The sequence below is a fragment of the Frankia sp. AgB1.9 genome, assembly GCF_016786355.1.
Lineage (GTDB): Bacteria > Actinomycetota > Actinomycetes > Frankiales > Frankiaceae > Pseudofrankia.
The window spans coordinates 57,672-115,342 of record NZ_JADWYX010000011.1 but is presented as its reverse complement, the minus strand read 5'-3'; the positions used below and the strand labels follow the sequence as shown (position 1 = coordinate 115,342).

The 57,671-nt window shown below is 68.5% G+C and carries 49 protein-coding genes and 2 CRISPR repeat arrays (1 of these 51 only partly in view); of the genes, 16 read left to right on the top strand and 33 right to left on the bottom strand.

The window, feature by feature from the left end; all coding sequences use genetic code 11:
• Window positions 1–659 carry the 3' portion of a restriction endonuclease gene (locus I6A60_RS06275; protein WP_203013863.1) on the top strand. Its footprint begins 235 nt before the window's first position, so 659 of the gene's 894 nt are visible here — the last part of the coding sequence; its start codon lies off the left edge, out of view; the stop codon is at window positions 657–659.
• Window positions 660–791: 132 nt separating this feature from the next.
• Here the strand turns inward: I6A60_RS06275 and I6A60_RS06270 are convergent, their stop codons facing one another.
• A complete protein-coding gene (locus tag I6A60_RS06270) occupies window positions 792–1,691 on the bottom strand; it encodes a carbohydrate kinase family protein (protein ID WP_238434867.1) in 900 nt (299 codons plus the stop codon).
• On the opposite strand from I6A60_RS06270, the gene I6A60_RS42690 reads away from it, so the two are divergent.
• Complete coding sequence (locus I6A60_RS42690; protein WP_255544979.1) at window positions 1,690–1,812, top strand: hypothetical protein; 123 nt, start codon at window positions 1,690–1,692, stop codon at window positions 1,810–1,812. The genes I6A60_RS06270 and I6A60_RS42690 overlap by 2 nt on opposite strands.
• Here the strand turns inward: I6A60_RS42690 and I6A60_RS06265 are convergent.
• From I6A60_RS06265 to I6A60_RS06245, 5 genes are all read right to left on the bottom strand, one after another.
• The gene (locus tag I6A60_RS06265) at window positions 1,788–2,648 is read right to left on the bottom strand and encodes a class I SAM-dependent methyltransferase (RefSeq protein ID WP_203013859.1); all 861 of its coding nucleotides are present in this window, start codon (window positions 2,646–2,648) and stop codon (window positions 1,788–1,790) included. The genes I6A60_RS42690 and I6A60_RS06265 overlap by 25 nt on opposite strands.
• A gap of 150 nt (window positions 2,649–2,798) precedes the next feature.
• Entirely contained in the window at window positions 2,799–3,452 is a 654-nt protein-coding gene (locus I6A60_RS06260) for a hypothetical protein (RefSeq protein ID WP_203013856.1), read from the bottom strand.
• A gap of 119 nt (window positions 3,453–3,571) precedes the next feature.
• Entirely contained in the window at window positions 3,572–4,231 is a 660-nt protein-coding gene (locus I6A60_RS06255; RefSeq protein ID WP_203055573.1) for a nucleoside deaminase, read from the bottom strand.
• 40 nt (window positions 4,232–4,271) lie between these two features.
• On the bottom strand, window positions 4,272–4,826 hold the full coding sequence (locus I6A60_RS06250) for a DinB family protein (RefSeq protein ID WP_238434885.1): 555 nt from the start codon (window positions 4,824–4,826) through the stop codon (window positions 4,272–4,274).
• A 174-nt stretch (window positions 4,827–5,000) separates the two neighbouring features.
• On the bottom strand, window positions 5,001–5,369 hold the full coding sequence (locus tag I6A60_RS06245; protein WP_013423304.1) for a VOC family protein: 369 nt from the start codon (window positions 5,367–5,369) through the stop codon (window positions 5,001–5,003).
• A gap of 64 nt (window positions 5,370–5,433) precedes the next feature.
• Between I6A60_RS06245 and I6A60_RS06240 the strand changes: the two genes are divergently transcribed.
• Window positions 5,434–5,895: a MarR family winged helix-turn-helix transcriptional regulator gene (locus I6A60_RS06240; RefSeq protein ID WP_203055572.1), complete on the top strand. Its 462-nt coding sequence runs from the start codon at window positions 5,434–5,436 to the stop codon at window positions 5,893–5,895.
• Window positions 5,896–5,973: 78 nt separating this feature from the next.
• Here I6A60_RS06240 and I6A60_RS06235 read toward each other — a convergent pair whose 3' ends face one another.
• Window positions 5,974–6,588 (bottom strand): TetR/AcrR family transcriptional regulator, encoded by a 615-nt coding sequence (locus tag I6A60_RS06235; RefSeq protein ID WP_203013847.1) that lies wholly within the window; start codon window positions 6,586–6,588, stop codon window positions 5,974–5,976.
• A 106-nt stretch (window positions 6,589–6,694) separates the two neighbouring features.
• Between I6A60_RS06235 and I6A60_RS41320 the strand changes: the two genes are divergently transcribed.
• Both I6A60_RS41320 and I6A60_RS06220 read left to right on the top strand, forming a co-directional pair.
• Window positions 6,695–7,531 (top strand): nuclear transport factor 2 family protein, encoded by an 837-nt coding sequence (locus tag I6A60_RS41320; RefSeq protein ID WP_238434865.1) that lies wholly within the window; start codon window positions 6,695–6,697, stop codon window positions 7,529–7,531.
• 210 nt (window positions 7,532–7,741) lie between these two features.
• Entirely contained in the window at window positions 7,742–8,863 is a 1,122-nt protein-coding gene (locus I6A60_RS06220; protein ID WP_203013844.1) for an NERD domain-containing protein, read from the top strand.
• 91 nt (window positions 8,864–8,954) lie between these two features.
• Here the strand turns inward: I6A60_RS06220 and I6A60_RS06215 are convergent, their stop codons facing one another.
• Window positions 8,955–9,812 (bottom strand): NAD(P)H-binding protein, encoded by an 858-nt coding sequence (locus tag I6A60_RS06215; RefSeq protein ID WP_203013841.1) that lies wholly within the window; start codon window positions 9,810–9,812, stop codon window positions 8,955–8,957.
• An 86-nt stretch (window positions 9,813–9,898) separates the two neighbouring features.
• On the opposite strand from I6A60_RS06215, the gene I6A60_RS06210 reads away from it, so the two are divergent.
• Both I6A60_RS06210 and I6A60_RS06205 read left to right on the top strand, forming a co-directional pair.
• Window positions 9,899–10,615, top strand: a complete 717-nt coding sequence (locus tag I6A60_RS06210) for a TetR/AcrR family transcriptional regulator (protein ID WP_203013816.1) — start codon at window positions 9,899–9,901, stop codon at window positions 10,613–10,615.
• Between the two features lie 273 nt (window positions 10,616–10,888).
• Window positions 10,889–12,085 carry a diacylglycerol kinase family protein gene (locus I6A60_RS06205; protein ID WP_307873547.1) on the top strand — a complete coding sequence of 399 codons (1,197 nt, stop codon included), beginning with the start codon at window positions 10,889–10,891 and terminating at the stop codon, window positions 12,083–12,085.
• A gap of 35 nt (window positions 12,086–12,120) precedes the next feature.
• On the opposite strand, the gene I6A60_RS06200 is transcribed toward I6A60_RS06205, so the two are convergent.
• Both I6A60_RS06200 and I6A60_RS06195 read right to left on the bottom strand, forming a co-directional pair.
• On the bottom strand, window positions 12,121–12,921 hold the full coding sequence (locus tag I6A60_RS06200) for a metallophosphoesterase (protein WP_203013804.1): 801 nt from the start codon (window positions 12,919–12,921) through the stop codon (window positions 12,121–12,123).
• Window positions 12,922–13,132: 211 nt separating this feature from the next.
• The gene (locus I6A60_RS06195; RefSeq protein ID WP_203013801.1) at window positions 13,133–13,501 is read right to left on the bottom strand and encodes a TraR/DksA family transcriptional regulator; all 369 of its coding nucleotides are present in this window, start codon (window positions 13,499–13,501) and stop codon (window positions 13,133–13,135) included.
• A 260-nt stretch (window positions 13,502–13,761) separates the two neighbouring features.
• Here I6A60_RS06195 and I6A60_RS06190 point away from each other — a divergent pair, with 260 nt between their 5' ends.
• Window positions 13,762–14,721, top strand: coding sequence for a phosphotransferase family protein (locus tag I6A60_RS06190; RefSeq protein ID WP_203013798.1), 960 nt, complete (start codon window positions 13,762–13,764; stop codon window positions 14,719–14,721).
• Window positions 14,722–14,909: 188 nt separating this feature from the next.
• Entirely contained in the window at window positions 14,910–15,059 is a 150-nt protein-coding gene (locus I6A60_RS06185) for a hypothetical protein (RefSeq protein WP_203013796.1), read from the top strand.
• 78 nt (window positions 15,060–15,137) lie between these two features.
• On the opposite strand, the gene I6A60_RS06180 is transcribed toward I6A60_RS06185, so the two are convergent.
• The 4 genes from I6A60_RS06180 to I6A60_RS06165 form a co-directional block, all read right to left on the bottom strand.
• Entirely contained in the window at window positions 15,138–18,524 is a 3,387-nt protein-coding gene (locus tag I6A60_RS06180) for a Swt1 family HEPN domain-containing protein (RefSeq protein WP_203013794.1), read from the bottom strand.
• 1 nt (window position 18,525) lies between these two features.
• A complete protein-coding gene (locus I6A60_RS06175; RefSeq protein WP_203013793.1) occupies window positions 18,526–21,279 on the bottom strand; it encodes a DUF1156 domain-containing protein in 2,754 nt (917 codons plus the stop codon).
• Between the two features lie 91 nt (window positions 21,280–21,370).
• Window positions 21,371–21,853, bottom strand: a complete 483-nt coding sequence (locus I6A60_RS06170; protein WP_203013791.1) for a hypothetical protein — start codon at window positions 21,851–21,853, stop codon at window positions 21,371–21,373.
• Complete coding sequence (locus I6A60_RS06165) at window positions 21,853–25,278, bottom strand: helicase-related protein (RefSeq protein WP_203013789.1); 3,426 nt, start codon at window positions 25,276–25,278, stop codon at window positions 21,853–21,855. Before I6A60_RS06165 ends, I6A60_RS06170 begins: the two co-directional genes overlap by 1 nt.
• Window positions 25,279–25,420: 142 nt before the next feature.
• On the opposite strand from I6A60_RS06165, the gene I6A60_RS06160 reads away from it, so the two are divergent.
• Window positions 25,421–28,087 (top strand): DEAD/DEAH box helicase, encoded by a 2,667-nt coding sequence (locus I6A60_RS06160; protein WP_203013773.1) that lies wholly within the window; start codon window positions 25,421–25,423, stop codon window positions 28,085–28,087.
• A gap of 227 nt (window positions 28,088–28,314) precedes the next feature.
• On the opposite strand, the gene I6A60_RS06155 is transcribed toward I6A60_RS06160, so the two are convergent.
• The 9 genes from I6A60_RS06155 to I6A60_RS06115 all read right to left on the bottom strand — a co-directional run bounded on the left by I6A60_RS06155 (window position 28,315) and on the right by I6A60_RS06115 (window position 37,964).
• The gene (locus I6A60_RS06155) at window positions 28,315–28,914 is read right to left on the bottom strand and encodes a hypothetical protein (protein ID WP_203013770.1); all 600 of its coding nucleotides are present in this window, start codon (window positions 28,912–28,914) and stop codon (window positions 28,315–28,317) included.
• 102 nt (window positions 28,915–29,016) lie between these two features.
• On the bottom strand, window positions 29,017–29,493 hold the full coding sequence (locus tag I6A60_RS06150; protein ID WP_203013767.1) for a hypothetical protein: 477 nt from the start codon (window positions 29,491–29,493) through the stop codon (window positions 29,017–29,019).
• A 452-nt stretch (window positions 29,494–29,945) separates the two neighbouring features.
• The gene (locus tag I6A60_RS06145) at window positions 29,946–30,812 is read right to left on the bottom strand and encodes a glycosyltransferase family 2 protein (protein WP_238434863.1); all 867 of its coding nucleotides are present in this window, start codon (window positions 30,810–30,812) and stop codon (window positions 29,946–29,948) included.
• A 70-nt stretch (window positions 30,813–30,882) separates the two neighbouring features.
• Window positions 30,883–31,449 (bottom strand): hypothetical protein, encoded by a 567-nt coding sequence (locus tag I6A60_RS06140; protein WP_238434862.1) that lies wholly within the window; start codon window positions 31,447–31,449, stop codon window positions 30,883–30,885.
• Entirely contained in the window at window positions 31,446–33,290 is a 1,845-nt protein-coding gene (locus I6A60_RS06135) for a hypothetical protein (protein WP_307873546.1), read from the bottom strand. Before I6A60_RS06135 ends, I6A60_RS06140 begins: the two co-directional genes overlap by 4 nt.
• Window positions 33,291–33,437: 147 nt before the next feature.
• Window positions 33,438–34,571, bottom strand: a complete 1,134-nt coding sequence (locus I6A60_RS06130) for a pentapeptide repeat-containing protein (protein ID WP_203013761.1) — start codon at window positions 34,569–34,571, stop codon at window positions 33,438–33,440.
• An 85-nt stretch (window positions 34,572–34,656) separates the two neighbouring features.
• A complete protein-coding gene (locus tag I6A60_RS06125) occupies window positions 34,657–35,502 on the bottom strand; it encodes a phosphatase PAP2 family protein (RefSeq protein WP_203013758.1) in 846 nt (281 codons plus the stop codon).
• Window positions 35,503–35,815: 313 nt separating this feature from the next.
• On the bottom strand, window positions 35,816–36,958 hold the full coding sequence (locus tag I6A60_RS06120) for a trans-acting enoyl reductase family protein (protein WP_238434861.1): 1,143 nt from the start codon (window positions 36,956–36,958) through the stop codon (window positions 35,816–35,818).
• Window positions 36,959–37,229: 271 nt separating this feature from the next.
• On the bottom strand, window positions 37,230–37,964 hold the full coding sequence (locus I6A60_RS06115) for an SDR family NAD(P)-dependent oxidoreductase (RefSeq protein ID WP_203013756.1): 735 nt from the start codon (window positions 37,962–37,964) through the stop codon (window positions 37,230–37,232).
• A gap of 109 nt (window positions 37,965–38,073) precedes the next feature.
• On the opposite strand from I6A60_RS06115, the gene I6A60_RS06110 reads away from it, so the two are divergent.
• Window positions 38,074–38,697: a TetR/AcrR family transcriptional regulator gene (locus I6A60_RS06110; RefSeq protein ID WP_203013753.1), complete on the top strand. Its 624-nt coding sequence runs from the start codon at window positions 38,074–38,076 to the stop codon at window positions 38,695–38,697.
• A gap of 81 nt (window positions 38,698–38,778) precedes the next feature.
• Here I6A60_RS06110 and I6A60_RS06105 read toward each other — a convergent pair whose 3' ends face one another.
• The 4 genes from I6A60_RS06105 to I6A60_RS06090 form a co-directional block, all read right to left on the bottom strand.
• Window positions 38,779–40,101: an MFS transporter gene (locus tag I6A60_RS06105; protein WP_238434860.1), complete on the bottom strand. Its 1,323-nt coding sequence runs from the start codon at window positions 40,099–40,101 to the stop codon at window positions 38,779–38,781.
• Window positions 40,102–40,355: 254 nt separating this feature from the next.
• Entirely contained in the window at window positions 40,356–40,619 is a 264-nt protein-coding gene (locus I6A60_RS06100) for an anti-sigma factor (protein ID WP_203013750.1), read from the bottom strand.
• 98 nt (window positions 40,620–40,717) lie between these two features.
• Window positions 40,718–40,951 carry a hypothetical protein gene (locus I6A60_RS06095; RefSeq protein ID WP_203013748.1) on the bottom strand — a complete coding sequence of 78 codons (234 nt, stop codon included), beginning with the start codon at window positions 40,949–40,951 and terminating at the stop codon, window positions 40,718–40,720.
• 288 nt (window positions 40,952–41,239) lie between these two features.
• Entirely contained in the window at window positions 41,240–42,175 is a 936-nt protein-coding gene (locus I6A60_RS06090) for an AraC family transcriptional regulator (RefSeq protein ID WP_203013745.1), read from the bottom strand.
• A 139-nt stretch (window positions 42,176–42,314) separates the two neighbouring features.
• Between I6A60_RS06090 and I6A60_RS06085 the strand changes: the two genes are divergently transcribed.
• Window positions 42,315–43,034: an SDR family NAD(P)-dependent oxidoreductase gene (locus tag I6A60_RS06085; protein ID WP_203013743.1), complete on the top strand. Its 720-nt coding sequence runs from the start codon at window positions 42,315–42,317 to the stop codon at window positions 43,032–43,034.
• Window positions 43,035–43,088: 54 nt separating this feature from the next.
• Here I6A60_RS06085 and I6A60_RS06080 read toward each other — a convergent pair whose 3' ends face one another.
• From I6A60_RS06080 to I6A60_RS06070, 3 genes are all read right to left on the bottom strand, one after another.
• Window positions 43,089–43,802, bottom strand: a complete 714-nt coding sequence (locus I6A60_RS06080; RefSeq protein ID WP_203013721.1) for a hypothetical protein — start codon at window positions 43,800–43,802, stop codon at window positions 43,089–43,091.
• Window positions 43,803–43,851: 49 nt separating this feature from the next.
• The gene (locus I6A60_RS06075) at window positions 43,852–45,831 is read right to left on the bottom strand and encodes a thiamine pyrophosphate-binding protein (RefSeq protein ID WP_203013719.1); all 1,980 of its coding nucleotides are present in this window, start codon (window positions 45,829–45,831) and stop codon (window positions 43,852–43,854) included.
• Window positions 45,832–45,920: 89 nt separating this feature from the next.
• A complete protein-coding gene (locus I6A60_RS06070) occupies window positions 45,921–47,675 on the bottom strand; it encodes a glutamate synthase-related protein (RefSeq protein WP_203013677.1) in 1,755 nt (584 codons plus the stop codon).
• Window positions 47,676–47,881: 206 nt separating this feature from the next.
• On the opposite strand from I6A60_RS06070, the gene I6A60_RS06065 reads away from it, so the two are divergent.
• Complete coding sequence (locus I6A60_RS06065) at window positions 47,882–48,547, top strand: RNA polymerase sigma factor (RefSeq protein ID WP_203013674.1); 666 nt, start codon at window positions 47,882–47,884, stop codon at window positions 48,545–48,547.
• Window positions 48,544–48,822 carry an anti-sigma factor gene (locus I6A60_RS06060; protein WP_203013672.1) on the top strand — a complete coding sequence of 93 codons (279 nt, stop codon included), beginning with the start codon at window positions 48,544–48,546 and terminating at the stop codon, window positions 48,820–48,822. Before I6A60_RS06065 ends, I6A60_RS06060 begins: the two co-directional genes overlap by 4 nt.
• A 34-nt stretch (window positions 48,823–48,856) precedes the next feature.
• Here I6A60_RS06060 and I6A60_RS43910 read toward each other — a convergent pair whose 3' ends face one another.
• Window positions 48,857–49,978, bottom strand: coding sequence for a hypothetical protein (locus I6A60_RS43910; RefSeq protein ID WP_203013670.1), 1,122 nt, complete (start codon window positions 49,976–49,978; stop codon window positions 48,857–48,859).
• A gap of 216 nt (window positions 49,979–50,194) precedes the next feature.
• Window positions 50,195–51,631 (bottom strand): FAD-binding oxidoreductase, encoded by a 1,437-nt coding sequence (locus tag I6A60_RS06050; RefSeq protein WP_203013668.1) that lies wholly within the window; start codon window positions 51,629–51,631, stop codon window positions 50,195–50,197.
• 460 nt (window positions 51,632–52,091) lie between these two features.
• Here I6A60_RS06050 and I6A60_RS06045 point away from each other — a divergent pair, with 460 nt between their 5' ends.
• Together I6A60_RS06045 and I6A60_RS06040 are read left to right on the top strand one after the other, a co-directional pair.
• On the top strand, window positions 52,092–53,804 hold the full coding sequence (locus I6A60_RS06045; protein ID WP_203013665.1) for a hypothetical protein: 1,713 nt from the start codon (window positions 52,092–52,094) through the stop codon (window positions 53,802–53,804).
• A gap of 202 nt (window positions 53,805–54,006) precedes the next feature.
• A CRISPR array of direct repeats spans window positions 54,007–54,256; the repeat unit is 30 nt; unit sequence GTTTCAATCCGACTCGGATTTGGTGATCTC.
• A 379-nt stretch (window positions 54,257–54,635) separates the two neighbouring features.
• On the top strand, window positions 54,636–55,169 hold the full coding sequence (locus tag I6A60_RS06040) for a hypothetical protein (protein WP_203013652.1): 534 nt from the start codon (window positions 54,636–54,638) through the stop codon (window positions 55,167–55,169).
• 273 nt (window positions 55,170–55,442) lie between these two features.
• On the opposite strand, the gene I6A60_RS06035 is transcribed toward I6A60_RS06040, so the two are convergent.
• Window positions 55,443–56,075: a hypothetical protein gene (locus I6A60_RS06035; RefSeq protein WP_203013649.1), complete on the bottom strand. Its 633-nt coding sequence runs from the start codon at window positions 56,073–56,075 to the stop codon at window positions 55,443–55,445.
• A gap of 269 nt (window positions 56,076–56,344) precedes the next feature.
• Window positions 56,345–56,891: a CRISPR direct-repeat array (repeat unit 36 nt; unit sequence GTTTCAATCCGACTCGGATTTGGTGATCTCTGGGAC).
• Between the last annotated feature and the right edge of the window lie 780 nt (window positions 56,892–57,671).

Genomic DNA, 57,671 nt, shown 5'->3' with positions numbered 1-57,671 from the left:
CCAACAGCTCCCGGGGTGTGTGGACGCTTACCGATCTCGGCCGCAGCGTCACCGCAGCGCAGATCCCAGGGCTTCACCAGACGGCAAGGATCAACGCCGCTTCATCGAGGGCTGCCAAGGCCGTTAAGCGGGTGCGGGCCGGCGTCACGACCAGTCAGCGCGCCGACGCGGGCGAGGCCGAGATCGTTGGTGACGCGTCAAGCAACTGGAAGGAAGTCCTCCTCGATGCACTGCTCGACATGAAGCCGGACGCGTTCGAACGACTTGCGCAGCTACTCCTCCGGGAGGCAGGGTTCTTGGACATCAGCGTCACCGGAAAATCCGGTGACGGTGGCATCGACGGTGTCGGCGTGTACCGGCTGGCGCTGGTCAGCTTCCCGGTCTTCTTCCAGTGCAAGCGGTACAGGAGCAGCGTTGGTGCCCCAGCCGTCCGCGACTTCCGGGGCGCGATGGCTGGCCAAGGCGATAAGGGCCTTCTGATCACGACTGGCACCTTCACGTCGGATGCGAAGAAGGAGGCCACAAAGCCCGGCGCCCCTGTCATCGACCTGATCGACGGCGACACGCTCTGCGATCTCCTCAAAGAATACAAACTCGGCCTCGACGTCGAGATGGTCGAACAGGTCACTGTCAACCCCGGGTTCTTCGCCGACATCTGACCCGATATCAATCGGGCGCCGCGATCAGGACATCGCGCCAAAGTGAGTCTGCTCTGACGGACGTTTCCCTCGCGCGGCCGGCACCATCAACCGGTGCTCGTACTCTGACGAGACGCCCGCCCGTGGCAGCTGTCAGGGATGGCGTCGGAGCAGGTCGGTGACACGTTGGTCGGTCAGCTGGACCGCGGTGCCGGGGGTTCCGACCGCGCAACCGGCGACGAGGACGGCTCGTTCGGCCGCGGTGTCCGGGTCTCGCCCCGCCAGCAGCGAGTGCAGGAATGCCGCGAACAGCGCGTCGCCCGCGCCGGTCGTGTCGACGACCCCGAAGGGAGCGACGGCGGGCACCCGCCGGGCCGGGCGATCCCGGACGGCCAGCAGAGCACCGGCGGCACCGAGTCCGACGACGACGATCCTCGCCGGGAACCGCGCGAGGGCAGCCGCCGCGAAGGGTGCGGGATCGGTTTCGAGGCGTTCGGCGGAGCAGAAGAGGATCTCTGCCGCGTTCAGCCAGGGCTGGCTATAGGCGTCCTCGACCCCAGTCACGGTCTGGACGTCGACAGCGATGGGGACCCTGGCGTCTTTCGCGATCGTGAGTAGTGGCCGGTTGAAACCAACCGTGGAAAGCACCGCGAGACGGGCGCCGCGCAGGAGCCACGCGAACAACTCCGGCGGATAGACAGCGTCCGGTACATCCTTGAGATCGGTGTGGATCTGCCGGGCACCAGCCTTGTCGACGAGGACGGCCGACGTAGGGGTGTGGCCTGTGCCTACTACCCCGTCGCCCAGCAGTCCGAGACGATCCAGCTCCGCGCGGACCAGAGCGCCCGCGGGGTCGGCACCCGCCATCGTGGCCAGCACGACCGAAGACCCCAGCGCCCGCAACGTTCGGGCCACGTTGAGGCCGACCCCGGACGCCTCCACACGCAGCTGGTGCGGCAGATAGCGCACCGGCGAGTACGGGACCGGGAAATCGTCGACCGGGATGGTCTGCTGCACGTTCACGACACCCGCGACGACGACCGGCCCTGTCATGGGAACCAAGTTAGCCCGCAGCATCGATCCGGCCGCGGCCGACGAGCCACTGGTCACCTTCACCAGCCAGCACCGGACGACCTCGGACCGGAAGGCCTATGCCTTCTTGGTGGCCGTGTAGATGTTGTAACGCCACGCCTCCTGGTGCTTCCACATCTCCACACCGCTCATCGCGTTGACGGCCTTCTCCGTCTTGCCCAACCGCCGAGCGAGGGCATAGGGAACGCGGCCGAGGACCGCGAACGCGCGCAGCATCGGCAGCATGCGGACCGTCACGTCCTCCACGGACTCGACCTTGAATGACGCCGATTCGAGCAGGTTTTCGAGGTCGCCGTGGTTGAGGCGGTGCCAGGCCGGCATGGCACCCAGCGCGCACACGGCATCGAACGCCGCCCGCGCGGCCGGCGCCAGCCGCTCTGCAGGCGTCCGCGAGTACTCGAACATCACGAGCCGCCCGCCTGTGCGCAGAACCCGATGGAACTCGGCCAGCACCCGCTCAGGATCGGCGGCGTGTACGAACGTCTCCATCGTGTAAGCCCCGTCGAACGTTCCGTCCTCGAACCGGGAGAGATCGTGGTAGTCCCATTCGACGAACCGGGTGTGGCCAGCGAGTCTGGTTCTCTCGCTTCGGCGCCCGGCCCCATCGAGGTTGAAACCGAGAATGTCTATTCCGGTGACATCCAAGCCGAAGGCGACCGCCAGCGTGCGCGCGACCTCCCCCATGCCGCAGCCGGCATCAAGTACCAGCGAACCGGCGTCCAGACCGAGCCGGTCGCCGAGCTGATGCTCCATCCGGCGCATCGCAGGCGAGAATCGCCATCCGGAGTCCCCGGCCTCGTACCAGCCGAAGTGTTTCGTCCCACGCAGCAGGTACAGGTAACCCAGACGTGACTCCGTGCGGTCGTAGTACCGAAGCACCGCTTCGAGGTTCGTGTCGCCCTCCGGGACCCTGCGCACTATGTCCCGGGAGGCTACCGACTCAGACAGTCCGCCTGACCAGACATCGTGATGACTCCGACAGATGACCGGGTCGCAGTGCGGGCCGTCGGCGCCTACGAGCGGCTACAGCGGGGCGATCACGGTTCGACGGTACAGAGTTGATCCTGGTCAGCGGCGCAGAGCGGGCCGTTCCTGCAACGCGGTAAGGAGCGAGGCGAGCCCGGTGACAATCGCGCCGCCGACCTCGATGGCCCGGCCTGGCTTCACCTGCCACGCGCTGGCGAGGTCCTCGACCGCGCCGCCGGAAGCAGGCCTGGTGAGCCCGAGGCAGATCCCGTCGCGGTCGACCGCGTTGACCACGAACAGGTCACGACGCTCCGGCGAGGTGGCGACGTCGCCCTGCTGGTAGTAGCCGTCGGTCAGGTTCGCGAGCACCGCCTGGCCGGCGGCGGTTGTGCTGTCCACCGACCAGGCGCGGTAGGCGAGGGCGAGGCCATTCAGTCGGTATCGGGGGTCGGGTTCGACGCGGAACATCGCCAGCGGCGCGGGCTTCGAACCGGGCGGTGTGCGGATGGCGCCAAACCGCGTCACCCTCGCCAGCAGGTCGAGCGCATCGGAGGCGGACGGTGCGGAGTCCCACATCTCCGGGTCAGTCGGCGCCGGCGCGTAGGCGGGCGGTCCAGGCGAATCCGCCATCAGGTTGTAGAGAAATCCCAGGAGCGGCCAGGGCTCGGCGAGATCGAGGTCCGTCAGCAGGCCGTCCGCCGCCTGGCCGAGCCGCCCCTGGCCATGATCGGGCCGTTGCGAAACGTCGATCACCATCTGCCCTCCCCCGATGCCGGCGATGCGACTCAAGCCCTACCTGTCGACTTAGGCAGTGTCTAAGCCATCTCCGATGCAGGTGGACCCACTCGAGGTGGTCGGGCTCCCCCGAGGCTGCCTCAACAATCAGCAGGCCCGGTCAAGAGGCGGTTGGCGCCCGTTTCGAGCATTGGTCGCAGGTCGTCGATCAGCGATTCGATGCTCGCGTCGCGGGCGACAGCCCGGGAGATCGCGGAGGCTACGACCGGTTGTGCAACGGCCGTGACGAGGTCGGGCCTCTCCGCTCGCCAGGCGACGCTCTGCGCTCCTCGTCCTGGGCTGCGGTAGTAGTAGTGGGCGGTGGCCAGGAGCCCGGTCACCGCCTCCACGACGCCCTCGGCGGGGCCGACGACGGCGAAGCTGCGCCGGCTGAGCTCGGGATTGCTCACGACCATTGAGGTCGCCGCTCCGGCGTAAGGGTCCCGCCAGCCGTAGTGCAGAACACCGACACCGGTCTGGAGAGCGGCACCCATGCACAGGCAGCAGGGCTCCACATTCGTGTAAAGAGCATGCTGCTGGAACGAGCCGCGGCAGGGCAGCTGCGCGAGTGCGTTGACCTCAGCGTGCGCGATCCGCGTATTCGAAAGCTGGCCGGGCAGCGCGATGTCATCGTGACGGGTGCTGCGCCCCTGCCCGACCACCGAACCGGAACCGTCAAGGACGACCGCGCCGATCGGCAGGCTCCCCGCCCGATAGGCCTCCCAAGCCAACGACATCACCAACGGCCACGGAAACTCCACCACCTCAGGATCGCAGATCCTGTTACTAAAGGTGGTCGGGTCAGTGGCGGTCGGTCTGTCGCCACGCGTAAAGATCGCGCAGAGCGCCGATCTGAGTACCGTGATGACCTACCTCGTTGAGCGCGCCCGCGATGAAATGCGTGGCTGAGTGAGCGGGACCCGGCGGGCCGGCAACGCACACTCCACCCCTTGGCGGCTCCGGGGCATACGTGTACCCAGCAGTCGCCATTTCGAGCTGGTCGTCGTCGGCGCGCTCGATCGCCTCGCGGAGTCCTTGCCAGCCGTCACGCAACGCGGTAACGGCCTCGGCAGCGCTGGTGAAGATCGGATGATGGGAAAGGTACGGGGACGTCCAGCCGCTGGCCATAGTGCGCGTCCCGCCCAAAAAGTCGATGCCACACAGACGATCGGGCAGTGATCCTATGTGCCAGTACAGCCAGGCGATAGTGGTCATCGGGACCGGGGCTGGCTCAGGAATCGCGAAGTCCGCCACCCATTCTCCGTCTCCGAACGGGTTTGGCGTCAAGCACTGGCCTTGCCGGCGAATACTCCAGGTCGCCGTGAATGGCTCCCAGAAGAACTCGTCATCGGTCAGATCTTCCCAGGCGCGGGAGAGGGGTGAAACGCTCGATTGGGTTCATCACCTCGAGCAGCGTGCCGGCTCTTCTCCCGGTCATGAACCACATCGTACTCAGCGCCCTGCTCATGCCTGAGTTCGACCGAGGGCATGCTCGGAGGTGCTGCCGCGCCGAGGACGGGGACGGCCGGCTCAGCCGCGGTCGTGGAGGGTCACCTGGTAGCCGTCTGGGTCGGCGAACGTGAAAGTGCGGCCGAACGGCCCGTCGACAGGCGCTGAGACGATCGTCGCGCCGGCAGCGGCGAGGGCGTCGTGGATGTCCTGCGCGTCGGGGGCGTGCAGCCACAGCGCCATTCCCAGACCCGGCCGCGCGACCGCGTCCAGGTCGACGCCCGCGACGACGTCGCGGACGGCGAACGCGATCGGCTTGGTCTCGAACACGACGGCGTGCGGCGGTGCCGCGGCGGAGCGCTTCAGCCCCAGGTACCGCTCGTAGAAAGCGGCGGAACGCTCCAGGTCGCGCACCTGCAGTGAAACGAAGTCGGGTCCTGTGACGGCCACGATTCTTGCCTCCTCGTCCGATGTCAGTCTTCTGACATACGTCAAGGTATGTCAGACTACTGACATGAGTCAAGGCGGGCCGGGAATCGAGCTGGACACCTCGCTGGGGTACATGCTGAAGGCGGCCGCGAGCGCTCTGCACTCCGCGATGGAGGCCGTCCTGAGGCCGCTCGGCATGACGATCACCCATTACGCCTGCCTGGAGCTGCTCGCCCAGCGGCCGGGACTGTCGAACTCCGAACTCGCCCGCGGAACCTTCGTCACCCGGCAGTCGATGAACGTGCTCCTGCAGGCCCTCGAACGCCAGGGACTCGTCGTCCGCCCAGAACAGGCACCCGTCGGCAGGGCCCGGCCGACGGAGCTGACCGCCCGCGGGCGCCGCCAGCTCAAGGTGGCCAGCGCCGCGGTTCGCCGCGTCGAGCAGGACATGCTGGCCAATCTCGATATCAGCGAGCAAGATCAGATGCGGCGCCTGCTCACCGCATGCATCGCCTCTCTGACCGAACCGCCCGCATCGGCGACGTAACCGCTCCGGAATTCCCGACTTTGCCGTGCCCCTGCTCGGCGCTGGGCCGGCGTACCCGAGTCCGGGCGCCAGCCAAGGTCATCCTCGGGCTCGGAGTCCGTTCAGGAGGAGGGCGAGCAGGCGGTCGGCTTGGGCCGAGCTGTCGGGGCTGTCCTGGGCGGCCCAGGCGATGGCGCCTGTCAGCTTCATCAGGTCGGCGGCGTCCGCGTCGGCGACGACCGCACCGCAGCGCCGCGCCCGTGCGAGCAGCTCCGCCCCGACCTCGAACAGCTGCGCATGCCAGGTCGCGACCAGGCCGTGCTCGCGGTCGAGCGCCGAGTTCATCACCGCGGCCGAGAGTCCCCGGTAGGTCAGGGCGTGCAGGAGCGTGGCCCGCAGCCAGGTCGACAGCGCGTCCAGCTCGTCCTCGGCGCTCAGCAGTCCCCGACCGAGGGCGACCAGCTCGGCTATCTGCTCAGCGAGCACCGCCTCGACCAGGTCCAGCCGGGTGGGGAAATGCCGGTAGAGCGTTCCACTGGCCACCCCGGCGCGGCGGGCGATCTCGTCCAGCGAGGCATCCACGCCGAACTCGGCGAACGCGCGCCGCGCCTGCTCGACCAGCTGGTCGTAGTTGCGCTGGGCGTCCGCGCGCCTCGGCCGCACAGCTCTCGGCCGCCCAGCCCGCGGCCGGGAGTCGTCGCCTGCCAACGTCATCCTCACACCCTTGCTAACCGGGGACACAGTCCGCTACGGTCTCCGCTAACCGGACCATGCCTCACCTTACTGGCGCGGAGATTCCCGCACCCTGGAGGACATCCCGATGACGCTGTCGGAACAGGACCGAACCGACATCCACGACCTGATCAACCTGCACGGCCACCTCACCGACGCCGGCCGGCTGGACCAGGCCGGTGAGCTGTTCACGGAGGACGTCATCTACGACGTGGAGGACCTCGGCTACGGCTCGCTCCATGGGCCCGCGGCCATCCGCGAGGCCGCGCTCGCGGCGGGCGACGCCAACCCGGTCGGCCACCACGTCACCAACATCGTGATCACGCCGACTGGCGATCTCTCCGCGCGAGTCCAGTCCAAGGGAATCGGCATCACGGCGGGCGGCACGGCCGGAAGCGTCGTCTACGACGACATCGTCACCCGCCAGCCCGACGGCTGGAGGATCAGCCACCGCAAGGTGACCGCCAGGCGCACGCCTCTGAACGGGACCGCCGGGCGCACGGCTCCCGATGGGCAGGAACGTGGCCCGCGCACGGTTCTGGAACTCCTACGCCAGGCCGCCGTCAACCAGTCGGTCGAGGAGATGAGCGGCCTGTACGCCCTGGACGCCGTCCACGAGTTCCCGTTCACCGCACCTGGCGTACCGTCGCGCCTCGAAGGCCGGGACGCGATCGTGAGCTGGATCGCCGACGGGTGGAAGGCCAACCTGTTGAAGTACGAGCGCTATCGCAGCCTCGCCGTCCACGACACCAGCGACCCGGCGACGATCGTCGCCGAACAGGAAGCCGTCGGTACCAGCACAGCCACCGGCGAGTTCACCCTCCCCAACGTCATCGTGCTCACCGTGCAGAACGGGAAGATCACCCACCTGCGGGACTACGTGAACGTCCTGGCGGCGATGGCTGTCATGGGAAAGAACCCGTAGCGAGGCCCGCGGCGATTGCGCTGGTCAGCCGGCTGCACCCTTCCTGAACCAGTTGAACCGCCACATGTGTCACGCCGCTCGGGGACAATGTGAAGGAGTCGCGCCGCAGGAGCGTCCGCCCGTCAGAACGGCGACCACCATGCCGCACGACAGAGGCGATTGATCGGCCCTGATCCGTCAATCTTCGTCGACAGGAGCGAGCACGCGGGCATGAGCAAGCTGACGGTCACGCCGTGGCGGAGGTTTGGGCATGATCGGCTCTATGTCAATCTCCCGGATGGGAAGAGCGCCGCCTGGCTTGACCTGCAGACCAATCAGGTCAGCATTCTGCTCGACGTCGATCGGGACGCGGTACTCGACGCGCTCTCCCTCTACCTGGAGCAACGGCCGCCATCACCAGCTCGGCCGTCCCCGCCGCTGGCGCTGAATCCGGTCCCTCCACCGGTTCCTCCGCCCGGGCCGGCAGGCGCATCGTCGCCCGTCCCGACGCCAGATCTCCCGCAGGCAGCCCCGTCGACGCCGGAACTGCCGGACTTTCCAGCGCGAGCACCTCTGGTGGGATGGGTCCCGCAGCTCCCGGCGGCAGACGTGCTGCCGGCGACTTTCCAGCCCGGGCCGCCGCCCGCGGAGGCGTCCGATCCTGTCGGAACGCTCGCCCCGGGGGCTGACCTTTCGGCCGATCTCAATCCTGTGGACGATCTCGCGCGCAACCCGCCCGGAGCAGCACTTCGCACGAAGATCGAGGAGCTGACGCCAGGCTTCTGGCAGTCCTTGCGCAACTGGCTGCGCGGTCGGCCAGCGGAGGACCTCGAAAGTTGGCGTAAGGGTCTGGCTGGCGAGGAGACAGCGGCGAACGAGCTGGAACGGCTTTCCTCGCGGGGATGGCGGGTGCTGCATTCGATACCGCGCGCCGAAGAGGTCGACATCGACCACCTGCTCATCGGACCCGGCGGCGTCTTCACGGTCAACACCAAGTACCACCCCGGCGCCAACATCTGGGTTGGCGACCGAGTGGTGAAAGTCAGAGGCCAATCCACGGAGTACGTGCCACGAGCGTGGGGCGAGGCCAGGACGGTCTCAACGATACTGAGCCAGGCCTGCGGATTCACGGTGCGGGCCGAGCCGGTACTGGCATTCGTCGCCGTGAGAAGCCTGGTCGTGGCGCCCCCTCGCGACAACGTTCCGTCCAGGCGGGTCCGCGCGATCAGATCCGCTGAGTTCATCACCTTCACCGGCCTTCCAGAGGTGTGGTCGCCGACGCACGTGGAGCGGATCTACACCGCGGCGCGAGACCGCCGCAACTGGTCGCAGGCCGGACTGGCTGGCGGGTAGCCCGCGCCGCCGACTGGTCCCGGAAGCCGCGGCCGTCGGGCTCCGTCCTGGACTCGGCGGATGCCGGGCGTTGTGCGCGCGAGGAGCACGTCTAATACGCGGTCGGCTGAGCGAGGAGGTCGCGCACGCTCCGGGGTTCGTGGCCGACGAGTGTCCCGAGCAACGGGTCTACTCCGGCGAAGAAGCCTCCGTGGGCGGCCTCGTACATGCCGAGCGTGAAACGCGCAAGAAACTCTTTCTGCCCTGCGGCGATCTGGGTGGTAACCCACTCTTCCTGATCCATCACCGCGAATCCGATCTTGCGGCCGGTCAGCTCGGACACGATCGCGGCGATGTCCTCGAACGTCGGCGCAGCGCCTGCGGTCAGGGTCGTCGGGCCGTTGTAGGCGCCGTCCGAGGCGAGGATGACGGCCGCGGCCTCGGCGGCGTCTTCGCGAGCGGTCCACGACACCGGTCCGTCGGCCGGCACGGTGATGGTTCCGGTCTCCCGCCATGGGCCCATCAGCCAGTTAAGGCTGTGTGCATAGAAGCCGTTCCGTAGCGAGGTCCAGGCGATCCCGGACGCGGCGAGCAGTTGCTCGGTCGCGGCGTGATCGCGGCCCGGACCGAACGGGGAGTCAGGCGCCGCTCCCTGGTGGCTCGTGTAGAGGATGCGGCCGACTCCCGCGATGACCGCCGCGTCGATGGCCGTGCGGTGGAGGCTCACCGCGTTGGCGCCCGGGTCGCTCGACGACACCAGAAGCAGCTGGTCGGCACCTTCGAACGCGCTGGGCAGGGAGTCCGGGTCGGCATAGTCGCCGCGCCGCACGGCTACGCCGCGATCCGCGAAGCGCTGGGCCTTGGCCGCGTCGCGGACGGCGACAACAACCTCTTCCGCGGGAACTCGCTCCAGGAGGTGGTCCACGGTCGCACCGTTGAGGGCACCCGTCGCTCCGGTAATGACGATCATGATTGATCCTCCGTGCTATCGATGGAATCAGATTGACCGTATCAACGGAAACATCTTGATAGCAAGCCTGAGTTATCATCGGAAACATGATCGATGCGACCAGCAACCGGAGCGAGGTACGGTCCAAGATCGTCGATGTCGCCGCTCGGCTGCTCCGGGAACAGGGGCCAGGCGCGGTCACCACGCGTGGCGTCGCGGAGGCAGCCGGCGTGCAGGCGCCGACGATCTACCGCCTCTTCGGCGACAAGGACGGTCTGCTGGATGCCGTCGCCGAACACGTGATGGCCACCTACGTATCGGCCAAGGCCGCGATCGTCGCCGCTGAGCCGGCAGATGACGTCGACCCGTTCGACGACCTGCGTGCCGGGTGGCAGACGTACATCGACTTCGGCCTCGCCAACCCGACGCTCTACACACTTCTGAGCGACCCCGACCGCGCGCTGCGCTCGCCCGCGGCGCAGTCGGGCAAGCGGGTTCTGGAGTCACGGGTTCACCGCGTCGCGCTGAGCGGGCGCCTGCGGGTCAGCGAACCGCGCGCGGTTGATCTCATCCACGCGGCCGGCACGGGCGCTGTACTGACGCTGCTGTCAACACCGCCCGAGCAACGCGATCCCACCTTGGCGGACGATCTGTTCGACGCCGTCCTTCATCGCATCGCCACCGACAGTCCCGAACTTCCCGAGAGCGGCGCCGCGGCCTCGGCAGTCGCCCTGCGCGCCATCACGCCCCGACTCGACATGCTCAGCGGCGCCGAACGCCAACTCCTGGCCGAATGGCTCGACCGCGCCATCGACGCGCTTTAGCCGGATCCGCTCGCGAGTCCCACGACCGCCGTTGCCGAAACGGGTCGGGTCGGTGAGCATGTCCGGATGACTGATCGGAGAGGGCTGCCGTCGACCAGATCGGCGCCGCAACGGGAACTTTCTGACGGTCGCGCTCACGTCGCCCACGATCGCCCCAAGACGCAGCAGGTCTCTCGGCGCCGCCGGGCAGCCGCCTGCGGCTCGCTCGCCTGCTTCGCCGGGGCGGTAGCGGTGGTATTGGTCCGGTTGGCCGACCGGCCGATCGCCCTGCCAGTGGCGATCGTCGCCCTGTCGGTGGCGACGGCGGCGGGCTGGACGGCGTTCGTCGGACGGGGGCTCGGGCGGGCCATAGCGGCTGCCGTCGCCATCGCGGCCTTTGGTGGACTGCTCGCTTTCGCCGGCGCGGTCGGCGTCCTGAGCACGCTTGTCACGGTGGGGCTGCTGGCCGCGTCGCAGGGCGGCGCGCGGGCTGCCTTCGGACGTCATCGGCCGAAGGGGGCCATCGTCCGACCGGCCAGCCACGGCGTTCTGCTGATGAATCCCCGGTCCGGCGGGGGCGCGGCAGACGAGCATGACCTCGTCAACGAGGCGGCTGCGCGTGGCGTCAGGGTCGTCGTCCTCACGCCTGACGCCGACCTGCGCGCGCTGGCCGAGGAAGCAGCCGACGACGGGGCCGATGTCCTCGGCATGGCCGGTGGGGACGGGTCGCTGGGTCTCGTCGCCGACGTGGTCCGCCGGCGCGGCCTGGCCTTCGTCTGCGTTCCGGCCGGGACGCGCAACCACTTCGCCCTCGATCTGGGCCTTGACCGGGCCGACGTAGCCAGAGCGCTGGACGCGTTCGAGGCGGCGGTCGAACGGCGCGTCGACCTCGGCCAGGTCGGTGAGCGGGTCTTCGTCAACAACGTCTCGCTTGGGGCGTACGCGGAGATCATCCAGGCCGACAGCTACCGGGACGCCAAGGTGGGTACGGCGGCGGCCAAGCTTCCCGAGCTCCTCGGCCCTGATCGCGCCCCGTCGGACCTGCGCTTCCTCGGCCCGGACGGTCGCGTCCAGTCAAATGCGGACGTTCTGTTGGTCTCGAACAACTCCTACCACCTGCACAGCCTCGGTGGCCTCGGCATCCGCTCCCGGCTCGACAGCGGTCGGCTCGGTCTCGTGGCCCTGAGCGTCGGCGGTGCCCGTGACCTCGCTGCCCTCCTCGCACTTGAGCCGGTAGGTGCCATCGATCGGTTCCGAGGCTTTCAGCGCTGGGAGAGTCCGACGTTTCGGGTCGATTCCACCCAGCCGGTCAGCGTCGGGGTGGACGGCGAGGCACTCAGCCTCACGCCGCCGCTGCTGTTCCGGTCCCTTCCCGGCGCTCTGCGGGTGCGAGTACCGCTGCACGCGCCCGGAGTGCGGGTGCTGCGGCCGGGAGTACGGGGCACGGTCCGCGGGCTGATCCGCGTCGCCGCCGGAAAGCAGGGCGCGTAGGCCGCGAGGTCACAGCGGCGGTAGTGGACCCGCGCTTACGGGGTCGGGCTCCAGTCGAGGTCGTGCCGGGCGTAAGTCGAACGTTCGTAGGTGTCGAAACGGTCTCCGTTCCACTGCCGGGTCTCGACGGTGAGCTGGTCACCGCCGGCCTCGATCAGGTTGTAGCTGTTCGGCTCGCCCCGCAGCCGGTTCGACAGCGTCGTGCCGGACTGCGCCACGACCAGGCCGTCGGCCACCCCGCTGTAAGCGAGGTGAAGATGGCCACCGAGCAGCAGATCCGCCCGTCGACGCAGCTGCCGAAGCGCGCGGTCGGACCTGCCGACCAGGCCGCGGCCGCCAGCCCGCGGTTCGAGCAGGAACGGGTGATGCGCGACGAGCACCCGCAGATCGCCCCGCGGCGCCTCCTCGAACACCTGGAGCGCCGCCGCGACCTGTCGATCGTTGACCCGGCCCCGCGACCAGTCGACGTGCAGGCTCGACCGGCGGGCGGTGTTGAGCCCGACCACGGTCAGCCCATCGCCGCTGTGGGAGGTCACGTCGGCCGGGTCGGCACCGAACTGTCGTCGCCACGGGTGCCACGGCCGGGCGATCCGCGTCCAGATCGGCCAGACGGGCAGGTCATGGTTACCGGGCACGACCAGCGCCGGAGCCGGAAGTCTGTCGAGAAAGGTGCGAGCCGCCTGGAACTCCGTGTCCCGCGCCCGTTGGGTCAGGTCGCCGCACACCGCGACCAGTGTGGCGTCGAGGTCGCGCAGATCGGCCAGGAGGTTCTCCGCGACCGCGTCGGCGGTGCGGCCGAAATGCAGATCGGAGATCTGCGCGATCCGTACGGTCACCAGCAGCCCCTCCCCCGCCTCTAGCTCTACGTTGCGCCGGCGACACCGGATACGTCCGCAGCGTGCCCAGACCAGGATCGGCGACGGCTGGCACTGCCGCGCCGCATTCCCTTGGTGCCTCCGTATGGGAGATTTACGCGCGAAGCGGGCGCTGTCGGCGGGCAGCCACGGTCCGGGGCGGGTCCTTCGCCGCTTCGAGCGGCCGGCAGCTTCAGCTGTGGCCGGCGCAGTTGTCGCAGAGGGTCTTGATCCAGGCACGGTCGCGGGGCTCGCCTGGATTGCCGCAGGCCTCACAGGTTCTGGCTGACTCCTGCTCGGCGGCGTGGACGAAGGCGCGAACCGCGTCGTCCTCGACTTTGTAGCGGGCCGACTGATCGGGGTCGGGCCAGTCGGCGTTTCCCAGGTTCAGGTGGCGCAGCATGCCGGTGTAGAGCTGGATGCGCAGGGTGCCGTACTTCTCCTTGACCTGCTGGACGCTGTAGGTGGGGCTCACGGCGAGTAGCTGCTCGTGCAGGCGGGTCAGGAGGGGATGCCAGCCGCGGCCGACGAAGTCGAGGTGATCGGGAATCTGCTCGGGCACGCGCTCATGATCGGGTACATCTCCGGCACGTGTCATCCCCACGGCCGCAGTCTCGGCCCTCGGGGATGTTGGCCGACGGCGGTATTCCCGACTGCCAGAGAGGCTGGACATCCATGGTGACGCCCTAGACACTGTTGACTGAGACAGTCTGGGGAGGCACATCCGCTTCGAACGCAGGGGGAACGGTGGGCGCAGAACCTCGGCCGCTGGATTCCCGACTCCCGGAAGCCCCGGCCGAGCACCAGCTGTACCGGACTGCGATGGCCTGCGCGCAACCGATGGCCGGCTTCTACCACCAGAACATGCGGGTCCAGACGCCAGACGGTCCCGTCGTGGTGAGGGTTCCGATCGTCGCCGCCGACCGGATGGACCTGGTGATCTGGCCCGAGCACGGAATCCTGCGGGCCATCCAGGCCTACGTCAGGCACGTGCCGCGGCTGCGCAACGTCAGCGACGAGCCGGCCTACCAACTGGTCGACTGGATCGATGGCAACCTGCTCGACGACTTCGCGCCGGACGGCTTCCAGGCCCCCGAGCACGTGATCAGGGACCTCGGCCAGTTGTTCGCACAACTCGGCCAGGTGCCACTGGAGCAACTGCCGCCGCTGCCATCCGGCTGGCCCGCCGACGGTGCCACCGACGCCTTCGCGCATCAGCTCTCCGAAATCACGACCGGTGTGCACGCCCGGTTCGCCAGCGAGTTCGGTGACCTGTTCGACGCGCTCGGTTTTCCAGCCGATCCGATCGAGCCGGTCCTCGAACGATGGTCAGTGCTCTCCCCCAGACCGTTCCGGCTGCTCCACACGGATCTCCACCGCAAGAACATGATCGTCGACGGGCGGACGACCTACTTCCTCGACTGGGAACTCGCGCTCTGGGGCGACCCCGTCTATGACCTGGCCGGCCACCTCCACAAGATGGCCTACCAACCCGACGAAGAAGAAGCCGCCCGCGCCGCCTGGCTCGCAGCCATGCCCGCTGACGCCACGGTCGAATGGCGGGCTGACCTCGCGATCTACCTGGCGCACGAACAAGTGAAGTCAGCCATCGTCGACTCCGTCCGCTACGCGAAGCTGACCGCCGCCGACGCCGAACCTCCGGACGCTGACGCCGCGCTCATCGACAAACTCACTGCCAAAGTCCGGGCGGCCCACGCCGTCTGGAAAACCGGCCGCGCTCCCGACCGCACCACCATCGAGGGATGCGTCCGAAACAGGTGAGCGGGATCAGGCGGTCAGGTTTGGTCGCTCTGCCCGGAAACGAACGACCAGCGCGTCATGCTCCACACGCTGCGCCCGGAGTGCGGCCCCGACCGGCTCCATGGCCCGGTAGAGGTCGGTCCGAAAGTGCGCAACCTCGGTCTCCGCGATCTCGGTGCGGTGAATCGCGGCCTCGGCCTCACGCTGCCTTGGTCACGACCGGCGTCTGCGACAACACGTCGGACATCGGCGATCTGCGCGCGACGGACGGCGTCCGTCGCGCGGTCGTCGACCCCTACCGCCGCCGCGTCGACTCCGCCGCCTGCACGGCGGCGCCCGCGGCATGGTGGCGAATCTGACCGGCGTCGGCGCGGGTGCGTTCAAGCTCGGCCTGCATCCTGGTCGCGGCGTCTTTCGTGCGCTGTACTCCGATCGACTTAGATTTCCTCGAATCCTGACTGCAATGGGTCGAACTTTAGCGTGCGGGCATTTTCGGACACGGTTCGGACCGTGCTGTCGCCAAAGCCGTCGGGCTTCGTCGCCTCAATGTCGAGGCGGATGGTCAGTTCAGTCCCCGGCTCCCGCAGGTGAGCGACGATCTCCTCGACGATGTTCTTAAACTCGCTTGCATAATTGTTGACGTTGAGGATCTTGGTGCCGAAGAAGCGGGTCTTCAGGTTCTTTGGGGCGACGATCGGCGGCTTGCCATCACCGTCCCGCTTGCCACCGCCGGTCAACTTGGTGCCATCGCCATCAGTGCCGATGGAAGTATCGTCACTGCCGCCACCGTCGGTCGTCGTTGCCGAGGCCTCGGCCTCTCGCTGCCTGAGGGCGACCTCAGGCTGCACCAGCAGCAATGAGTCGGTCGTCGCGGGCGCAGGGCTCTTGTCGTCAGGGGTCCACAGGCCGATGTACCGCCCGGCGGATTCGTCGAAGCCGGTCGCCAAGGCGAACGCTTCGATTTGCCAGTGCAACGGCAGTTCGACGATCCCGGCCGCCAGCACGCCTCGGTCCCGCAGGCGTGGCAGGTACGGGTACTGGCTGTACAGGCCCCACAGCGTGCCGAGCGAGACGTGCCCAGCCTTCCAGATCTGCGGCACCTTGCTGATCGCGAGCCGGATCGTCGCCGCAGCCTGTCTCGTGGACAGGTCTCCGTCGCTGCCCAGACGACGGGAGACGCGGTCGGCGAGCGAAGTGGACTGGCCTTCCGCCTTGGTCTCCCGGATCAGGAAGGGAGCGCCCGGGTCGGGCTGCGCGGGCACGAGCGCCCAGACGAAGGTCTGAAGCAGCCGTGACTCCGCAGTCTGGTCGGCCTGGGTCCGGCGCTGGGCCGCCTGGTTCCGCTGGTTCTGGGTCAGGTCGAGGTCTGCATCGTTGTCCAGCACGTGCTTCCAGCCCAGGAAGTCACGCGTGGCGGCTTCCAGTTCCTCTAGGCGAGCATCGTCGGCCGCCAGAAAGACGAGCATGTTGCGATGAGCGCGGTTCGCCGTCCCGCGGTGCTCGGTGGCCCGCCGCGCGAAACTCTTGGCCGGGGAGTCGGTGTTGCGCTTGTGGGCGACCTTCGGAGGCAGGACGACGAGCCGCACCTCGTCGATGTCGGGGATATCGGCGTCCGACTCAGGGCACACGTGCACGCCGGCGAAGTCGCCCCGGGTCCTCGCCTGGCCCTGGAGACGGCGGACGATCTCGGCCCACACGTCTTCCTTGTGGAGGCGCTCAGCCTGGTCCTTGGCCGTACGCGTGATGTTGGCCTGCAGATCGTACCAGTACTTACCCGAGCCGGCATAGAAGTAGGTCGCGCGGTCGGCCAGCTGCGTCAACGCCGCGTGGAAGTTTCCCGGCACGTCACCGGGCACGGCAGTTCCGAGGAAAACCCGCTGGGTCTCGAGGCCCTTGTGCGCGGAACCGATCGTCGGAACGGCACCGAAGAAGACAGTGCGCGCGAGCCGCCTGGTCAGCGACCGCTGCCCGAAGAGCGGCTTGTCCTTGTCGATCCGCGCCGGCTCGGAGCCAGGGCCATCGACATCGGCATCGATGATCGCCTTCCACGAATCCTGCAGGTACTGCGTCAGCTCCGCGTTCACTGATGCCGTCGCGAGCGGGATTGACCCGGGCATGATCAGAGGTGAGGCGTCCTCGCCGTCCCACAGCGCGTGGATCACAGTGCTCATCAGCCGCAGCACACCGCGGGTTCGCTGGAACCGTTCGAGCGACGACCATTCCTCGTAGAGCCGGTCGAACAGTTCCGGATGGACGGGGTAGGTGCGCTTGATTCTCTCCTCGTACGCCGTGTCCCGCGCCTCGCGCGGGAAGTCATCGGAGTACTTCCGGTACAGCTCCACGTAGGCCCGCGCGGTCGCCCCAATCGCAGCCAGCGCCGCCGCGTCGGGCTGCGTGAACAGCCGCTGCTTGACGATGTGGTAGGCCTCGACCGGCGAGGCCGGTCGCCACTGGTCGGCGACCCGTCGCACCACGTTCTGGAGAGCCTTGAGGGCCTCCAAGCCATTGGCACCACCAACCTCCTCAGCATTGCCAACAGCGATCTTGCCTGGGTCGTCGTCGGCGCTAGACGCCGGGATCGAGATCGCCAGGAGAACCCCGGAGGTGCCCTTGGTGGCCTCGGTCAGGGTCTGGGCAAAGGTGAACTGGTCCTCGAACGTGCCACCGGCCAGCTCGTCACGTCCGACCAACGAACGGGCATAGGCAACCCACTCGTCGATGAGGATCACCGCCGGCGCGTGATCCTTGAGCAGCGTGTGCAGGACATCACCGGGATGCGTCCGGTCCTGATCCGCCTTGGCGACCAGCGCGTAGGCCTTCGCGCCGCCGAGCTGCCAGGCTAGCTCGCCCCAGATGGTGTTGACGTGCGTGCCGTCGGGCTTGGTGACCCCCGACGGGCTGAAGTGGTTGCCGACGATCGCAACTCTGTTGACCTTCTTGCCGGTGTATCCGTTTGCCGTCAGCAGGTCCTGGGTCTCCTGCGGGAAATCGCCGACGGGCCTCCCCGCCGCCACGTGCCAGAGAGACAGCATCGAATGGGTCTTGCCGCCACCGAAGTTTGTCTGAAGGTTGATCACCGGCGGTGCGTTGTCGTCACCGGCCAGTCGCCGGACCGCCCGCCCGATGAGCTGATTCAACCCCTCGGTCAGGTAGGTGCGCTGGAAGAACGCCACCGGGTCGGAGTAGCCGGAGTCCTGCTCACCGCCGAACGCGACCTTGTACAGGTCGGCGGCGAACTCGGAGGCCGCGAAGTTGCCCGTCGCGACGTCGTCATGCGGCCGCAGGACCTCGCGCCACGGCTTCAGGCCGGTCGCCTCAGGGTTATCAACCGCAGCCTTTAGAACCTTCTTGTCGTCCTTCTCGGCCGTCACTCTGCGTAGGTTCAGCCGGATCGCCCGAACCTGCTCAGCCTCCGCGGCCGCGCCGATCAGGGCGATAAGGCGCTCGCCCGTGTCGAGCGCACGGTACGCGTCGTCGTCCGTGAAAGTGCCGTTGTGCGCCCATTTGTTGCGCACCTCGCGCAGCTCGATCGCGAACGACTCACCCACCTTACCCAGCGCGTTATTGAACGGATACCAGCCAGGCTGGAACCCGCCGGTAAGATTGCTCTCCGTGAGCATTCGCAGCTGTGCCTGCGGGTCCCGCGGGTCGTAGGCCTTGTCTACCGGCGCGCCATTCTTCACATCCTTGGCCTGGAGCAGCTTGATCCATTCGGCGCCAAGCGCGGGGTTCGCCTGCCCGATCACCGAAGAGATGAAGTCGTCCAGCGCCGGCGCCATCACCTGGAACATCCGGTCGATGCGTTCGCGGTTACTCAGTGCCATCTCAGTCTTCCTCGTCGAACTCGAACCCGCCTTGCCGGGCCGCCGTGGGCATCTTCTCGGCGCGAGCAGTATCGACAATCTCGGGCCAGCTGGCGACCAGACCGTTGAAGCTCAGTGCATCCTTTGTCCACCCGTTGCTTTCCGCGATCCTGAACAGGAGATGCGCAAGCTCCTTGATAAGGTCCGCGTCGATCGCGGCATCCGTGCGGCTTAGAGCGGCGTGGAGGAAGGCTCCCGATGAGGAGATTCCGTAGACATGGATGGTCTTGATCAAGTAGTGCAGTACCTGCCAGTTGCTGGTACGGGGGTCTGTTGCCGGGTCATAGTCGCCAGTCATATTCTCGGGTTTCAGCAGCTGAACGTTACTCGCCCGGGAAGTGAGAATCTCGTCGTGAGCCATTACTTCCACACTTGAGTTGCGCGCGCGCGCAAGGCTGTCGGCATCGCCGAATTTGCCGACACCATACCCATGCTGCCGGTACCAGGCGATGGCGAAGCGGGATTTCGAATCAAAGTCTCCCTCCTGCTCATTGAGAACTTGATCAAGAATCTCATTGATGCGAGCGAGCGCCGATCTCACCGTCATCTTGGAGCCGCTCGACTCAAGCACAGCGCTGTAACGACTGAACACAGCCATTCCTGGGCCAATCGCAGCTTGCGGAAGATCGACCGGCGCGATCTGCCCTTGCTGCAACTTCCTCAGCGCATCCGGCAGCTCGGTCTCAAGGGCGGCGATGAAACCGCGGCGATCCGTGACGGGCGCATCCTCGGGTCTTGGCCGCAGCGAAAGTACGATCGAGGACGCCAGTGCGTTAGAGGCCGACGCCCGCATGCGCGTGGCCCCCTCGGTCCGCATCGGCCACGTCGCAGTGATTGACCACCCAGACCTGATCATCCCTTCTAGGAGAGTCTCCCAGCCGGACGATACTTGCCCATCGTCATCGCTATCGGATTGGCGGAATGCATAATAAACGCAGATGGGAAAGTCGTGTCGCGCAGCCTCGCGGGCTCGAGAGAAGACGGCTCGAAATCCGTTTTCGAAGAATCGCTTCGCCTGCTCCCTGCCTCCCTGTCTTGCTGGGTTTGCTACCAACTCCTCGGACTTCGGTACTAGAACCGTCGAAAAAAGCTCTGGGTAAAAATTCCCGAGCGTTTGCCGCAGCCATACATAGAAGAAATCCGAGAGGTCCGCATACGGGACGTTGTCATAATACGGTGGATCTGTTGACAGCAACGGCGATCCGCTGAGATCCACGTCAACGGCCGAGGCTTGGGCGACGAAACCGTCTGAGGCCGGATTTAGGCCCTCAAGAGCCTTCGCGGCCCCATCTACAACACCCGTCCAGTCACCACCTGCTCCGGCGAAAGGCATACATTCGGCATAGTCCCAGACCATCGCGATGGCTTGCCGACCAAATGCGGGTGCAGTCTTATCCGCGTCGGGGCGCCAGCGGGCCAGAGTGCAATGAAAAATAGTCATCTTGCTGGCGCAGAGGGCGAGATAGGTCGCCACCGCGTTAGCGTAATCTTCACCCCCACGCTCCAAAACCAACCCACGGACCTCTTCCACCAACGAGCTGAAGGTGACGAGTGCCGTCAGCTGGCGATTCGTGAAGAGACTCGCCGTAGTTGTCATCCCATATAGCGGAGCTCCCATATACTGCGAGTTCGTCGAGAGAGGCCCGTCGGGGAAATCATCCGGTAGCGGTATATCTGCCGCTCGAGTCTGCTCGGGCGTGGGCGCGAGGTACGTTCGTTGCTTGCCGACATCGGCAACAATTGCAAGAAGCACTGCGCCCATTCGCCCGGACATTCCCTCAGCCTTGATATACGCCGTTCGTGCGACGGACCTACAGGCCGGGCAGGTTGCCCCTTGCTTGCCCGACATTGTGCCTTCAGACTTTGGCCCTGAAGCGCCGTGTCGGATCTCAAAACTAAATCGAAGGCCAGATGGATGCGTCTCGTCAGAGACAACCGAAGGCTCAACGAACGCCTCCCTGCCTCTTCTCTTACCCAGCCACCATGAACGGACCAAAGGTACCTCAATTGAGCAGGCAGGGTTGGAGCAGTTGACAGTTCGTGCCCATATCCACGCTATTATCGGAGCTGTGCCACCGGCGGGCAAGACCGCCTTTGGGTAGAGGTGGCCAATCCTCTTCTCGGCTTCGTGGCAGATCCAAGCGCCGTATGCGCGCACATCTGCTGCCAAGCCTTCGGCGCCTGTCCATTGCCGAATCTGTGTTTCCCTGAATCCTGGATAGACCGGTGGCATGTTTCGAAACTTGGCGGGAATCTCGATCAAAGCCTTGTTGATCACCACGGGCACAGGGTTCAGATCCGAGGCGTGCGACTCCAAACCGAGACGCTGCGCTTCTAGAGGGATCGTTCCACCACCTGCAAAAGGGTCGAGAATCGGTGGTGGAGCGCCATTCGTCGACTTCAGGATCTCCAAATGTGCTGCGTCAAAGAGTTTTCTGTCTCTCGTGTTGTCCCAATCGACAAGTTGTTCAATAATATTGTGAAGGCGCTCGCGCTCCTTGCGTTGCAGTTCTTCCGTCGGGAATTCGTCAGGTCGCGCACTGGGGTCGTCGACAAGCTGGGCGAACAGCACAGCCCGCGCGGCGGCGAGGGGGCGCCGCGCCCACCAAAGGTGCAGAGTCGACGGGTGCCCATGACGAATGGACTTTTCGCGGGCTGACTCCCGGTTGATCGCCTCCAGCGGTAGCGCCACCTCGATGAGCTTTCGCTTCTGCATTACCGTCCCACCCCTCTATGGCCGAACCTTCTGGCCCCGCTCGCGCGGCGTACTTGCTCCGCCTCAATCCTGTCCAAACTTGATGTGCCCGTCACGGTGCGACCGGGTGGAGCTGCACCAGGCTGCGTTGTAGCGCGTCCCGGAACGGGACTCCCGGGTGAGTTCGATAAGTCCAACGCTGCCAGCGGGAGGGGTGGCGTGGGCCGTCGCCCACCCGCCACACCGGCAGCGCAGTGGCAGCGATCGTCTGTTTCAGCCAAGCGACCTGATCACCATGGTGCAACCGTGCCGCGCCTGAAGGCGCCGTGGCGCCGTAGGCGAGCAGGACGCCGTCCGCTCCATTGATGGCGGTGTTCAGAAGATCACGAGCCATCAGCCAACCTTCCACGGTGGCACCGAGAACGTCGATCTCGCCGGCCGCCGCCGAGGGCAGCGAGAACAGGTTCGCAACTCGAACCTCGGTGAAGCCCAGAAGGTCTGCCGCCAACTCGACCCGGCGAACGGTACGTGTCCCTGGAGTGAGCGGCGGATTGGTCAGCACGGCGAGGAGGCACGGAAGGTCGTTATCCGACATCAGAATGGCCGTGACCCCTTGGCCCAGGTCTTGGCCCAGTCGCCCCGGTGGCCGGTGGCCTCGAAGTCGCCCAGTTCGACGCCGGCGAACGGGTCGTCGAGGTACTGGACTTCGTCGTGCTGAGGACCGCGAGGGTCGACCTTGACGAGGGCTAGGCGATAGCGCGGCACGGCGTTCTTGCCGGTCAGGACCTCGTTGTGGGTGACGAAGAAGTCCTTGGCGCCAGCAAGGCGGGCCTTGACCTCGATGCGGTAGGTGTGGCCGTCGGGGGCCGTCGAGAGGATGTCGAAGCCATTGTTGTTGGGCGGCTGCTCGACTGGCCTGCGGCCGAGTTCGCGTTCGCGAGCCAGAACCAGGTCGACGCCGCGGCGCTCGACTTCCTTGGTTTCCTTGGCGTGGATCGGCGCGTTCGCCGGCAGCTCAGCCTCGAGCGCCTCCACGGGTAGCACTAGGGCAGCGGTGAGGATGCGTGGCGGTTTGATCGACATCAGGGCCTGCTGATCGAGCTGGCCCAGACGCAGACGCAGCCGGTGGTCGAGCTCGACGGCCTTGCGATTGAGGCTCTCCGCTGACTCCTTGGACTTGTCGCCTCCCCGCTCCTTCTCGCCGGCAATGGTGGCGTCGAGAAGGAGGCGGTCGCGCTCGTTCATCAGCCGCTTGGTGACCAGGTCACGGATCTTGGAGAGTTCCGCGGCGCGGCGCGGCTGAACCTCGGCTAGGTACTTAGGGAGCTGGTTAGCGATGATCCAGCTGGTCGCCTTGTCTTCAGCCTCTCCTAGCCAGGGCAGCCGCCGGGCAGCCTCGGTGACGGGCCCCTCGGGGGCGGCTACACAGTCCAGATACGGCGCGGGCCCGGCCGGGGTGACCGTGCCGAAACTGTCTACGTAGGCGTAGCTGAAGCGGCGGGACACAGTCGCGCCGGTGGCGTCGGCGACCTCCTCGATCAGCCCGACGAGCAGGTGCGGCTCTTCGAGAGTCGCCGAGGCCAGGACCGTTCCGCTGTTCAGCGTGCCGCCGAACTGTCGGATGGCTTCGTCCATAACGGCGTCGTGCAGGGGGTGGCCCGGGGCGAGCAGGTCGGTGCGGCTGCGGCCAGTGTTGGTGAGATCGTCCGGCTCGGCACGCGCGAGGTCAAACGTGACCCGGTCGTACTTGGTCGCGATGGGGCCGTGCTTGCTGGCCCGGAGGTGGGCAGGGACGTTGGCGATCTCGTAGCGGCCTTTCTCCCTGCGGGCAATGCGACCGCCAAGCCGGGTGAAAGCTGCCCTGAAGGCGAGCTCGATGTAGTGCGGTTGCAGACGGCGGGCGCGCGCCTCGTCCATGGCCGCGCGAAGGGCGTCCAGGTCGGCCTTCGCGAGGTGCTCGGTGGCGAGGGCCCGTTCTTCCAGGAGCTCGAGCAGGCCCTCGCCGACGTTGCGGTCGATGACCTCGTGCATCCTGGCCTTCACGCCGGGCTGTTCACCGTACTGGATGGCCTCCAGAAGCAGGGTCCGCAGCGGGGTCTCGGCGAACGCTTCGCCCAAAACGTCGAAGACCTTGCCGCCGTAGGCCCTGCGCATCTCGTCGATCTTCTGGAGCAGCCGGGAGAAGACCTCACCCTCGCGGGTGTTGGCCGCCACCAGGTTCCACAGCCGGCAGATCTCCTGTTGGCCGATGCGGTGGATGCGGCCGAAACGCTGCTCGATGCGGTTCGGGTTCCAGGGCAGGTCGTAATTGACCATCAGGTGAGCTGCCTGGAGGTTGAGGCCCTCGCCCGCGGCGTCGGTCGCGATGAGGATCTGGCAGTCGCGGTTCTTGGTGAACTCCTCGGTGATCTGCCGTCGCTCAGCGCGACGGACACCACCATGGATCGCCCTGACCGCGTCCGGTCTGCCGATCAGCGACCTGATGCGCGTCGTGAGGTAGTTGAGAGTGTCCCGATGCTCCGTGAAGATGATGAGCTTCCGCGGCCACCCGTTCGCGTCGCTCGTCAGCACCTCGTCCTGCAGGATCTGGCTCAGCTCGGTCCATTTGCGGTCGGTGCCGAGGTCGCGGACTCGCTTCGCCACCTTGACCAGTTCCCCGAGCTCAACCAGCTCGGCGTTCAGCTCCGCGACGGTCTGCGCGGCCGTGGCCTCGTCGAGCAGCTCTTCCTCGAGAACCTCGATCTCTTCGGCGCTGTACTCGTCGTCGTCGAGGACAGCGAGATCGACGTCGGTCGTCTGTTCGGTGAGCTTGCCTGAGAGGAGGTCCTGCTTCTTGCGCTCGAGCCGCTCGGTGCGGCGGGCCAGGGACCTGTAGATCGCTTCTGGGCTGGAGGCCAAGCGCCGCTGCAGCACCGTGAGGGCGAACCCAACGGTGTTGCGCCGCTTGCCACCGATCTTGTCGGCGCGGTTCATGCCCTCGCGCACGTAGGAGGTGACCTGCTCGTACAGGTCGTACTCCAGGGCTGTCAGCTCGTAGGGAACAGTCTCGGCGATCCGTTCGGGGAACAGCTTCTTGCCCTCGAACGTCAGGAGGTCCTCCTTGACCATGCGGCGCATGATCCCGGACGTGTCGGCGGTCTTCGTCCGCTTGCCCTCGAAGCGATCGCGGTCAAGCAGCGTGAGGAAGAGCTGGAAGTCTTCCTCCTTACCCGAGTGCGGTGTGGCCGTCATCAGCAGGAGGTGCCGGGTGATCTCTCCGAGCAGTTCACCGAGCTGGAACCGCTTGGTCTTGGTCAGCTTGGCGCCGAAGTAGTGCGCTCCCATGCGGTGGGCCTCGTCGACCACGACGAGGTCCCACTCGGTCTCGCGAAGCTGGGCCTGCAGGCCCTCGTTGCGGGAGAGCTGGTCCATCCGCGCGATCAGCAACGGATGCTTCTCGAACACGTTGATGTTGACATCGGCGTCGATCAGCTGGTTGGTCAATAGGTCGAACCGCAGCCCGAACTTGAAGAACAGCTCGTCCTGCCACTGCTCGACCAGGCCACCCGGGGCGACGATCAGACACTGCCTGACGTCGTCGCGAAGGATCAGCTCCTTGATGTACAGGCCCGCCATGATCGTCTTGCCGGCGCCGGGGTCGTCCGCGAGCAGGAACCGCAGCGGGGTACGGGGCAGCAGCTCTCCGTAGACTGCGCGGATCTGGTGCGGCAGCGGCTGCACGTCGCTGGTCGCCACCGCCAGCATCGGATCGAACAAGCCCGCCAGGGTGATGCGTTGAGCCTCCGCGACCAGCTTGAAGTCCGACGCGTTCGCGTCGAACGCGCGGCTGCCCGTGCTGGCGACGGACAGGTTGCCCTCGTCCTTGCGGAAGACGACCTGCTGGCCGAGGCTGCCGTCGGTCTTCTTGTACGTCAGCTCCAGCGCGTCGATCCCGTGCGTCTGCGCAGCGAGCACCGTGATGATCTCGCCCGGGATCAGCCCAGCGATGCGCAGCCCTGGCTTCAGTTCCTCAAGTCGCACGTAGATCTCCCCCTCTACCGGCGCGCCCACGGTATGCGACAGGTACGACAAAAGTCGGCGCCTAACGGCGCAGGCTCCGTGATCGGCGTGTCGGCGGCCATCGCTAATCTTCGCAGCGACGGCACGGGGGGAGCAGAGGCGGATGAACAAGGAAGAAAGACAGCAACTCGAGGCCACCATCGCGGAGGTCGGCGGCTGGGCTGGCCAGGCGAAGTCGATCGTCGACGATCGGGCCACGATCGAGCGCCTGGCGACGGAGGCCCAGAACCGGCTCCGCCGCGCCCTCGTAGACGTCCCACGCGACGGTGCGACGGCCTGGCGGGTGCTTCCGCTGGGCAGCGGCGACGACCAGGCACTGCAGGCGCTCGCCCGCAGAACGCAACTGCCCTTGCTCAACGATGACGACGCGGCCGCCGTCAGGCGGAGCGCGGCCGCCCAGAACTCCGTAAATCAAGCGCGCCTGCTGCTGAGCGCGCGTCGGTTCATCAGCAGCCGAGCCAAGCGCGACTCGGGCCAGGACGCGGCCACCTTCCTCACGGGCTACCGCGCTCGAGGGCTTTCGCGCGGCCTACCTGGGCTTCTGGACAGGCTGTCACAGGAGGGCTACGGCTACCGCACGATCAGCCGGGTCGAGGCGCCCTCGGATGATGTCGGACTCAGCCGGTCCCTCGGCAACCCGGGAGTTCCCGAACTCATCGACAGCCAGGCCGTCGCCGGGTTAGGCCAGGCGGTCACAGAGATCGACCGCGCTCTGCGGGACGAGGCTGCCTTCCGGGAGGCCGCGATCGAGGCCGGGAATCGAGTGAGGCAAGCCGAAACCAGGCGACTGCTCGCGGGAATGCCAGTCGACCGGCTCAAGGAGACAACCCGAGACCGGCTGCCGCTCAAGACGCTCACTGACGCGCATATCGACACCGTGGCCACCGTGCTTGATCGCGGCAGACGCCTCGAAGCTTTGCCAGGCCTGGGGCCAGTCTCGGCCACGCGGATCCTCGGAGCGGCGCAGACGCTCTGGCAGTGGACTTACGACGAGATGCCGACCCGCATCGACATCAAGAGGCGCAGCCCAGAGGCCGCTGAGTTACTGCGTCGGCTCGGCGCTTGGGACGCCACGAGGAAGCTTCGCAATGCAAGCTCCGACGTGGCGCGGGCCAAGGAGCTGGACCGGCTCGGGCGCTCCCTTGACAGCCGCCACAGCCACCTGGTCCTGTTCTCGTCCTCGTCTCTGGGCACGTCAGAGTTCCTCGCCGGGGTTGATGCCGTCCGCTCCCGAGCGGCCCAGCTCGCTGGTAAACACCTGAAGCGGCCACAGGCCGCCGACCCTTGGGAGGACTTCCTCTCCCGGCCCGCGGACTACTTCGGCATGCTCGCCGAGCTCGGCCTCACGTCCGAGGATGAGACCAAGAGCCATGGCGATCTCCCTGACCAGATCGTCGAGGCCATCCGTGCGCTGTCTCTCAACACCGAGTACCTCACCGTCGGATCTCTACGCGGCTACCAGAGCTTCGGTGCCCGGTTCGCTCTCGTCCAGCGCAAAGTGATCATCGGCGACGAGATGGGGCTGGGGAAGACCATCGAGGCCCTGGCCGTCCTCGCGCACCTACGTGCACAAGGTCACCAGCACGCTCTCGTGATCTGTCCGGCGGCAGTAGTCACGAACTGGGTTCGCGAGATCTCGTCGAAGTCGAAGTTGAGGTCCCACCGCGTCCACGGCGCCTTCGACCGCGAGTTCGCGGCACGTAGCTGGATACGCGGCGGCGGGGTTGCTGTCACCACCTTCGACACGCTGGCCTGGTTCATGCCCACACTCACACAGGTCAAGGACCTGGGCTGCGTCGTCGTCGACGAGGCGCACTACATCAAGAACCCGGCCGCCAAGAGGTCTCAGAACGTCGCTGCCGTCCTGCAGCGGTCTGATCGGGCCGTTTTCCTGACCGGCACTCCGTTGGAGAACCGCCTCGAAGAGTTCGCCAACCTCGTGCGCAACCTCCAGCCCGAGCTCGTCATCGACACCAGCGGGCTCTCTCCCAGGCGGTTCCGCCGACAGGTCGCGCCAGCCTATCTACGCCGCAACCAGGAGGACGTGCTCACCGAACTGCCCGAGCTGGTCGAGGTTGACGAGTGGCTTCCCCTGTCCGACGCCGATTTGGCCGCCTACCGAGCCGCTGTTGCCGAGGGCAACTTCATGGCCATGAGGCAGGCTGCCCTGAGGCACGGCGAACGGTCCACCAAGATCCAGCGACTCAAAGAGATCGTCGCAGAGGCCCGGGACAACGGACGGCGGGTCATCGTCTTCTCCTACTTCAAGGATGTCCTGAGGCAGGTCGTCGACGAACTGCCGGGGACGGTCATAGGTCCGCTCATCGGCTCGGTCGCCCCCGACGAGCGTCAGCGCATGGTCGACGAGTTCTCGGCAGCCAGCCGGGGCGCCGTTCTCGTCGCACAGATCATCGCCGGCGGCCAAGGGCTCAACATCCAAGCAGCCTCGGTCGTCGTAATCTGCGAGCCGCAGCTCAAGCCCACTACCGAATCTCAGGCCATCGCTCGGGCCCACCGCATGGGACAGCTCGAATCCGTCCAGGTGCACCGGCTGCTGTCCGAGGAGGGCGTCGACCAGAGAATTACCGAGATCTTGGCACGCAAGCGAGCCATCTTCGACAACTTCGCGCGCGCCAGCGCGACAGCCGACAGCGCTCCCGAAGCGTTCGACGTGTCGGAAGCAGAACTGACTCGCGAGGTCATTGCAGCCGAGCGCCTGCGCCTATTCGCGCCACCGGCCGCCGAGCCGGCTGAAGCAGCGGCAGACTAGGTGGTGCCTCGGCCGCCAAGTTTGGCCCGCTTCGTGGCGTCCGTTGACAAGATCGTTCCCGGATGGCGGAATGAACCAGATTCTGTGACACCTAGCCTACGCCATCGCGGGCCACTAACCTTCTTGCTCTGAAAACTCCCGAAATTCTACTGAGGCAGTACTTCGGCGGCCAGTTTGACGTCAACGCCCATCACACCGTGTTCCCCGTAATCCCAAACCACGGACATTCATTCAGCGGCGTTGACGATGGATTGCAGAGCAATGCCGGTCCAGCCGCGGGCGACGGGTTCGGCTTGTGCATTGCTGACGATCGTGCCGTGGCCGCCCGGACGGTAGTGCAACCCGGTGTAGCGGACGGTGCGGTAGCGTCCGCCCTCTCGGGAGAGCTCGGTGATGTTTCCGGTGCCAGGGGCATCGACAAGCTTCTTGTACGCCTGAGCGCTGGCCTCGTCGGGCATTTCTACCCACGAGATGGCGATGAGCACGGTGTCGCCTTTCTGATCCTTCAACTCAAGCTGCGCCCGATAGAGATCCGTGCACGGTTGCCGCTGGAAGAACGTCTTCACCTGACCGTAGGCGTGCTCGGCGCACGGGGCGCCGTCGTGCTCTAGCCGGCCGTTGCCGTGCAGGCCCTTTCGGGCGAGCCGGGTCTCGACGGACTGGAGATCTTCAGTGCTGATCTCCAGAGTGGGGCGTTCTGAGGATCCCTGGGAGCGGCCCCGGCCAGCTCCGTCTGCAGAGGCCGACGAACCGCCGGCGGTACCGCTAGCCGTGACGGTGCCTGTCGTGGTGATTCCACCGACGGCCACCGTGGCGGCCACCGTCACGGTGACGACGACTCCCGATCTCTGGCGCGCGGCCTTGTCGCTCCCCCCGCCGCGTCCGCCTATTCGCCTGCCAGCCATCCTGAGCTCCCCCGATCTGACTCACTAGGAATATGTATAGAGCACAGCACCGACAGCTGCGACGATTGCGAAGATCGCGAACAAGTAAATGCTCATCGCATTTCGGAAGGTGACCGCCCGAGGGGCAAGCGCCGGCAGCGCCCCGGCGTCAGGGAGATCGTGTTGTCGCACAAGCCGCATCGCGGTCGAAAACGGCGAGGCTGGGTGACGTGGTGCGATCGTGATGAGAAGATCTCTGCGCTTGTTCAGGCGGTGATAGCGGCACCCAGCGAGCTTTCCGATCACCGCGTTATGGCATTCTTCTGTCTCGTTCGGGCGGGTCCGATATGCGCTGCATAGCGACGGCCAGATGGAGAGCCTGACCAAGAGCAGGATGGCGAGATAGCCGGGCGCGGCGAACCAGAGGCCGTGGCCGACCATCAGAACCATGATGCCGGCACCGACAACCAGGGCGACGGAGATGGTGAAACGTGCTTGGCGCGCTCTTGCGGACAAGATCATGAGACATCGTCTCCCGATGACAATGCCGAGAAGGCCGCGTGGCAGCGCGACTCCGAGCGGAAGGTGAGCGAGCGCAAAGGCCACGGGATTCCCGGATGGCCTGTGCGACACAAGAGTAGCCGTCGCGCATCAACTACGGGGCGTAGCGACAACGGTCGGCGCCTGCGGACTGCCGAACAGCGCTGGTTGACGACGTGGGCGAGTCACGCAAGCGCGCTAAGCTGTCGCCTACCAGACATCCATTGAGCGCTCACCGCGCCGTTGGCCTTCAATTTCCGGATCGTTGACCACAGGTTGAGAGCGTTGAATCCCACTGAGTGAGATGCGCGCAGGTGAGATCCGCTCAAGGCAACGTTGAGTAATCGCCACTGCTGATGCCTTGGGCACCGGCCGCATCGACGGCCGGGCTGGGAGCAGACGACTGATCGCCGCGCGGGCCGCAGCTGGCGCCTTCAGCCCTGAAGCAGGGAACTCAGCGTTTGGATGCTGAACCGCAAGAGCGTGGTCTCGAACTGCGTCGGGTCGTCGTCGCTTGGACGGTAGGCAGCCATCCGGTCGTGAACCTGTCCGAACCAGCTACGCACTGAGTCTTCCTGCTCGGCGCGGAGGCGGCCCGTGCCCACGGCGTGGGTAAGCAGGAACTCCAGTTCAGCACCAAGCAGGTCGGGTTTTGGCCGCTGTGGGTTGGTCCAGTCGTCGGCGAGGACGGGGCGGACGCGGGCGAGGGCGTCGTTCCACGCCAGATTGATCACCGTCTCAACCGTGAAGTCGTCGGGCAGGTCGATCTGCCAGAGCTCGCTGCTCGCGGCTCGTTGGCCGGACCAGGGAGTGGTCCCGACCTTGGCGAGCATCTCGGGGTAAAGCCGTCCGGCGAGCGGGGCGAAGAAGCCGTAGTAGTTGAGCTGCGGGTAGAGGGGTCGCCAGTAGAGGTCGGCGATGGTGGCGTCGGCGGTGCCAGCGAGGATGGGCCGCAGCAGGGTGGCCGCGATGGGTTCGGGACCGTGGTAGCGGAAGTCGCCGTCGACCATGGCGATGACGCCATCCTTCGCTGCGGCCAGGCCGGCTTTGAGAGCGACGCCCTTCCCGATGCCGCACTCGATGACGCGCGCCCCGGCCTGATCGGCGAGGGGGGCGGTGTCGTCGGCACAGGCGCTCGCCACGACGATGACCTCGCCCTCAGCGCCGAGCAGGTCGAGAGCGCGTCGGCTTTCGGTGACGACCTCGGTGATGGTCTCGGCTTCGTTATGTGCCGGGATGCAGATGGTGACGGGCTGGCGGCGTGCCTGTAGTTCGCGGGTGGGCACGAGGTTGAGCCCCAAGGCAGGGTCGATCTTGGGCGCCGCGGCGTCGGTGGCGTTCTCGCCGGTGGCGGCGTCGTCAGGGAGGATGTCAGTCAAGGAAAGCTCCCTGCCAGAGCGGGTTGCGGTCGCGGTGCGGGCCGATGATCTGGTCCTCGTGAGGGTCGAGCGGGATCAGTCCTGGTGTCTCCCAGGCCGTCGTGGCTGATGCGGGGGCGTTGCCGAACCAGATGCCGTCGGGGATCGGTGGGGGTGGGGCGGCGCCGACACGGTCAAGGATGAGCTGGCGGATCTCGTAGTCCTGCCCGGCGGGCATGGCCTTGCCAGCACTCCCAGCCGCGCCGCAAGCCGCGAGCTGACGTCGGACGCGACGAATCCACTCACCATGCTCAGCGGCGGCGAGCTGGTAACGGGTGGCGTCGCCGCCCACGTTGCTCGGCGGGTCGTAGAGCATCATCCGGCGCAGGGCAAACGGGCCAGAGGCGCCGAGCGTGCGCCGGAACAGCAGGAGGTCGAGCTGGTCGCGCACAGCGGCCCAGGTCGGGTCGGTGAACCAAGCCGGGTCGACCTGGATGACAAGAACGTTCGGCGCCGAGGTCACACGCTCTAGAGCCTGCTCCCAGGCGGCCAGGGTCAGGGACCCAGACACGGTCGTCATTGCATCACCGCCTCCAGGATGCCCATGAGTTCCCCGACCTGGGCCTCACGAGGGCCGAGCCGGGCGTGTCCAGCCTCAGACCAGGTCAGCATCACCGGTTCGGCGGCCGGCTCGTTCGTCAGGCTGAACCGGGCGAGTTGCAGCGCACCGCTGAGCATCGGCAGTGGCAACAGGTCTGCGAGGCGGCGTGCCTCGGCCGGCCGGTGTGTCAGCAGCCGGACGAGCGCCGTCAGCACTGCCGCGGCAGGACGATCCGCCGGGCCATACATTTCGAGGCTCTCGGTCAGCCCCCAGCGTGCTGAGTCAGCGTGCACCAGCCGCCACAACGACGGCTCGGAAGGCAGGTCAGACAACGTGCGCGCGAGCCAGTCGAACGCGGCCTCGGCGTCGGGCAGGCAGTCGTGGGTGGAGAACATCGACAGTTGGGACTTCAGGTAGCGGCGGTCGGTGGAGAACGCCGGGTCCTGTTCGTAACCAGGCGGCGGGGTGAACCGCCAGTTCCGCAGCCCCCCGATCACCGTCGCCGCGAGTTCGAGTGACACCGCATTCAGCCCGCCGCAGACCCGAAGCGTCTCCTCGACCATCGGGCCGGTCCGGCGGTGCTGACGTTCGCCAAACTGGCCAATACGCCGCTCGATCTCACTCAGCACGCAGTCACCGTGCCAGTAGTTGCCGTAGAACTTCTCCCCCGTCAGCACCTCGGCGAGGATGTACAGCCCACTGCCGACCCAGGAACCACCGAACTCGCACAGCGCCGACAGCCAGACCAGCAACGCCCGGGGATCGCTGAGCCCTGCCGGCCAAGGATCGCCATGGTCGCGAAAGAACCCGGGCGGGTCCGGGTCGACGAACTGCACGATCCGTTTACGGCCGGACTGGACCGACGCGACGATCTGCCGGGCGCCGACGTTGTGTGGGTCCTGCTGGAGAAGCTCGTGCGCGGCCTGCTGCAGCCAGCCAATCACCCGGCACACCTGGCCGAGGCTGACCGCGGCCTCCAACTCGGTCACCCGGACCTGCGGGTCGGCCGCAGCGGCGGGCAGCGTGAGCTCGGCGAGCCGGTAGCTCGACTGCAACGTCCCATCGATCAACTGCGGCAACGCGACCCGGGCCGCGTCGCCGGTCAGGTTGTCATATAGCACAGCCCGGCCGATCCGCTCAACCAGGTAGGTCAGCAGCACCAGCCGCCAGCGCACCACCCGCGGGTCCCTGTCAGCGCGGCAGTACATGCCGATCTCGGTGGCCCGCTGCGAAAGGCTCGCGACGTCGCCCCGGTCAATCGCCGTCTCGACGCCGGACAGGAAATCCTGGATCAGGTGCCGATTCTTCAGCCGGACCGGAGTGCCACGCCGGGCCGCGCGCCGCAGATCCCTGGTCGCCAAGGTCGCGAGGAAACGCCGCCGCCCCTCGCCGCCGAGCGCCTGTAACGACTTCAGCAACGTATAGATCCCGAGCACCGACTGGATCGCGACCAGTGCCAGCCCCGCGTTGATGACCCCGGGATTCCCCCCGATGTCACCGGCCGAGGAGACCAGGATCGACGCGAACCCGACGACCAGCCATTCCGGCAGAGAGATCGCAACGACGACATCGAGGAACGATGGCCACACCGACTCGGCGTCGGCACTCACCGCGAACACAATCGTGTGCGCCGTCAGCACGGTGGAGAAGATGCCGAAGCCCAGCTGCCACAGGACGTCCGCCTTGTCCTTCGGAACATCGGTTCCGCGCTCCGCGAGGATGATCGCGGTAGCGGTGAACAGCGTGACCAGCGCGGCCTGAACGGCCGCCCGGCGTCCAGCGCGCAGCCCGCGGACGGGCCTCCCGGGTCCAGGGGACACGAGCAGCCATCTTGACACGCTCCGACACAGACCGCTCGCCGTTCGCCACCTATGCGGACGGCGACCGTGCACTCAGCGTTTGGCGGCTGCGCCCCTGGGCCGACGACGGCGGGTGTGCCGGTGATCCGCGAGGTGGTTTCTCGGCTGTCAGAGGGTGAGTGCGCGGACGGTGAGGTCTGTCGGCCTGATCGGGGACGGATCGGAATGGGCCCGGATGTGCCGGGTCAGCGCTGGAGTCGGCCAGTGGGTCGTCTCCGGCCAGTCCGGGGAGTCGGACCAGCGGACGCCGTCGAGTCGCACCCCGGTCAGGTCTGCGCCGGTGAGGTCCGCGCCGACGAGATTGGCCCGGTGGAGGTTCGCGCGTGTGAGGACCGCGCCGGCGAGACGAGCCTCGCCGAGATGGACACCGGTCAGGACGGCGTCGTCGAGCCGGGCGCCTGTCAGATTGGCGTTGGCGAGGTCCGCTCCGTCGAGGTTGGCCTGGGACAGGCGCGCTCCGGCGAGGTCGGTGGCGGTGAGCTTCGTATTGGCGAGTATCGAGCCGGTGAGATCCGCGCCCGTGAGGCGGGCCGCCATGAAGTTGGCGAACGTCAGGTCCCGGCCGGCGAGGCGCGCGCCGACGAGTTGGGCCCCGGGGTAGTGGCCGATGGTCCAATCGATGATCTTCTCGACGCGTTGCGGTACCAGTTCCGTGGGCTCATCGCTCGCGGGTGGCGGCGCCCAGCCCGCCCGGCATTCGGGGTAGAAGACGGGTAGTGGACCGCCAGGGGCTGGCCGCGGGCCGCCGGCGATCTCGTCCTCGGAGCGGTGGACGACCTCGGGCGCGGGCGGCGCCGGCCAGATGCTCACCGCGTGTTCCTCGATCGGCGGGTCAGCGTTGAAGCAGGCGGTACCGGCGGCCCGCGCGGCGTCGCGTCCCCTCGCCCGGACGCGGACCCGGTACCAACCAGGGCCGCCAGGCGTCAGGTTCCACAGCTCGGGCGGCCCGCCCGTGTCCATGTCGCCGAGCCAGGTTCGGCCCGTATTGCTGTGATGGCTGACGTCCACGGCCATGGCCCAGCCGTCGAAGGCAGCCGCGGGTTCGTCGTCGCGGACCTCGACGGTGATCCGGATCCGGCCGAAATGGGTCCCGCAGACCACGGCCAGGTGGCCGCCGCCCGCCCCGACAAGCGAGTTCCCCTGAAAGGCCTGGCCCAGGCCCACACTCTCGGGGATCACGTTGTAGTCGCACAGGTAGTACTGGCTGTAGCCGACGCGGAAGTCGTCAGTCGTCCACCTCATCGGTCGATCATCGCAGCCACGATCGATCTTCCGAACACACCGACGGGGTTGACCACCAGACCATCGACCGAGCGCAGGCCGCCCTTCACTCGTTGGCGACCTCGCGCCGAGCCAGCTCGCGGGACGTCGATTCTCTCGCGCCGAGGCTGACACGCACCAGCGCGCTCGACAGCGGCAGGAGAACCGCGGCCGCGGCAGCGTCCGCCAGAAGATGATTTCCCGTCGCCATCACGACGAAGGTGGTGAGGGCCGGATAACACCACGCCAGGGCACGCAGCAACCTGTTGTCCGTGAGTGCGCGACTCGCCATCGCCACCCACAGCGCCCAGCCGACGTGCAGCGACGGCATCGCGGCGAAAGGATTCTCCGCGGAGGTAATCCCATGCTGTCCACCTGCGCCGAATGTCTGCACCCTCGCGACCGTGTCGACGAACCCGGCCGACGGCAGCAGTCGCGGCGGTCCGACCGGGCAGAGCCAGAAGACGACCAGCGCCAGCAGACTCGCGACGAACAGAACATCCCGGTACCGCCGGTACTGGTGGGGGCGTAACACCAACAACAGCGTCAGCACCAAGGCAGTGACGATGAAGTGCGGACCGTCGTAGTAGTAGTTCCCGACCGCCTCCCGAAGCTGAGAACGCGCCCACCACGTGTTCACCCACAATTCCGGGGACAGGTGGACCGCGCGCTCGGCCCGCAACACCCGGTCGGTGCGCCCCAGTGCCTGCTGGGCGTGGCGAGGCGCGTGGTCAGCGATGATCGAATACAGCTGGAAGCCGACGATGATGAGGAGTGTCTCGAGGGCCAGATGCACCGCCAGGAAGCGGCTGCGACGCGCCGTCGCGTTCTCGAACGACAGCCAGGCCCACACCTGCCGCAGCGATACCCGGCGAGGACCGGGCGCTCTCGACGGTCCCGCCAGCTCAGCCATGCCACTCACAGCGGCGGGCGCAGGTAGGGCCCTGGCGGACAGGGCACGGTGCGGCGTCCAGAGCCTGGGCCGACGCCGGCAATTGACGGCGGGCCATGGCCGTACACATTCCGTTCACTCCGCCGACAGTAGTGCGGCACCGTCCCGACAGGTCCTGCGACAGAGGCGGCCGGGATGCCAATCTCAGGCCGGCGTCATCGCACGCGGGACTGCCGTGGCCAGGGGTCTCCCCGCCACGAGCATCGCTGTCCTCGGCGCAGGTTGCGGTCGCCCTCGCGGGCGACCTGGCCGGCTTTTGTCCGCAGCTGACCGCCTAACTGGATCCGGAGCTGGCTCCGGACTGGCCCGCGCGGCGTAGGCCGGCCGCCGCGACGGCGTGTTCGAGCTCGTCGACGCCGAAGGCTTCCACCGGGCCGAGCGCGCCATGCCCGGTCACTGTGCCGGACGCCAGCTGGCCGGCGATCCAGGCCATGATCCGGCCGGTGAAGACGTAGGGGTCCACACCCTGCAGACGGACCGTGGCCAGTTGTCGGCCGGTGGCATCGGCCACGGCGGCGAGCACGACGGTGCTGGTGGCGGCCTGGGCCGCCGGATCCGGCCCGCGTCCGGTGACCCGCAGCGCCGGCGCCGCCACCAGGCCCGTCAGCCGGTTGAAGGCGCGCAGCCGGGACAGCGTCGCGAGCGGGTAGGACGCGGCCCGTGCCAGTCGGGCCGGCCCGGCGCCCGCAACCATGTAAGTCGTGACGTCGGTGAGCCGCGGCGCGACCCGGGGAAGCGTGCGCGCCTCGGTGCCCGCCCACAGCACGCCCCTCAAGACCGACCTGTCTTGTTGAAAGGCCCGCACTTCGCGCCCGAAGGGAAGGGTGACGAGCCGGCCAGCCCGCAGCGCCTCGACCGGGCCGAACGCGGACGTCAGCATCGTCGCCCTCGTCCCGCTGCTGATCCCGAGGCGGTGCAGCCGTCCGCCCGGGGGAACGACCTGGTAGGCGATGTCGACCCGGCGGGCCTCCTCGCCGGCGTCGCGCAGCGCGAGCGCGCCGGCCAGATTGCCGGGCACGCAGTCGAACCCGGACGCCGGCAGCAGCACGACGCCGGCGCGTTCGGCCCGCGGGCCCGCGTCCTCATAGACCTGGCGCAGGAAGTCGGCCTCGCCGCTGCTGTCCAGGTAGTGCGCCCCGGCCGCGATCGCCGCGTCGACGGCGGGCCGGCCGAACCGGGTGAACGGGCCCACCGTGGCGACCAGGACGTCGCCAGGCCCGACCAGCCGGCGCACCGAGTCAGGGTCGGCCGCGTCGGCAAGAGCGCCGGGCAGGTCGCCGTGGCGGGCGCGCAGCGCGTCGACCCGCGCCCGGTCGCGCCCCGCGACCACCGGACGGTGCCCCGCCGCGACCAGCTCCGCGGTCACGAGCCGGCCGGTATAGCCGGTGGCGCCGAACACCACAATGCGTCCGCTCATGCCCACAAACGGTACGGCCCCCGGACGCGGGAGCGACTCCGACTCGCCCCCGTACCGAGGCCCTGACCGTGCCATGACCTGTCCGTGCCCGGTCGGGGAGACCGTCCGCGCAGTTCGGGACCAATGCCGAGCCCGGCAAGGTCGGCCCGGCTGGCTTGATCGCCGTTTCGGCCCTCAAGTGGTTGTGAAACCGCCCCGGTTACAGCCACCTGAGGGCTAAAACGGCGATCTTGCCGGTTTTGGGGCGGGGCAAATCTTGCCAGGAGCGGGACTAGATCGCGGTGCGGCCCGCGTCGACGGGGATGGTGGCGCCGGTGATGAAGCTCGCGCGGTTGGTGGCGACGAAGAGGATGACCTCGGCGATCTCGCGTGGCGACGCCAGCCGGCCCAGCAGCGTGGTCTTGGCGACCTGGTTGGCGCCTTCTTCGCCCATGTTGGTGAGCACCATGTCGGTGCGGGTCGGGCCGGGGGCGACGGTGTTGACGCGTACTCCGGCGGGGCTGAACTCGGCGGCCCAGGTGCGGGTCAGCGACTCCAGTGCCGCCTTGGTCGCGCTGTACGCGGACAGTCCTGGCATACCGACCCGGGCAGCCATGGTGCTGACGTTGATGATGCTTCCGGAGCCCTTTGCGATCATGGCTGGCGCGAGGGCCGCGGTCAGGAAGTAGGGCGCGCGGATGTTGGCGGCGAGCGTGGCGTCGAACGACTCGACGTCCTGGGAGACGGTCAGGGCTCCGGGGAAGATCGCGGCATTGTTCACCAGGATGTCCACGGGGCCCGCCGCGGCGGCGAGGGCACGCAGGGACGCCAGGTCGGTCAGGTCGGCCGCGACGAATCGCGCCGACCCGCCATCAGCCTTGATCGACTCCACGGTCGCGTCGCCTCGCTGTACGTCTCGTCCTGTGACGACGACGTCGGCGCCTTCGGCCGCGAGCAGCCGGGCGGACTCCCTGCCGATGCCCGCGGTCGAACCGGTGATCAGAGCAACCTTGCCGGTCAGTTCCATGGTCGCGTCCTTCCGAAGGCCGTTCGAGGAGCAGCCGGATTGGGCTGCGTGGCCCACTCTGGAGACGGAAAAATGGGTTGTCCAATCCAGAATGAGCTAGGCTCGGGACGTGGACACCAGAACGGCACGGCCGGACGGCCGGGTGCTGACCCGCAAGGGTGAGCAGACCCGGCTGCGCATCGTGGCCGCCGCCGCCCAACTGATGTACGAACGCGGCCTGACCGAGGCGACGCTGGAGGACGTCCGGGCCGCCGCGGGGGTGAGCGGTTCGCAGGTCTACCACTACTTCGCCGACAAGCAGGCACTGCTGCTCGCGGTGATCGAGTTCCAGACTCGCGCGGTCCTCGACCTACAACAGCCGCACTTCGACCAGATGGACACCATCGCGGGCCTTCGCCGGTGGCGGGACGCGATGGTCGACTACCAGCGTCGCCAGCAGTGCCGGGGCGGGTGTCCCATCGGTTCGCTGGGCGTCGAGGTCGCGGAGAACAACCCGGAGGCACGCCTCGCGGTCGCCTCCGGGTTCCTGCGCTGGGAGTCGGCGATCCGCGACGGCCTGCGCGCCATGCACGCCCGCGGCGACCTGGACGGTGATCCCGACGACCTCGCGCTCGCGACACTCGCCGCGTTCCAGGGCGGCCTGCTGCTGACGCAGCTCCAGCGCCAGGTCAAACCGCTGGAGGTGGCGCTGGACACGATGCTCGACCACATCGCCGCACGAACGAAATCCTGACCGCGTAGGGCTCCGACAGCAATCGAGCCAGCGCCGTTCCGTCGAGCCCGGCGGCTTGGATAACTCGACGGTCACCGAGACTCAAGCGTCAGGAGTCGCCGTGTGGACGCCTTGGCACTCGACATCGGAGGTCGCGCGTGGCGGGATCACGGTAACCAGCTCGACGAGGTCCTCGCCGGCGAGCTCGGCGGACACGCCTGCTGTGGCTGGCTCCGCGTGGCGGCGGGCGGAGCCGAGAAGCAGCCCGGCGGCGGCGACGGCCGCGCCGGTCAGGAACCAGCCCGCCGCGCGCACTCCGTGGGCGTGTGCGAACCATCCGAACGTTAGGGAGAACGGCAGGAACAGCAGCCAGGACAGGGTGCCGGCGCCTGAGGACACGCCGGCCCGGATCGTCGAGGGAACACCGTCGTGCAGCAGCTTGCCGGCCCGGATACCGATGATCGCGAGGAGGAGCGCCAGCAGTGTCTGCGCGACGATCACCGCGGCGAGTGACCGGGTCAGCGTCAGGGCGAGCGTGACCGCCGGCGTGGCCAGCGCGAGCCCGGCCACCACAGCGCGGTTATCCAGGTTCAGCTTGCCCGTGAGAAAGCCGCCGATGCCAAGCGTGGAGACGAGCGCTGCCCAGTACGGGCCGAACAGCGCCGCCGGAGCGGCCAGCGCGACGAGCCACAGCGGGCCGAACTCGAACACCGCCTGCGCGAGCATCGCGGTCAGCGCCGACAGAAGCATCACCTGGCGCACATTCGGCATCCGGATCATCGTGTTGTACGTGACGGCCACCTGTCTGCGCAGCGCGACGGGCTCGGCGGCGCGGTGCAGCCGAGGCTCGGTGAAGCGCAGGAACGCGACGGCCGACGCCGCCACGAACGGAAGCGTGGCGAAGTAGGTCACCCGCGTGGAGGTCCAGCCCGCGATCAGCCCACCGCCCAGTGCGCTGAGCACGAGCGAGCCGCTCTCGACCATGTTGACGCGGCCGATCCAGGTCTCGTACTCGTCGCTCGACCCGGTCTCCTCCATCACCACGTCGTAGACGATGCTGTCCACCGTCCCAGAGCTGAGCGCGAAGTAGACGCCGAGGATCATGGCCGCGGCGATGTAGGTCGGCACGTTCCTGCTCAGGCCGCCGAACACCGTGCTCAGAAGCAGCGCGACGCTGGCGCACGCCATGAGGCGGCTGCGGCTCCAGCGGTCGGCGAGGATCCCCGAGGGCACCTCCAGCACCGGGACGACGGCGGCGTACGCGGCGGCCATGATCGCGACGGTCCGTGGCGTGAACCCGATCTGCGTCATGAACAGCTTCTCGACGGGAACCCACAGCACCATGCCGGACAGGCCCACCGCGACCTGCAACGGCACCAGCCGCCGGGCCAGCCGGAGCGGGGCCACCGACACCGCGTCGCTCATCGGCCGCTGTCCGCGTCCACCCGGCCGTCGAGCCGGTCCGGCAACACGGTCGAGCTGGCTGGATCGCTGGCGCCTGTCATCCGGCCCTCCCGGTCCTCCGCAGACTGTGGACGCCACCAAAGTCCTCGGAGGGCCGCGAACCGTTACACCACAGCCGGCCGTGCCGCGCACATCCGCTGCGCCGCGGCATGCTGGCCCTGGCCCTGGACGCGAGCGACCAGGTGATCGCGCCGTGGCACGGTCGGGGACGGCCGTCAGGGAAGCCGGGGGGTGCCCGCCTCCCAGCCTCGAAAGGCCGCGAGCAGCTTGTCGCGCATGTCCGGCCGCAGGTCATCCTCGGTCAGGGTGCCGGTGAGCCGCACGGTTTCCCGCATCTGGTCGACGTAGGCGTCGCAGTCCGTACACACCTCGAGATGCTCCGTGAAACGGCGTCGCGCGTCCGCGTCCAGCGCGCCTTCGAGATAGTCCGTGACGATCTCGACGAGCTCGTCGCAGTCGATCTCCAGATCGCGGGTCACGCTCGCGTCGCGCTCATGTAGTCCTCCAGCATCTGACGGAGCATGGCCCGTCCCCGGTGCAGTGACACCCGCTGGTTACCAGGCTCGCTGCGGCGCTGTCAGGCGCCGGCAGCGGGCAGAGCCAGGTCGAGCCAGACTCGGTCGCGCAGCTCGATACCGTCGATGACGATGCCGGCCGGGTAGCCCGTCGCCTCCGTGAAGGCGTCGCGTTCGACCGCGCGAAAGCGGAACCCCCGCCGCTGGTAGAAGCGCAGGTTGTCGCAGAACAGCGGTGACGGCCCGGCGAGCCGCCACGGGTCGGTTGGCAGGGGGCCAGATCGCGTCGTGGTCATGGGGAACAGTGCCGCGAACCCGCCCGGCGTTACGGCCTTGGCTCTTGGACGCGGGCCGAGGTCCGACACAGCCCTCTGGTTGTCGGACGACTTCGGGTCATCGCACGGTTCGGGGGTGTGCGTTGAAGAAGTCGAGGATCTGAGTGGTGGCCGGGAAGGATTTGCCCGCCTCGCTTTCGCCGGCGGCGGAAGGGCTGTCGCCGTTGGCTACGGGCAAGGCGCCACTGTCATTCGCCGGGATCGCAGGTGCCGGCGGTACTGGCGGGCGGTGCCACCGGAGGGCCCGCTCTATGGGACGGTCTTCCCGCGCGCCTTTGCGCGGTAGCGGCCGGGCGGGAGGCCGCGGTCACGGGAGAAGGCGCGGGAGAAGGCGTACTCGGAGATGTAGCCGACGGAGCGGGCGACGGTGTCGATCGGGTCGTCGGTGTCCCGCAGTCGGCGTGCGGCCAGGTCCATGCGCCAGCGGGTCAGGTAGGCGGCTGGCGTCTCGCCGACGAGGGCGGGGAAACGCCGGGCGAGGGTGGCCCGGGAGACGGCGACCTGGTCGGCGAGCGCGGGCAGTGTCCAGGCCCGGCCCGGGTCGGCGTGCAGCGCGGTGAGGGCCGCGCTGACGATCGGATCGTTGAGGGCGCGCAGCCAGGAGACCGACGGCGACGCGGGCTCGGCGCGCAGCCACGCCCGCAGGACCTGGATGAGCAGCACGTCGACGAGCCGGTCGAGCAGCGTGGTGCTGGCCGGCCCGGGCTCGGCGAGCTCGCCGGACAGCAGCCGGACGGTGTCGGCGAGCAGGCCGGCTCCCGGTGCGCCCGCGGGCACGTGGACCACCTCGGGCAACAGGGTGAACAGCGGGATCGTCACGACCGGGTCGTGCCGGTAGGAGGCGCACAGGATCCTGGTCCGCGCGGGCGGCGGCCCGAGGTCGAGCCGGCCGCCGGCGGCGAGTGCGGCCTTCGACGCGGCATGGTCGAAAGGCTCCAGCGGGCCGTCCGGATCCCCCGCGAGCCCGTGTTCGGAACCGGTCGGCAGGAGCACCACGTCGCCTGGCATGAGCCGCAGCGGCGGCTCTCCGGGGAGGCGCAGCCAGGCGGCGCCCGCCGTCACGGCGTGGAAGGCGGCAGCCGAGACCCCGAACAGCCGCAGCCCCCACGGGTCGCCGGCGTGCACCGTGGCGGCGACGGTGCCACGCACTCCGGCGACGTCCAGCACATCGGCAAGCAGATCCACGATCTGGACCCTACCGATGAGCACCTTGCACCTCGCCCTGTGAGTTTTTCAGACAAGAATCTGAGCTTTTCTGGCATCGATTGTCTCTCTGCAACGCCATACGGTTTTCGTGTCCCACACTTCAACCGGAAGGCCAACCATGAACGTCGACGGCAGCATTGCCTTGGTGACCGGCGCCAACCGAGGTTTGGGCGCCCGGCTGGTCGACCGCCTCCTGGACGCCGGCGCCAGCAAGGTCTACGCCACCGCGCGCGACCCCCACACCGTCGACCCGGCCGTGAGCGCCCGCCCACGGGTCAGCACGCTGGCCCTGGACGTGACCGACCAGGCGAGCGTGGACGCCGCGGCCAAGGCAGCGGCGGACGTCACCCTGCTGGTCAACAACGCCGGCGTGCTCGGGTTCGGCACCGCTCTGGACGCGGACCTGGACCTCTTCACGCGTGACGCGCTGACCAACTACGTCGGCCTGCTGCGGGTGAGCCAGGCCTTCGCCCCGGTCCTGACCACGAACGCCCCGGGCTCGATCGTCAACGTGCTCACCCTGATCGCACTGGCGCCGGTGACCGGCATGGCGGGCTACTGTGCCTCGAAGGCCGCCGCGCACTCGATCACCCAGTCACTGCGCGCCGAGCTACGCGGCAAGGGCGTCGAGGTCGTCGGCGCCTACCCCGGCGGCATCGACACCGACATGCTCGCCGGAGTCGAGGCGGACAAGGCCCCGCCCGAGACCGTCGCCGAACGGATCGTCGCCGGGCTCATCGCCGGGCAGACAGTGATCTGGCCCGACGACGCCTCCGCGGGAGCGGGCTCGCTCTACCTTGGCGACCCACTCGCCCTCGAACGCACCCTCGCCGGCTGACCGACGCCGCCATCCCCCGCGCCCTCATGGCCGCCGCCGCCGAGTCGCCTGCCGTCAGCGGCGGGCGTCTCGGCGGCCCTGCCGGAAGAAGTCGACGGCGTCGGCGACGGAGTGCACCTTGTCCCAGGTGAGACAGGCCCCAAAGGGTGCGTTCCAGAATCCGTCCTCGGTGGGCGGCGGAGGCGTCGGCGGGCCGACGTAGAGGTAGGGAGCGGCGACGTACTCGTCGCCGGGCGACGCGCCGTAGTTGATGTCCGCGGCACGGATCGCGACGTCAGCGTGCTCGGGCCAGAGCGTGACGTCGCTGGGTTCGTCGGCAGGGATCTCGGCGCACCACTGGCGCAGCGCCGCGTCGCCGAGCGCGTACCAGTCGGCGAGGCGGCGGGCCGCGTCCGGGTCGACGTCCAGCGCCGCGTCCGGGTCGCACGGCGTGTTCAGGTCGTAGACGTCGGCCGGGCCTCCGGGGGCGGGCAGCCCGGTGAGCGCCGCGGCCGCGGCCAACGTACGCAGCGGCGCCCGTCTCACAGCCGAAGCCCCGTCCGTACCGCCGGACCTGACGACCAGGTCGGTGCCGTCGACCGCGACGACCCGCCCATCGTCACCGAACGTCGGCGTACCGAACCCGCCCGGGGTGACGACCAGACCGATGCGGCCCGCCGCGCGGTACCGCGCGGCGGCCAGCACGTGCTCGGCGACGGCGTGCAGCGCCGCCCGGGTACGGACGAAGGTGTCGTCGACACCGGCGTGCTGGCTGATGTTCTCGCTCATCTGGTCTCCACAGTCCTGTCTGTCGTCGCTGATTGTCGTTCTCGCCCGCTCAGAGCAGGTCGGCGTCGGTCCGGATGTGCACCAGGGCCGGTCCGTCGACGGTGAACAGCGCGGCCATGGCGTCGTCCAGCTCGTCGGGCCGGCTGACGGAGCTGGCCTGCGCCCCACAGAGCCGGGCATAGGCAGCGAAGTCGGGGTTGTGCAGGCTGGTTTGCCAGACCGGGAACTGTTCGGCCAGCTGCTCCTTGCCGATCTTTCCGAGGGTCCCGTTGTCGAGCAGGACGTGTTTGACGGCGATGCCGTACTTGACGGCGGTGGTGACCTCGGCCAGGTACTGGCCGAATCCGCCGTCGCCGGTGACCGCGACCACTGGCCGCTCCGGCGCGGCCAGCGCGGCGCCAAGCGCCGCCGGGTAGCCGAAGCCGATGGAGCCGAGGTAGCCCGACATCAGCACCGGCTGGCCGGCGGACTCGAAGTAGCGGCCGAACGAGTAGGCGTGGTTGCCGACGTCGACCGTCATGACGGCGTCCACCGGCGTGTGCCGGGACAGCGCGTCGAACACGGCGGCGGAGCTGAGGCCGTGGCCACGGTCGTCGCCGGCCCGACGGGCCTTCTCCGCCCGCCAAAGCCGCCAGCGCTCGGCCACGTCGCCGCGCTGGTCGACGGCGGCCGTCGGCGCCGCGCCGAGGGCATCGGCGAGGGCGTCCAGGGTGAGTGCCGCGTCGCCGAGCAGACCGACGTCGACCTTCTGGAACCTGCCGATGGCGGCGTGGTCGTCGTCGATCTGGATGACGGGCTTGTAGGGCGCGATTCCGGTGTGGTTGGAGAACGAGGCGCCGGCCACGACGAGCAGGTCGCAGGTGTTCATCAGCCAGCTGGCGACCGGGGTCCCGCTGCGGCCGAGCACCCCGGCGCCGAGCGGATGCGTGTCGGGCACGAGGCCCTTCGCGCGGAAGGTGGTGAGCACCGGCGCCCCCAGCCGTTCGGCGAGCGCCCGCACCTGCTCCCGGGCCCGCGTGGCGCCGTGGCCGACGATGAACACCGGCCGGCGAGCAGCGCGCAGCAGCCCCGCGGCCCGCTCCACGTCGGCGCCGGCAGGCAGGACCCGCCGCTCGGAGAGGCGGCCGTCGGGCCGGTTCGCCTCGGCCCGCGAGCCGACAACCTGGACCTCGTCGGGCAGCACAAGGTGGGCGACCCCGCGGCCGTCGAGGGCGTGCTTGACCGCGAGGGCGGCTAGTTCGGCGTGGTCGGAGCCCGCCTGCACCGTGGTGGTGGACACGGCCACGTCGCGGAAGACGGCGGACAGGTCCAGGTCCTGGAAGGCGCCGCGGCCGAGCACCTTCGACGGCACCTGGCCGGAGATGGCGATCACCGGGGCGCCGTCGAGCTTGGCGTCATACAGGCCGGTGAGCAGGTTCGTCGAGCCCGGGCCGGCTATGGCGAAGCAGACCGCTGGCCGGCCGGTGAGCTTTCCATAGGCGCTGGCGGCGAACGCGGCCGCGCCCTCGTGCCGGATGCCGACGTAGGTGAGCTCGCCGCGGGCCTCGGCCCGGCGCAGCGCGTCGGCGAACCCCAGGTTCGAATGGCCGACCATGCCGAACACGTGCCGCACGCCCCAGGCGACCAGCGTCTCCACCAGGACGTCGCTGACCGTGCGTACCGCTGCCCGGGGCGGCGGCAGCTTCACGTAGCTCGCGTCGGGCCGTTCGTCGACCTCGTAGGCGGTGGCCGCGTCGGTGAAGCCCGCCGGCGGCCTGCCGGTGGTCGGGTCGTAGTCGTAGCCGTGCCACGGACAGCGCAGCCACCCGTTCTCGATCGATCCCTCGCCCAGCGGCCCGCCCTGGTGTGGGCAGCGGTTCTCCAGTGCCGACAGCCGGCCGCCGCAGCGGGCCAGCGCGACGCTACGGCCGTCGACCACCGCGGTGCGTACGCGACCGTCCGCCGGGAGGTCGGCCGGTTCGAGCCGGTGCCACCCGTCGGCGGCCGGACGAGGGCTGTCAGTCGTGGTCGGGGCCGGGCTCGCGCTCATCGCGGCCGCCTTTCGATGCGATGTGGGAAAAGAAGAAGGAGGAGGGAGAAGGGTGCGACGGAGCGGCGTGGGGTGCCGGCGGCGGGGCGTCAGCGGACGCCGGCGTAGGCGACTCCGACCAGGTCGGCCACGTCCCTCTTGAAGCTCGTCAGGTCCTCAGCGCTGAACCCGGACAGGTGCCGGTGGCCGCATGCCCTGGCCAGTACCGCCATCAGCTCGACGGATGACGTCAGGAACCGGGCCAGCTGGCCGGCGGCCCGCTCGACCGGCAGCCGGGCCCGCAGATGCGGCTTCTGGGTCGCGATGCCCATCGGGCAGTTGTCGGTGTGGCAGGCGCGCATTCCCACGCATCCGATGGCCTGCAGCGCGGAGTTCGAGACGGCCACGGCGTCCGCGCCCAGCGCGAGTGCCTTGACGAAGTCCGCTGGCCGGCGCAGCCCGCCGGTCGCGACCAGGCTGACCTGGTCCGCGCCGACCCGGTCGAGATGGCGGCGGGCCCGGGCCAGCGCCGCCATCGACGGTACGCTGATGTTGTCTCGGAAGATCGTCGGTGCGGCGCCGGTACCGCCACCCCGGCCGTCGAGGATCACGTAGTCCACGCCAAGCGACAGCGCGGCGTCCAGGTCGGACTCGACGTGCTGCGCGGACATCTTCACCCCGACCGGGATGCCCCCGGAGACCTCGCGCACCCGGTTCACCAGGTCGCGCGCGTCATCCAGCGAGCGCCAGTCCGGGAACCGGGCCGGCGAGATCGCCGGCTGGCCCTCCGGCAGCCCGCGGACCTGCGCGATCCGGCCGGTGACCTTGTGGCCTGGCAGATGGCCGCCGGTGCCGGTCTTCGCGCCCTGCCCGAGCTTGAGGTGCAGCGCCTGCACCCGCGCCAGGTGCGCCTCGTCCCAGCCGAACCGCGCCGACGCCAGCTCGTAGAGATATCGGGAGCAGGCCTGCTGCTCCTCCGGCAGCATCCCGCCCTCGCCCGAGCAGATCGCGGTCCCGGCCGCCTCCGCGCCGGTAGCCAGCGCTCGTTTGGCCTCGGCGGACAGCGCACCGAAGCTCATGTCGGAGACGAACAGCGGAATGTCCAGCCGCAACGGCCGCGCCGCTCCTGGCCCGATCACCACGTCGGTGCCGACCGGTTCGTCGTCCAGCAGCGGAAAGCGGGACAGCTGCGCGGTGAGGATCTGCAGGTCCTCCCATTTCGGCAGCTCGGTCCGTGGTATGCCCATCGCCGCCGTCCGGCCGTGGTGACCCAGCCTGGTCAGCCCGTCCGCCGCCAGCTCATGGATCTCCCCGACGTACGGCTCCTCCGCACTGGCCTGGTGCGGGTCGACGAACAGCCGGGCGTACACATCGGTCACCGCCGTCTGCGGTTTCACCGCCCGGTAGGCGGCCAGCTCGCGCCGGTCGACCACTACCATCCCGTCCGCGCGCACCCGAGCCGGGAAGCGGTGCAGCCGCTGCGAAGGGTCGTAGTCACTCAGCCCGGTGTCCAGCCGGAAGTCCCAGCCGTGCACGCCGCACACGATGCTGTGCCCCTCGATCCGGCCGTCGGCCAGGAGCGCGCCGCGGTGCGGGCAACGCCCCTCGAAAACCGCCACGGCCTCGTCGGCCAGCTGGGCACCGTCAGGCCCGTCGGTGCCGTCCGCGCCGAGGACACTTGGCGGGCCGCTCCCCGGGCCATCCGGGCGCAGACGCACCACCACCAGGTCGAGGCCGTCCACCACCGCCCGGACGGGCTCCCGCGCCGGCAGCGCCGCCCAGTCGGCAACCACGATCTCCCACGGCGCACCGCCCGCGGCCTCGTCGACCGCCGCCGCTTCGACGACCATCTCCACACCCGTCATCCGGGCCTCCCCGTCACCGCGCTACTCGGACGCCAGCACAGTCGCCACAGAAGGCCAGGCGTTACACGGACCCCCACACAACGTCGCGCGAACGACCGTCGCGAGGCAGCGCCGGCTGGCGTCGCCCGTGGCCGCGCCACAATCTCGCTCGGCTCGGTGGGCGCGGGAGATTGTGGTGCGGCCCGGCGCCCCCTAGGTTCCGTTTCGTGGAGGTTCGAGGGACTGCGCCGGCCAGCTCGGCTCCGAGCACCGAGGACGCCCGCGTCGTTCAGGCGCTGCGGTCCGGCGACGAGGCGGCCTTCGCGGACCTGGTCGACCGGATGGCACCGGCGATGCTGGCGGTCGCGGCGGGCCATGTGCCCAGCCGGACCGTGGCCGAGGAGGTCGTGCAGGAGACGTGGCTGGCCGTGCTGACCGGCCTCGACCGGTTCGAGGGCCGGTCCAGCCTACGAACCTGGGTGTTCGCCATCCTGCTCAATATCGCCCGGAGCCGGGGCGTGCGCGAGCGCCGCAGCGTCCCGTTCAGCAGTGCCTTCCCCGAGGATGAGACCGGCCCGACGGTCGACCCCAGCCGGTTCCGCCCACCTGGCGACGAGTGGCCTGGTCACTGGGCGACCGCGCCGCGGGCCTGGGATCTGCCCGAGCCGGCCCTGCTGTCGCACGAGGTCCGCACCCGGCTGCGCGCCGCCCTCGACGCACTGCCGCCCCGGCAGCGCACCGTCGTGCACCTGCGCGACGTACAGGGGCTGGACGCCGACGAGGTCTGCGCGCTGCTCGACATCGAGCCAGGCAACCAGCGAGTGCTGCTGCACCGCGGGCGGGCCAGGCTGCGGCAGGTGCTGGAGGACTACATGAACGAGGCACAGGCATGACCCGCGGCCTGGAGATCGACTGCGACGAGCTCGTCGAGATCGTCACCGACTACCTCGAAGGAGCGCTGGACGCGGACACCCACCGACGGTTCACCGAACACCTCGAGCTGTGCGACGGCTGTGACGCCTACGTCGAGCAGATGCGTGACACCGTCCGGCTGGCCGGCACGCTCCAGCAGGGCGAGCTGCGACCGGACATGCGCGACAAACTGCTCACCGCCTTCCGGGGATGGAAGGCCGAGCGACCTGACGAGTCACCGACAACTGGTCCGTAGTGAGCCGGCGGTCGCGCGCCCGTCGGCGCCGGTGTCAGGAGATCGTCGAGCCGGTGACGGATGGTTTGCCCGAGCTGTTGAAGTAGATGCCCGGGCTGGTCTCGAAGCCGGCGCTCGGGTTGCCGCGCAGGGTCGAGTTCTCGATCACGAGGGTTCCGGTCTTGTTGTTGCTGACGAAGAAGACGCCGCCGCCGCCCTCGACCGCGCTGTTGTTCTCGATGATGCTGCCCGCGATCCGCAGCGCCATCTGGTTGCCGTCGTTGTAGATGGCGCCACCGCTGCCGCCGCCGGGGGTGCCGGAACTCGCCGGGTTCGCGCCGCGCCCGATGGCCTTGTTGTTCCGGAAGACGCTGTTGAGCACCGTCCAGGAGACGCCGATGCTGCTCAGCGCGCCGCCGTTCGAACACGAACCCCCGGTGAAGGTGCTGCTGACGACGTACACGGGCCGGTCCTGGTACTGGTCGAGTACCCGAACCGCGGCGCCGCCGAGGTCGGGGCCGGTCGAGTCGCAGGTATTGGCGACGAACGCCGAATGCACGATCTTGAACTGGCCGCCGCGCACCAGGATCGCGCCACCACCGCCGCCCTCGGCCGTGTCGCCGGTCGAGTTGCCGTTCGCGAAGGTCAGGTTCTGCACGGTCAGGCTCGGCGTTTCCTGGTCGTCGCAGTGCGAGGTGGTCCAGCCCTGAGCCTTGTCGCAGGTGTCCATGTAAAGAATGCGATGGCGGCCTGCCCCATTGAGAGTCACCAGACCGCCGCCGTCGATGACCACCTGGGGAGCGGCCGCGTTCACCACTCTGGCGGTGGCGGTCATCGTGATGGTGACCGGATTCGGGCCGCAGCTGAAGGTGATGACCCCGCCGGCCGCGACGGCGGCCACCACGGCGGCCGAGGTGCAGCTCGCCGGCGTACCGCTACCGACGACCCGGGTCGGGTGCGAGGTGTCGACGGTCGCCGCCGTGGCCGGGACCGCCGCCCTCCCCGCTGGGTTGCCAGCGACCAGATTTCCGCCGGGGGCGGCGCCGGGCTGAGTCGAGGCGGAGGCACCGGGCAGGTGAGTAGCGCTGGGCGACACGGACAGGCTCGGCGACGGGCCCATCGACGTGGGCAGAGCCGAAGCCGCACCAGGCGGCAACGCGGTGGTCGAAGCCGGCACCGTGGCCGCCTTGGACGGGACGGCGGTCCCACCAGCGCTGCCGCCACCCGCCGCGCACCCCGCCCCGAGACAGAGCACGGGGACAAGCAGTCCAACTGCCACCCACGAACCGCCGGCCCTAGCGCGCATACCGGGACATTAGCCTCCTCCTCAGATGACCGCCGGCACCCGACGCGCGCCGGTCCAGGAAATCGAGGCGATCCTCGTCGCCTGGGCTCAGTTTTCGGCGGGGGGAATGTTGGGGTTGAGCCGGAAGCGGTTTTCCGGGTCGTAGCTGCGCTTGACTTGGCGAAGGCGTTCGACGTTGCGTCCCCAGGCCAGCACCCGGTCGTTGTCATCGAGATCGGCGTCGCCGCCGAAGTTGAGGTAGGTGCCTGACGCGGCCCGCAGTGTGACGGCCTCATGGTAGGCATCGCGCACCCAGCGGATGTTCACGTCGTTGTCGGCTGGGTCCAGCCAGTTTCCGTCGAGGCTCAGTATGTATCGGGCCCCGCGATCGCCGAACGCGGTTTCCGTCGCCCCGACCCGCGACATGGCGCCGCCCATGAGCGGCGCGTGCACCAAGGTCTTCGGGGACGGGCGGTCCTGGCCGACGCGGACCACGAACCCGGTCGCTTCCTCGTCCAGTCGGTCCAGATAGACGGACTTCCAGTAGCTCTGCAGCTCACCCTTCGGGAAGAGGGGGTCGAGGGCGGACTGCGCCGTCCGATACGACAGGGCCTGGCTCAGGTCGGCGAGCGGCCTGCCGAACTCGCCCAACTCCCTACACGCCCGTCGGCCCTCGTCCGGGTCACCCGCGTACAAGCCAGCCAAAATGAACACGTCGCGGTTGTGAACGGAGGGCGGAAACGCCGGCACCGCTGGCAACGTCCAGAACATGGCGCGGCTGGTGACTTCGTCGGGGACGGTGGACGTCCAGTCTCGCCAGCGCGGGAGTACTTCGGCGGCGGCGTCAATCGGGTAGACGACCATGCCGTTCCAGACGACAGGACCGAGCGGGTAGGCCTCGAACTCAAAGGACACCACCACGCCGAAGTTGCCGCCGCCGCCACGTAGCGCCCAGAACAGGTCCTCGTGCTCGGACGCGCTGCACCGAACAATGTCGCCGCGGACTGTCACGACATCGGCCGCACGCAGCGCATCGCACGCCAACCCGTACTTGCGGTGCAGCCAGCCGATTCCTCCCCCGAGCGTCAGGCCAGCCACACCCGTGGTCGACACGACCCCGCCAGGTACCGCGAGCCCATGCAACTGCGTCTCACGGTCGACGTCGCCCCAGGTCGCACCACCCGCAACCCGCACACGCCGCCGTTCCGGGTCCACCCAGACACCCCGCATCACCGAAAGGTCGATCATCAGAGCGTCGTCGGCCGTGCAGCTCCCGGCGATGCTGTGGCCGCCGCCCCGGACGGCGACGAGAAGGTTCCGCTCCGTGGCCATCTTGACGGCGTCAACGACGTCGGCGGTCCCGGTGCACCGGACGATGAGACCTGGTCTGCGGTCGAGCATGGCGTTCTGGATGATCCGCGCCTCGTCGTACCCGACGTCGCCCGCGGTCAGAACCGCCCCGCGGAAGATCGCGCGGATCTCCTCGACGGTCTCGTCCGAGAGGGTCTGCCGCTCGCCTTCCAGCGTGAGCACCTGTGCCGACATGGAATACTCCCCCCAGCGCTCGCCGCCTCCACCGGCCGGCGCAGCTCACCCCTCTCCAGGGCGGCGCCACGATCGACTCGTCGCAACACGTGCCGACGTCGCGACTATGTGTGACCGCAGTGGGCGAGTCTGATACCGGAGACCGGCACAGAAGGCGACATCTTCTCGGCTCGCGTACGAGCTACCCGACCTGGCCCTTCTCAGACATCCTCATGGCCTGGCGGCACGAGCAGGGCCTGCGGGAAGCTCGGCGTCGTGGGCTCGCCGATCTCGTCCAGTTCCCGGCGAAGCCGACAGGCCGCTCTTTGCCGAACCCTTCGAACGGCGTGTCGACGACCGTGGTGGTCCGCGGCCACCTTCCCCTGACCAGCAGAAACAGCAGGCAGGTCAGCCCTTCAGGAGCTGACGGGACATGACCACTCTCTGGATCTGGTTGGTGCCCTCGTAGATCTGGGTGATCTTGGCTAACGTAGATCGACATCGCTGCGACCTGGGGAAACTCGGCGTCCACGGTCGGTGCTCGCGGACGAATCCACGTCCTGTCCACGGCTCGCCCTTCGTCGTCTTCGTCGCCGCCGCGCTGCTGACCTCGGGGGTGACCGCCTGCGGAGTGCTGGGCAAGCATCAGAACGCGGCCCCGGCACCCGAGGCGCCGATCTCGATCGCTGCGGGGACGCGGCCGGCCGCGAAGGTCGTCGATCTGGGCGGCGGTGCGCGGGTCGTGTTCGCGGACGCTCCGGTGAGCGGTAGCCAGCTCACCGTCGCGACCGATAGCCCGCCACCGAACCTGGACGACCGGCGCAGCCTCGCGACCCCGGTGAAGCTCACGCTGACCGGCAGCGACCTAGGCTCGGGCGCGACGCTCGACTTCCCGCTCCCGGACAGCCTGCGCGCGGCTGCCGCCGCCAACCCCGACGTGGTCGGGATCGCGACGTATGACGAGGCCTCCCGGCAGTGGGTGCCGGTTCAGGTCTCGGTTCATGACGGCCTGGTCAGCGCGGTGACCACCCATTTCTCCTGGTGGCAGCCGTGGACCTGGGACTGGGCCGCGCTCGGCGCCACGGTGAACCAGGCAGTAGGCCAGCTCGTCGACAAGCGGGCCGGGCAGGCCAGCTGCGACCGCGGTGAAGGGGTGCCGTCCTGGGTCGCGAGCACGGTCGGGGTCAGCAACGACCCGGCCCTGGAGATCCGGAGCTGCGCCCAGGGCCAGAACGGCGTCCTCGACGTCGAGCTGGTGAACAACCGGCCGTACGGCATGGTGCTCCGGTACGGGTCAGCGGTGAAATGGGGCTGGCACGAGGACGGCGGCACGCCGCTGGAGCAGGCGCGCAACAAGCTGATGGACGCGCTGCTCGCCGGCGGCAAGGGCCTCTACCTGCCCCCGCTGGGGCGCGCGTCGGTCGGCATCCCGCAGGTCACGGCCGGCCAGTACGTGACGTTTCCCGCGTCCGTCACCGGGGCGACGCTGCTGACCGACCTGGCGTACACGACCGCGGGCGACCTGGTCGAGGACGCCGGCGCGTCGCTCGCCGGGCCGCTCCAGAGCGAGTGCGCCACCTACGCGGCGATGACCGTCGCCGCCGACACCCTGGGCAGTCCGAAAGCACTGCACGAGAAACTGATCGACGCCGCCGACTGCCTCGAGAAGGCGTACTTCGCTGCCGTGAGGTCAGGGCTCCTCGACCAGGCGCGCGTCGCCAAGGTTGGCGCGAGCCTGGAGGCGATCAAGACGGCGTCCCTGGTCGGCAGGTTCCTGAAGGCCTACGACGTCGAGTGGCGGCTGCTGGACCTGTACGTCGACACGAAGGTCATCAGTCCCGTGGCCGGCCTCGACTACGGATTCGGTGTCCGCGCGACGTCCACGACAACGAACCCGCCACCGACGCAGCCGACGTCGACCGCCCAGCAGCCGGTGCCCGCGGGCAGCGGCCGAGTCCTGATCGACCCGTGCCTGAACCTGCGCTCCGGACCCAACGGGAACACGGGCCTTGTTGGCTGCGTGCCCAAGGACACCGTGCTCTCGATCGACTGCACCGCGCAAGGCGACTCGGTGACCGGTCCTTACGGCGCGACCACGCTCTGGGACCACACGACCTACAACGGCACCCCCGGCTACCTCTCCGACGCCTGGGTCTACACCGGCCACGCCAACGCTGTCGCCGGTACCTGCTGACCGAAACCAGGCCTCCCCAGACGGGCACCTGGCCGCGCCAAAGCGCGGCTGGGTGCCCGTCCCCTGTTCGCCCCCGAAGTACGTGATTCCTGGATCAGGCCCCGAAACTGCCAGTGATCGCGACCGCCCAGGTGTTTCCATCCGCCTTGCAATATGCGATCTGGTGCGGACCACAGCGGAAGAGCGGCACGTCTACTTCGAGGTCTCAACCCGACTCGGATCTGTTGATCTCTGGGACCGACAACTACCTTTTTCTTGAAGATCGGTCGAGTTTCAATCCGACTCGGATTTGGTGATCTCTGGGACTTCACTGTCGACCCCGACGCTCTCACGGAATCCCAGCGTGTTTCAATCCGACTCGGATTTGGTGATCTCTGGACTGCATTGCCGGCGGGCCGGTGCTCGGTGGCTGGCTGACGTTTCAATCCGACTCGGATTTGGTGATCTCCGGGACAGCTGTCCGAATTGTACATGTGCTGACCTGCGGGTTTGCAAGATCAAACCAGAACCTCCTGATGGAGATCGTCTCGCGGCGGGGCGTTCGATCGTTTCTGGCCGGGTTTTCGCAGGTCGGAGCACATGTTGATCTGAAGCCAGAACCTCCTTGGGCTATCGGCGTGTCGGAGGTTCTGGCCGTGCCGCGGTGCCGTCCGTCCGTAGTGAGCGAGGCCTGCGGTCGCCGCGCCGGGGGTCCGGATGGAGTGGAGGGCGGACGGGATGAGAGCGCGGTTCGGCGGCTGGCAGGGGCGGGTGCCCGACAGGCGCGACGGAGCCGTCGTCAGCCCGAGAAGGCCGCGGCGCCGGGCGGCTGCTGGTGGGGTGCCGCGGGCCATGGCGGAGCCGGAGGTGCTGTGGGCGGCTTGGGCGCGAGTGGCCGCCGGCAGCGGAATGCCGGGGGCCGACGGCCTCTCCGTGGCCGACTTCGCCCGTGACCTCGGGCCGCGGCTCGACCGCCTGGCCGACCAGCTGGCCGAGGGCCGTTACGAACCCCAGCCGCTGCGCCAGGCGACGATCACACGTGGCGGCCGGCGCAGGCCGCTCGGGCTGCCAACTGTGCGTGACAGGGTGGCCCAACGCGCCTTTCTTGACGTCTGCCATGACGAGCTTGACGCCGACGTGGTCGAGGTGAGTTTCGCCTACCGGCGCGGCCGGTCGTGGCTGGACGCGCTGGCGGCGGCAGAAAGGCATCGCGACGAGGGCCGGCGCGTGGTGCCGCGCACCGACATCGCCGCGACGGCGGCGGCGCGGTCGGCCTCGGCGGCGGCAAGCCTGACCTGTGTCGCGGCGCGCGTCATCTCCAACGCGGCGAGGCCGGCCCGCGCGCCCTCGACCGAACGCCACGCCTGCGCGCGAGTGCGCTGGTAGCCGCGGCCCAGCTGCTCACCCCAGACGGCCGCGTGCCGGACGAGCACCGTCTCCAACGGCGGCTCGGTCGGGCCCGACTCCGCGTCCGGGTACGGCGCCGCCGAATCCCGCGCCGCGCAGGCACGCGCGAACGCGAGCAGCCCGCGACTATCCCGCCGCCGGTACGGCGCGCGCGGGAACCGTGCGCGCGCGCTCGTGTCCATGCCGCACCTCCAGTCAGGCCGTTCGGTCAGCGGTGCGCGGTACCGCCAGGATCAGCCAGTCGTGCCCGAGTCAGACGGACCGTGTCACTCCCGGCTCAGACTGGCTGGATGATCTCCGGCTGAGGCCGAGGCACCCACCAGCGCCACCGGTCGGCACGCGCCGGGCGGTACGCAGCCAGGCCGGCGCCGCGAACGTCGGCCGCGGCCACGCCTCAGCCAGCGCGGCGGCCTCACGGCCCCGCCGGCGCAGGTTCGCCGCCCGGTACACCTCGACGCACTGGTCCCGAAAAGACGAGATCACACCCGCGCGGGCCTCCGCCTCGTCGATCAGGCGTTCTCGCCGTTCCAGGTCCACCGCGAGCCGGACCCGCAGGTTCTCCAGCCGAGCCTGGTCGGCGAGCAGATCCGCCCGCGCCCGCGCAGCCGCCCGCCGTGTTCGCGCAGCCGCGTCATCGCCGCTGACCGGCACACCAAGCTCCTCAGCCTCACGCACCAGCCGCTCAGCCGGACTCCCAGCCACCCGCGCCGCCAGCACCCCGACCAGCGCCGTCCCCTCGGCGATCCGCGCATCCAGCTCGACGAGCGCCACGGCCAACCCTCCCCGCAACACCTCATGCTCCCGGGCCGCGGCATACCCCAGCTCCAGAACCACCGGGCAGGCCGACCAGCCCACCATCACCGGCCGCACGTCGCCCGTCGGCACCGGCCTGACCGCGGGCGGCACGCCAGCCCGGCCATCCCGACGCCCCAGCCACCACAGCCGCAACCGGGTCCGGGCCCCAGGCTCGTAGGCCCACCCCAGACATCCCCCAACGGCCTCGCGCCCACAACACCACCGTGCCGTTTCCGACCGCGATCCGAACCCATTCCTCGCCCCCAAGGCTCGCTGCGCCGCCACCAACAGCCAACCCAGACGGACGAACACCCCGCACCCAAACGACCACAAACTCGCTGATCACCATCCCCGATCCAGCCTCAACCCGACTCGGATTTGGTGATCTCGGGAACCGGCGCGCTACACGAAAGGAGGCGGTAGACGTTGTCTGGTTTCAATCCGACTCGGATTTGGTGATCTCTGGGACCAAAGGTTAGTCTGTTTCAGACCTTCCTGATCGCCGTTTCAATCCGACTCGGATTTGGTGATCTCTGGGACCCGACACCAACCCGGCTCCCGGGTCTGGGTCTGGCTCGTTTCAATCCGACTCGGATTTGGTGATCTCTGGGACCCCACCCGTCCAGGCCGCTCCGCAGCCCGCCAAAGTGTTTCAATCCGACTCGGATTTGGTGATCTCTGGGACATCGCCGAGGGCGTCTTCCTCGACATCACCTTCGACAGCGTTTCAATCCGACTCGGATTTGGTGATCTCTGGGACCGGGTCTGACCGAACGGTCTTCGGAGTGGATCACCAGGTTTCAATCCGACTCGGATTTGGTGATCTCTGGGACTAGGAAATCATGTCCCTCGGGGGAATCATCGCTGCAAGTTTCAATCCGACTCGGATTTGGTGATCTCTGGGACAGCTGTCCGAATTGTACACGGGCTGACCTTCGGGTTTGCAAGATCAAACCAGAACCTCCCGGCAGAGATCGACATCTAGTGGACGGTTCGATCTTTCTCTGGGATATTTCCGCAGGTCGGGGCATATGTTGATCAGTAGCCAGAACCTCCCGGGTTTGTCGGTGTGTCGGAGGTTCTGGCTGACGATCTTCGACGCGGCGGCGGGTGGTGGCGGACCAGGTGGTCCGTCTGGTCCGGGCGCCGGGCTGGTCGGGGCGTGGAAAGGGTGGAAGACGTGGTTGGTCCACCGCGGCTGCGGCTCGACGGCCGCGGCGTCGCCGTGCCCGTGTTGGAGGGGCGCACCACCGCTCATGACCCCATCATCACCGACGCAGCCACGCCTGGAAACGGGGCAGCACGCCGGCCAATCGGGCCAGCTGCGCAGCGGCGCCGACGCCGCCGAGGCCAGCCGCCGCGAACCGGGCGGACGCGGCAAGGACGATCGCGGGCGGGCCGTCAATCCCGTCGCGAGGAGCCGCAGCAAACCCCTCGGCTCCGCTCCGGACGGCAGTCCCGGCGGCCCCGGCGACCTCGGCGACCTCGGCGGCACGGTCGGCGGCGGACGGGGCTGCTTGCCGGTTTCCTGCTCGGCCTCGCCGTCGCGGCGGCCTTGGCGGCGCTCATCTGGCTGGCGCAGACCGCCTGACCATCTGAACGTCGCAGTCCGCGCGGGCGCCTCGTCTCCCGGAGAGACCAACCCGGGCGCGGCCCGCGTCCGTCTGCATTCGGTGACCGCAGGAA

Coding starts and splice junctions, on each gene's coding strand:
- I6A60_RS06260 (WP_203013856.1), bottom strand. CDS start 3,452: ATGGTGATCGACGTTTCGCAACGGCCCGATCATGGCCAGGGGCGGCTC.
- I6A60_RS06115 (WP_203013756.1), bottom strand. CDS start 37,964: ATGGAACTGACCGGCAAGGTTGCTCTGATCACCGGTTCGACCGCGGGC.
- I6A60_RS06070 (WP_203013677.1), bottom strand. CDS start 47,675: ATGACGGGTGTGGAGATGGTCGTCGAAGCGGCGGCGGTCGACGAGGCC.
- I6A60_RS06130 (WP_203013761.1), bottom strand. CDS start 34,571: ATGAGGTGGACGACTGACGACTTCCGCGTCGGCTACAGCCAGTACTAC.
- I6A60_RS06190 (WP_203013798.1), top strand. CDS start 13,762: ATGGCCTGCGCGCAACCGATGGCCGGCTTCTACCACCAGAACATGCGG.
- I6A60_RS06125 (WP_203013758.1), bottom strand. CDS start 35,502: ATGGCTGAGCTGGCGGGACCGTCGAGAGCGCCCGGTCCTCGCCGGGTA.
- I6A60_RS06180 (WP_203013794.1), bottom strand. CDS start 18,524: ATGGCACTGAGTAACCGCGAACGCATCGACCGGATGTTCCAGGTGATG.
- I6A60_RS06240 (WP_203055572.1), top strand. CDS start 5,434: ATGAGTCAAGGCGGGCCGGGAATCGAGCTGGACACCTCGCTGGGGTAC.
- I6A60_RS06080 (WP_203013721.1), bottom strand. CDS start 43,802: ATGAGCGAGAACATCAGCCAGCACGCCGGTGTCGACGACACCTTCGTC.
- I6A60_RS06050 (WP_203013668.1), bottom strand. CDS start 51,631: ATGTCGGCACAGGTGCTCACGCTGGAAGGCGAGCGGCAGACCCTCTCG.
- I6A60_RS06105 (WP_238434860.1), bottom strand. CDS start 40,101: ATGAGCGACGCGGTGTCGGTGGCCCCGCTCCGGCTGGCCCGGCGGCTG.
- I6A60_RS42690 (WP_255544979.1), top strand. CDS start 1,690: ATGGGAACCAAGTTAGCCCGCAGCATCGATCCGGCCGCGGCCGACGAG.
- I6A60_RS41320 (WP_238434865.1), top strand. CDS start 6,695: ATGACGCTGTCGGAACAGGACCGAACCGACATCCACGACCTGATCAAC.
- I6A60_RS06120 (WP_238434861.1), bottom strand. CDS start 36,958: ATGAGCGGACGCATTGTGGTGTTCGGCGCCACCGGCTATACCGGCCGG.
- I6A60_RS06160 (WP_203013773.1), top strand. CDS start 25,421: ATGAACAAGGAAGAAAGACAGCAACTCGAGGCCACCATCGCGGAGGTC.
- I6A60_RS06175 (WP_203013793.1), bottom strand. CDS start 21,279: ATGCAGAAGCGAAAGCTCATCGAGGTGGCGCTACCGCTGGAGGCGATC.
- I6A60_RS06040 (WP_203013652.1), top strand. CDS start 54,636: ATGGCGGAGCCGGAGGTGCTGTGGGCGGCTTGGGCGCGAGTGGCCGCC.
- I6A60_RS06150 (WP_203013767.1), bottom strand. CDS start 29,493: ATGATCTTGTCCGCAAGAGCGCGCCAAGCACGTTTCACCATCTCCGTC.
- I6A60_RS06235 (WP_203013847.1), bottom strand. CDS start 6,588: ATGACGTTGGCAGGCGACGACTCCCGGCCGCGGGCTGGGCGGCCGAGA.
- I6A60_RS06060 (WP_203013672.1), top strand. CDS start 48,544: ATGACCCGCGGCCTGGAGATCGACTGCGACGAGCTCGTCGAGATCGTC.
- I6A60_RS06210 (WP_203013816.1), top strand. CDS start 9,899: ATGATCGATGCGACCAGCAACCGGAGCGAGGTACGGTCCAAGATCGTC.
- I6A60_RS06215 (WP_203013841.1), bottom strand. CDS start 9,812: ATGATCGTCATTACCGGAGCGACGGGTGCCCTCAACGGTGCGACCGTG.
- I6A60_RS06140 (WP_238434862.1), bottom strand. CDS start 31,449: ATGACGACCGTGTCTGGGTCCCTGACCCTGGCCGCCTGGGAGCAGGCT.
- I6A60_RS06270 (WP_238434867.1), bottom strand. CDS start 1,691: ATGACAGGGCCGGTCGTCGTCGCGGGTGTCGTGAACGTGCAGCAGACC.
- I6A60_RS06075 (WP_203013719.1), bottom strand. CDS start 45,831: ATGAGCGCGAGCCCGGCCCCGACCACGACTGACAGCCCTCGTCCGGCC.
- I6A60_RS06170 (WP_203013791.1), bottom strand. CDS start 21,853: ATGTCGGATAACGACCTTCCGTGCCTCCTCGCCGTGCTGACCAATCCG.
- I6A60_RS06220 (WP_203013844.1), top strand. CDS start 7,742: ATGAGCAAGCTGACGGTCACGCCGTGGCGGAGGTTTGGGCATGATCGG.
- I6A60_RS06095 (WP_203013748.1), bottom strand. CDS start 40,951: ATGACCACGACGCGATCTGGCCCCCTGCCAACCGACCCGTGGCGGCTC.
- I6A60_RS06085 (WP_203013743.1), top strand. CDS start 42,315: ATGAACGTCGACGGCAGCATTGCCTTGGTGACCGGCGCCAACCGAGGT.